Below are 45205 nucleotides of genomic sequence, written 5' to 3'. Positions count from 1 at the left end.
CGTCTTAGCGCCAATGGTAGTGTAGGGATTCCCTATGCGAGAGTAGGTCATCGCCAAGCACCTAATTACGAAAAACCCCAACACGCTGTGTTGGGGTTTTTTCGTTTCAGAACGCAGGCTAGTCCGGTATAAAACCGACCGCTTCGCTAGTCCGATTAGCGCTGCGCGCTGTGTCCGATGCGGCTTCGCCGCGTCCGAACGTTGCTGCGCAACTTGTCCGATATAAAAGCGATCGCTTCGCTAGTCGAATGGCGCTACGCGCCGTGTCCGAGCATTTCATTTGTCCGATCGTAGCTGCGCTACTTGTCCGGTTACGAAGCAAGCTGCTAACCAGCCTTAAAAACAATTTTCACCACAGAGATCACAGAGGACACCGAGGAAAAGAAAAATCACAAAGGGTCCTGCACCGATAGCATTTATCTTATAGCTCTAACTCTTGAGGTCTTTTTTGACCCTCTCTGTGCTCTCTGTGTCCTCTGTGGTAAATCGCTCTTATCTCTTATCTCTTATCTCTTATCTCTTATCTCTTATCTCTTATCTCTTATCTCTTATCTTTTCCGCTCTTTCGGACGCGGCGAAGCCGCATCGGACAAGCGCAGCGTTCGGACAAGTGAAACGATCGGATCTCGACTCTCAGTACGGACAAGTGAAACGATCGGATCTCGGCCCTCAGTACGGATAAGTGAAACGATCGCGTTACGATGCTTAAGGCACAAAAAAACGCACCCTAAGGTGCGTTTTAAGACGAGCTGGTTGAAGATTAAACCCGTATGAGCTTGTACACGGCTGTAAGCGCTTTAAGTTTGCGCATTACCGTTGCCAGATGTACCCGGTCTTTGACGGTCAGGTCCATGTGTACAGTATTCAGTGCATCATCGGTTTCAGTGATATCAATCTTCAGAACATTGGCGCTGGCGCCGGCAGCAGTTGTTGCCAGTGTTGCGATAAGGCCGCGTTCGGGCTCGACTTTAAGGTCCAGGTTGACGATGAATTCTTCATCGATCGTGTTGGCCCATTCAAGATAGACACATTTCTCCGCATCATCTTTCATAAAGGCGATATTGCGACAGTCTGTCCGGTGAATAACCAGGCCCCGTCCGGTGCTTATATGGCCGGTAATTGTATCGCCGGGTATTGGGCCGCAGCAGCGGGCATAGTGCAGTACCATCCCCTCGGTGCCTTGTATGGATAGCGTTGCCTTACTGTCAGAATCATCTTGCTCGGCGTTATCAGACGCTTCTACAGGGCGTAGACGGCGGGCTACGACGTAAGCCATACGATTGCCCATGCCGATGTCTTCTAACAACTCATCAAAGGTCTTGAAATTAGCCTCTTCAAGCAGCGTACTCAATGCTATCGGATCAATATCGTCGAGGCTTGAGCCATAATTGGTCAGGAACTGGGTTAACAAGCGGCGACCCAGTTCGATCGACTCACCACGATGTTGTACTTTGATAAAGTGTCGGATAGCAGAGCGTGCCTTACCGGTAATAACAAAGTTAAGCCAGGCCATATTAGGCTGAGCACTGGGTGTGGTAATAATCTCTACCGTTTGTCCGCTCTGTAATGGCTGTGAGAGCGGTGACAGGTGGCGATTAATGCGACAGGATACACATGAGTTACCTACATCGGTATGTACCGCATAGGCGAAGTCAACGGCGGTTGCACCCTGGGGTAGTTCGTAGATCCGTCCCTTAGGGGAAAAGACATAGACTTCATCCGGGAACAGGTCCGATTTAACCGTTTCGATAAACTCCATTGAGTTACCGGCGCGCTTTTGCATTTCCAGCAAGCCCTGCACCCACTTACGGGCCCGGTTATAGCCATCGATAGCAGAATTCGAATCGCCATAGATTTTATAGTGGCTATGTTCGGCAATACCCTGACTGGCGACAGCATCCATCTCTTTGGTACGAATCTGTACTTCGATGGTGATGTCACGGGCACCAAAGAGGTCGGTATGCAGTGATTGATAACCGTTGGCTTTAGGGATGGCGATGTAGTCTTTAAAGCGTCCGGGAACCGGTTTGTACAGGTTATGCACAACCCCCAAAGCACGATAACAGTCGTCGACTGAATCGGTGACTACCCGGAAGGCGAATACATCCATTATTTCTGCAAATGAAATCCCTTTAGATTTCATTTTGCTATAGATGCTGTACAAGTGTTTTTCTCTACCACTCACACTACCGCCCATGCCTTCTTGTTTCAGGCGATTTCTCAGGGCCTCTTCAATGGAGGTAATGACATCTTTACGTTGTCCCCGTGCCTGAACGACAGCGCGGCGGATATATTTAGCACGCATCGGGTGGTACGACTGAAATGCCAGATCTTCGAGCTCTAGTTGTAGGTCCCGCATGCCTAAGCGGGCAGCTACCGGGGCATAGATATCCAGGGTTTCTCTGGCTATTCGACGTTGCTTCTCAGGGGGCATCGCACCCAGAGTACGCATGTTATGTAACCGGTCTGCCAGTTTTACCAGTATTACCCGGATATCGACTGCCATAGCCAAAACCATCTTTTGAAAGTTTTCAGCCTGAGCTTCGGCGCGAGTTTCAAATTCCAGATGGGTCAGCTTACTGACGCCATCTACGATATCAGTAACCGCCTGACCAAACTGGCCTTCCAGTCCGTCGCGGGAGACTTCGGTGTCTTCGATTACATCGTGTAGCATGGCGGCCATCAGACTCTGATGATCCATATGCATGCCGGCAAGAATTGAAGCTACTGCTAAGGGGTGAGTCACATAAGGTTCGCCGCTTTTGCGACGTTGACCATCATGCGCTTGTTCAGCGTAGAAATAAGCACGTCTAACCGCCTTGATCTGTTGCAGATCCAGGTATTCGGTTAGACGATCAGAAAGCGCATCAACAGTTGGCATCAATCACTCCTATGCCTCTTATAGCCGCTCTATAGTCAGAACGACAAAATAACAGAAACTATAGTGATGATGCCTTATAAAAGCCGTTGGAAAAAGGGTTAATCTTCTTCGCGTTCATCCAGAATGGAAACATTGATATGTTCTTCAGCAATTTCACGTAAAGCAACCACTGTTGGCTTATCATTTTCCCAGTCAACTTTAGGGTCTTTACCACCGGTAGCGATCTGGCGAGCACGCTTAGATGCAATCATTACCAGTTCAAAACGGTTGTCTACATGTTCCAGACAATCTTCAACAGTTACGCGTGCCATTGGCGACCTCGGTCTTTAAATTCAGTCATTCAGGCCATAATTCAGACCTGATTCGGAGAGCCGGCCAGTCTACCTGAGACAGCCTATTCTGACAAGAGCCCGCTGAGCAGTGACGAAAGTTTTAATTGCTGTTTGTCCAACTCAAGGCGACGAGCAGTAAATACTGCCTGAAGATCCTGTAGTGCAGTACTGAATTCATCATTGATGATCAGGTACTGATATTCGCCGTAATGGCTCATTTCACTTAGTGCTTCAGACATCCGGTGGTTAATAACTTCGTCGGAATCAGTACCTCGCCCGGTCAGACGATTGCGCAGTTCATCGGTTGACGGTGGCAAGATGAAAACAGAAACACATTCAGGCATTAAGCGACGTACCTGCTGTGCGCCTTGCCAGTCGATCTCAAGAATGACGTCTTTACCTTGTTGTAACTGTTCTTCAACCCAGAGTTGAGAGGTGCCATATTTATTGGTAAATACTTCGGCAAACTCCAGGAACTGGCTTTGCTCAATCATCTGATTGAACTGTTCCATTGGTACAAAATTGTAGTCTTTGCCGTTCTCTTCGCCAGGACGCATCTCACGGGTTGTATGGGAAACAGATACACATACTTGCTTATCTTGTTCCAGAAGAGCTTTAACCAGGCTGGTTTTACCTGCGCCGGAAGGTGCGGAAATAACGAACAGCGTTCCAAGTTGTTTCATGAGACTGAAATTACCGATCTTTAATGTGTTAAGGCGAGAATATACCTTATTCTGCTTACGCTAGCGACCGGATCAGATCGGATTCATGCGGAACCGGTGGCCCCTGAATTCAAGGATAACACCTCGTCTGGTGATCTCATTGAGCTGCAAACTATCTGATATCTGCTGTCCCTGACGGAACATCTGGCCATTAATTTTTACCATTCGGGCATCTGGATTATTGGCATAGATATGAACACTAAATTTTAAACCGGTGAGCCCACGTTGAATCTCTGGGGGTAACTGACGCCAGTGTGGAATCTGATCTTTATTCGTTGCATCTGTTTCTGATAGAGCAACCGGCTTAGGCGCTACCAGCACTGGCTTTGCGGGTGTGGCAGGAGCGATAGTAATCTCTTCTGTCCGGGCCGGCCGGGCAGGTTGGGCCTCTGGCTGAGGATTAATCGTTGCTAGTTTTGGCGCAGGCTTTGGTGTTGAAACAGGTTCAGGTTCTGTCAGCTCAATTCTGACGCCCAGCAGGGCCTGGTGATCCGTTTGGTCAGTTATTGGTGCTGTCGATATTTGCTGCAAAGGCTGAGGTAGGGTGGCTGCAGCCGTTGTGGGTTCAGCGCTCTTGAACTGGTTGAGGCTAACAATGACGAGCAATACTAAAATACAGAGAAACAGCCAGCGCGGCAGAGTCTGGGAATGGGCTACATGATCAGGCAATTTTGGCGTTGTGATCTGACTGGTAGGACGCTGTTTATCTGATTGTTTCAGGGCATCAAGAATGTAGGACATAGTATTACCTCAACCGTCCTGTATCAGTTTTGGGACTTTCAATTGGGTCGCTGTGTTCAGGTGAATAGCCGTTCTTGGTCCAATGATTCCATCTGCAAGCAGTCCTTTGCTCAGCTGGAATTGTTTAACTTGTCTGACCAGTGGTGGGCCATAGAAAAAACTGTTGTCGGAGGTTACTTCTGAACCGTTTATCTTAGCCATTTGTTTGGTTAGCCAGAGAATATTCTGCTGTTGAATCCCCGGCTGTATCATACCGTCATAGCCGGGTGGCAATTGCCAGAATACAGTGTAGGTATTACGCCAGAATGGATTGAGGTCAGACAGGGGGAGTTCCAGTAGCTGTTCATCAATTATCAGTCGAGCCCGGCCGTTTTTAACTGAGGTCAGGGTGGCGTAGAAATCACCATAACTATTGGCCAGTTTGATTACAGCAGGGCGATTCAGTTCTAACAGCCGTTCAATAGAGCCACTGCTGAACAGGCAATCATAACCAACCTTTCGGGCATATTTACAGATGATCGGGTTTTTTCTGGGCTGGTAGTTGATACCCCAGAGCCGGAAAAGAGCGCGGTATGCTAATACCTGATTAAGTTGTTCTTCTGCCTCCCCTGTGAAGCTTTTAGTTGCTAGCAATGTTGCAGGGGCAGGACCTGCGACTGAAGTTATGTTGTTTTCGGCTGCGATAATGCCTGGATTAAGAGCCGCTCCAAAATTTGAAGTCCAGTCACTGAGCTGGACTCTGAAGCTCCAGGATAGCGCTACGATAGCCATAATCATGAGAGCTACCATTTGCCAGTTAAATGCTGTCGGCCAGGTTGTACTTTTTTCGCCAAGGGCTTCTTCAGCCGCTTTATTCAGGACGCTGATTTCTACACGGTTATGGCGTTCAACAAATGCCCCCAGCAGAGCTCTGTCACATACAATATTTATAAGGCGAGGAATACCATGAGTTATACGATAGAGCTTGTTAATGGTTGAGTCTGGAAATAATTTTCCCTGAACGCCTGCGACAGAAAGTCGATGGCTAATATAGGACTCCAGTTCACTGCGATTCAGTGCGCCGAGATGGAATCGAGCGGTAATACGTTGTGATAACTGCCTGAGTTCAGATCGCTGTAGCTGGTTGAGTAATTCTGGCTGGCCAATCAGGACAATCTGTAGCAGCTTACTGCAGTCGGTCTCGAGGTTAGTTAGCAAGCGAATCTGTTCCAGAACGCTGACACCAAGGTTCTGTGCTTCGTCAAGAATCAGAACAGTATTACGACCCTGAGCATGGGCATTCAATAAATAACTGTTAAGAGCATCTACATAGTCTTTCAACCGGATATCGTCTGAATCAGGGTAGCTTATCTTCAGCTCGTCACAGATTGCAGCCAGTAGCTCTTCACTACTGAATTTGGGGTTCAGAATCAGTGCGACATCCGTGTTTTCAGGTAGTTGATCCAGCAGGGCTCGACAGACTGTCGTTTTTCCGGTTCCAACTTCACCGGTTAACAGTACAAAGCCTCCATTGCTGCTAATTCCGTATAAGAGGTGCGCCAGAGCTTCTCGATGTTGCTTGCTGAGAAACAGGTATCGTGGATTTGGCGCAATTGAGAATGGCGGTTCGTCCATTCCAAAATAATTGCTATACATGATAGATACCTTTATTCAGGTATTTTTAACTATAGAACTTAAAATAGTTTTTTACGCGATTGATTATTTAATTGTTTTATAGGTAGGTGTCAGCAATATATTTGTTGGTGAAATAGAGACACAATAATAAATATAATGTAAACAATAGTTAACACAACATATTAAAAAACTGTTAAATAAGGTTTGCATGAATTTATAGCACGCAGAGCGAGTGCTATATGAAAAGATATATGAATTATAGGGCAGGTTATAAACTAAAATTAGCAGCACAATATAGAAGTATATGGAGTGTAATCCCCATGGCATTTACTACAAGGGGGGGATACACAGGCGATTCGTTGGATCTGTCGCGCAAAGTGCTTTATCTGGATCTTGGTTCAAATGAATCGATTCAGTTTCCAGAGCAGGTTTTATCAAAATGGCATTTCCAAAAAGTATCTGAGCCGAAGCTGGCTCAGGAAATCCTTGAAAACAACCCATTTCCGGTGGGGTTGGTGCAACTGGATAATCTCACTGCTATGCAATATGACCAGGTGCAGCATCTGGTGAATGATACACCGCATACAAACTGGATCGCTTTACTACATAAACCATCTCTTGATCATCCAACGATTCGAAAGCTGATTCATGACCTGTTTTATGACTATCATACGTTGCCGTTACCAGAAGTTGAAAGTGTAACCCGGCTGCAGTCCACCCTTGGTCATGCATATGGGATTGAGGTATTGGATACGCCATTAGCAAAAGCTGAACACTATGAGCTGGAGTGTCAGATGGTTGGTGGCAGCGAGGCTATTCTGAATATCTTTGGTCAGATTCGTAAGGTAGCTGCAACCGATGCCCCGGTGTTGATAACCGGAGAAAGTGGTACCGGAAAGGAGCTGATCGCCCAGGCGTTACATATTCGTTCGGATCGTTCCAGAGGGCCTTTTATTCCGGTCAATTGTGGCGCGTTGCCTGATACTTTAATCCATTCAGAGCTATTCGGGCATGAAAAGGGTGCTTTTACCGGAGCGCATCGACAGAACATTGGCCGGATAGAGTCGGCAAATAACGGTACGATATTTCTTGATGAGGTGGGGGATCTGCCTCTTGAGCTACAGACCTACTTATTACGCTTTTTACAGGAAAAAACAATCGAACGGCTCGGTAGCAGTAAAACCTTTGGCGTAAATGCCAGAGTAATAGCTGCGACTCATGTCAATCTGGCAGAAATGGTGACTCAGGGAGCTTTCCGGGAAGATCTCTACTTTCGCCTGAATGTGCTTAATATTCAGGTTCCGGCACTGCGGGAACGGGTCGAAGATATTCCATTATTAGCGCAGTACTTCTTTCAACACCTTAAGCAGGAAGGTAATAGTCCTGCGCGGGGGTTCAGTCGTGATGCACTGGAGTACATGAGTCAGTACCACTGGCCCGGAAATGTCCGGGAGCTTATCAACCGGATCCGTCGGGCTTTAGTGATGGGTGAACATAAGTTGATTACCGCAGAGGATCTGGGGCTGGAGGAACAACTGGCAGCACCTTTGATCTATACTTTAGAAGAGGTAAGAAGCAGAGCAGAGAAAGATATGCTCCAGAAGGGCATGCTGGCTTCGGGAAATAATATTACTAAGGCTGCACTTAGTCTGGGTGTTTCCAGAGTGACTCTTTATAACCTGCTTGATAAGCATCATTTGCGTCGTTAAGCAGGGGTTACAGCAAAATCAATAGGTTGTAAGTTCTGCTTTGCAATTCAGTAGTATACTGTTCAATAACACTTTATAAGTTCATATAAATCAATGCTTTGTATTTTTGGCCCCAGCTTTGCTGTACTTAATGTATAAGTTGGAGTATTACTATGCAGAAGCGTCAGCCCCCAGCAGGGAAGCCGGATAAAAAACAGGAAGACAGATTAGAGTCTGCTCGATCTATAGCGGGTGATTCTTCCTGGGCGGATATGCAAAATATAGATCTGTCGGACGCGCTGTTTCTTGATACTCTGTTACTTAACTCGATTGAGCAATATCCCCGGTATGTCTGGTTATGGGATGAATGTATACCTGATAACGAGTATTATCATTGAACCCGATTGGTTGTATTGATCTGGTATTATTTATTAAAACCCTCTTCTGTCTCTGATGTAATACAGTAAAAACTTAATAAAATCAGTTGCTTGTTTTTTATGCATAAAAAGCTGTTTACAATCGGCGACATATTTAATGTTAAGAAATAATAACAATTTATACTTATTGTAAATTCTGATTAACAATAAATAGCTATATAAAGCATCGTCTTACAATATATAAGAATAAAACAGATCGACTTTTCCCTCCCTGTATTAATGCTTTTCTTTGTCTTCCATCAATTAAATATCTAGTCAGTCTGAAAAATACAGCGACGTTATCTATTAACCTTCAGCTGTATTTTCAATTAATGGCAGTAATTAGCGAAACATGTCACAAGTAACTTGTTGATTAAAAAACAATCAATGTTTTGTGGTCTGGTCTGTGCATATGAAGCCGGGCAATGGATGCCGGGTCATATCCCGGGCTAGATAGATCAGAACATAAAGCGATTCTGGTTGATAGCAAAAGAGCGATTTCTGATCGCAGACAGTACTTAAACTATTGACAGATCCTCTCACGAAAAGGCAAAGCCTGAAGTGTACAGGCTGCGCAAAGTCACGGACTCCTACATTTAATAGGAGTAGCCGGACTACCGAATGAGAGTTAGCAACTTCGGGCCAGCCTGAATGAGGATCTTCAACCTGATTTACAGGGGAGATCTTTACATGAGCCAACTTAGGCCCCGTTTCGCAATAACCATCGCCAGCCTCAGCTTGAGCGCTGCCGTAGCTTTCGCAAGCGCCAATGCTGTAGCACAGCAACCTGAGCACGCTCATTCAGCAGATCATTCAGCTGGCCATGGCCAGCAAGTAGCAACAAACAATCCCGCAGCACAACGTAAAGCCGCAATCGAATCTACCGAATCATTTATCAATGCTCATAAACAGTGGGCGCAGGCTAAAGGTGCCGCGAACAAAGCCGCCGCACTGGAAAAACTGATTGCCAGGGCTGAAGCCCGCCAAGCGATGCTGACCGAACTAGCTCGCACCAATCCAGTTGAAGCGTTAACGATTGCGATACCCGAAGAGAAACAGATCGGAATGCCCCCTGCGGTTCTGGAAAAGCTGGAGCAACGTTTTGCCAGCAGCGGCGAACTGGAAGTTCTTTATGCGGATTTTGCCGATGGCAGTCATGAACTGCGCCACTACCTGAATACTCCTTTCGGCGAGCGCTTCCGCCTGAACTTTGCCGGACATCCCGCGCAATTTATGCAGGGCGACAACGTCAGTATTGATGGCGTCCTGCTCAGCACTGAAGATGAGTCCGGCAACAGCGACGGCAACATCGTTCTGGCTGCCGATGACACCGGTATCCAGACCTTAGCGCTGGATGGCAGTGGCAACGGCGGTGAGCCGGGGCCGGTGGCTAACAGTTTAGGCGAGCAACGTACTCTGGTGATGCTGGTTAACTTTCAGGATGACAGCTCTCAGCCATGGTCACAGGCACAGATCAGTAGCCTGGTAAAGGGTAAAGTTAACGACTTCATGGTCGAAAACTCTTACGGGCAGACCTGGCTAAACTCCGATGTAACCAACTGGATGACGATTAGCGCATCCAAATCCGGTTGTCCGACCGGTACCTACAGCTCACTGGCAAACCAGAAAGCACAGCAATTCGGTTATAACCCTGCCAACTACGATCGTCTGATCTATCTGTGGCCGCAGAACTCCAGCTGTGGTTTTTCCGGTCTGGGTACTGTCGGCGGTGCACCGTCTAAATCCTGGATTAACGGCCAGTATCTATGGAACATATTTGCCCACGAGCTGGGTCACAACTTTGGTCTGGGCCACTCCCACGACCTGAATTGCGGTAGCAGTACTCTGGGATCCAACTGTTCAGTAACTGAATATGGTGATTTTACGGATACGATGGGAGCCGGCTTTAACGGCCACTTCAACGCATTCCAGAAGGATCGTCTTGGCTGGTTAGGCTATGGCTCGGCCCCTGAACTGACCACCGTTACCAGTAATGGTAACTACACCATCTCGCCCTATGAAGACCAGAATGGCTCCGCCAAGGCGCTGAAGATTCTAAAAGACACTGATCCGTCCACCGGTGAAAACAGCTGGTATTACCTTGAGTACCGCCAAGCCAAAGGTTTTGATAGCGGCCTCAGTGGATACGGCACCCAGATCAACTTCCTGAACGGCGTTACCGTGCACAGTGGTAACAAGTCAAATGCTAACAGTAGCTATCTGCTGGACATGACACCCGGCAGCAGTGGTAGCTTTTACGATGCCGCTCTGGAAGAGGGTTACGGCTACAACGATTCCAGCGCTGGCGTCAGCTTCAACACCACCTGGCTCGACGGCAACAGTGCCCAGATTAGCGTCAACCTGAACCAGCAGAGCTGCATCAGCAACAGCCCAACCTTGACGGCGGTAAGCTCTGAAAGCGCCTGGGTCGAAGCAGGCACCGCTGTAACCTACAGCCTGATCCTGACCAACCGGGACAGCAGCGCGTGCGCCAGCTCCAGCTTTAATCTGGCAGCCATACAGCCGAGCGGATGGAACAGCAGTCTGTCACACAACAGTCTGAACCTGGCACCTGGTACGAGCACTACGATCCATTTGACCGTTACGTCATCCAGCAGTGCCGTTGATGGTTTCTACGATATCGTAACCAGTGCCAGCAAAGGTAGTCAGACAGCCAGCACCACCGTTACGTATGTCGTCAGCAATCCAGCGTCTAACACGGCACCGGTCGCTAACAATGACAGCGCCAGTACAATTGCCGGCAACAGCGTGTCGATCAACGTGCTGTCGAATGATAGCGATGCCGATGGTGATTCCCTCACTATCAGCTCCGTCAGCGGCGTTAACGGTAGCGCAACAATCAGTGGCAGCAACATTATTTTCACGCCATCCGCCGGCTTTAATGGTACGGAAAATTTCAGCTACAGCATCAGCGATGGCAAGGGTGGCTCGGCAAACGCCAGTGTTTCGGTATCGGTTAGCCCGGCACCGTCCAGCAATAGCGCACCGATTGCAGTCAACGACGGCGCAGCCGTGGCAAAAGGTTCGAGTGTTACTATCAGCGTTCTGAATAATGATTCGGATCCGGATGGTGACAATCTGATACTGACTGGTGCCAGCGAAGGTAACAAGGGAAGTGTGATAGTGCATAGCAACGGAACCCTGACCTATACACCGGCCAAGAGCTTCAAAAATGGTGACAGCTTCAGCTACAGCATTAGTGATGGCAAGAAGTCAGCCACGGCGACGGTATCGATCAGCCTCCTGTCCGACGGCTCTGGTGGTGGTTCCGGCGGGGGCAAAGGCAACGGTAAAAAACGTTAAATCCTGTCATCAAACTCAGGATAACGAAAAGGGGCCGCTGATGCGGCCCCTTTGTTATTTCGAAGCAATTAAGTAAAGATTACTTACCTAGTATGCCCCCAGAAACGGTCAGTAAACCATACGAATCGCCCAGATTAATCGGTTGTGAGCAAGAGGTATGGAACTGCACGGTTTGTATCAGGTCGCCAGTCGCATAGTCATAGATCAAGAAACGACTGCGTGGTGAAACACCGCCCTTGAATCCGGCATAGCTAAAGCTATCACCTTCCTCTAGAGCACCGGTTGTCAGGACCAGTTTACCCCGGTGGGTATAGACCTCGACATAGACCTCATCAGGCGCTACTACATTGAACGGATCGATAACAACTTCATTACCGGTCTGCGGACCCGTTCTATCGCTGACACCGTCGTACATCATGGTCAGCTCTTTAGGCCTTCCGCTAACGCCTGGTTCAGGACAGAACTCAACTAGCAGGTCATCATTGACGATAGTACAAGTGACATGCTCATCCTCATTGAGGGTAACCGTGCCGTTCAGTACCGCCGGACATTTCGCCGAATCGCCGTTGCCCTGGCCTATGGATACGAATTCATAGCCCATCAGACCTGCCTCGTTCAGTGCGATGGCTGTATTGGCATCTACATCCAGCGTAACGCCGGAGTTAACACCAGTACCACCGATGCTCAGACCGAAGTCATTCACGCCGGCAGTACCGCCATCGTCATTAATGACTTCCTTGATCAGCGTAATGGTTGGAGTAATGTCATCGTTGACGATAGTACAAGTGACATGCTCGTCCTCATTGAGGGTAACCGTGCCGTTCAGTACCGCCGGACATTTCGCCGAATCGTTGTTGCCCTGACCGATGGATACAAATTCATACCCTGTCAGGCCCGCTTCGGTTAGCGCAATGGCTATATTGGCATCTACATCCAGCGTAACGCCGGAGTTAACACCAGCGCCACCGATGCTCAGACCGAAGTCATTCACGCCGGCATTACCGCCATTGTCATTAATTACGTGCTTAATCAGCGTAATGGTCGGAGTGATATCGTCGTTGACGATGGTACAGGTAACATGCTCATCCTCATCGAGGGTGACTGTGCCGTTCAGTACCGCCGGACATTTCGCGGAATCGCCGTTACCCTGACCGATGGATACGAAGTTGTAGCCAGTCAGGCCGGCTTCAGTCAATGCAATGGCTGTATTGGCATCTACATCCAGAGTCAGGCCGGAGTTAACACCAGCGCCACCGATGCTCAGACCGAAGTCATTCACGCCGGCATTACCACCGTTGTCATTGATCACTTCCTTGATCAGCGTAATAGTCGGTGTGATGTCGTCATTAACGATAGTACAGGTAACATGCTCATCCTCATCGAGGGTAACCGTACCGTTCAGTACCGCCGGACATTTCGCCGAATCGTTGTTGCCCTGACCGATGGATACGAATTCATACCCTGTCAGGCCCACTTCGGTTAGCGCAATGGCTATATTGGCCTCTACATCCAACGTAACGCCGGAGTTAACACCAGCGCCACCGATGCTCAGACCGAAGTCATTCACGCCGGCATTACCGCCATTGTCATTAATTACGTGCTTAATCAGCGTAATGGTCGGAGTGATATCGTCGTTGACGATGGTACAAGTGACATGCTCGTCCTCATTGAGGGTGACTGTGCCGTTCAGTACAGCCGGACATTTCGCGGAATCGCCGTTACCCTGACCGATGGATACGAAGTTGTAGCCAGTCAGGCCGGCTTCAGTCAATGCAATGGCTGTATTGGCATCCACATCCAGAGTCAGGCCGGAGTTAACACCGGTACCACCGATGCTCAGACCGAAGTCATTCACGCCGGCATTACCACCGTTGTCATTGATCACTTCCTTGATCAGCGTAATAGTCGGTGTGATGTCGTCATTAACGATAGTACAGGTAACATGCTCATCCTCATCGAGGGTAACCGTACCGTTCAGTACCGCCGGACATTTCGCCGAATCGCCACCACCCTGACCGATGGATACGAAGTTGTAACCAGTCAGGCCGGCTTCCGTCAATGCAATGGCTGTATTAGCATCCACATCCAGAGTCTCACCGGAGTTAACACCAGTACCGCCAATGCTCAGACCGAAGTCATTCACGCCGGCATTACCACCGTTGTCATTAATCACTTCCTTGATCAGCGTAATGCTCGGAGCGATGTCATCATTGACAATAGTACAGGTAATATGCTCATCCTCATCGAGGGTAACCGTACCGTTCAGTACCGCTGGACATTTCGCCGCATCGCCGCCGCCCTGACCGATGGATACGAATTCATACCCTGTTAGTCCCGCTTCGGTTAGAGCAATGGCTATATTGGCATCTACATCCAGCGTAACGCCGGAGTTAACACCAGTGCCTCCGATGCTCAGACCGAAGTCATTCACGCCGGCATTACCGCCATTGTCATTTACCACTTCCTTGATCAGCGTAATGGTCGGAGTAATGTCATCGTTGACGACGGTACAGGTTACTTCCTGACCAAAATCAAGTGTGACCGGATGAGATACCGTTTGTGCAGTATTATCGTCGACACATGCAACATCGCCGTCCTGACTGTAGCCAGGGAACGGATTCTCAGTCAAAGTGTAGGCTGTTTCAGCAACAACGGTTGGCATAGCGCCATCGCTAAATACAGTATCGCTATAAATACCTCCGTTCAGTACCAGCTCAAAATCGCCTGGCACTGCATTGCCGCCGTTATCATTGGTTACCGATTTAACCAGAGTCAGCTTCGGTTCAACAATATTAATAAAACGACAGACAACGACTTCGAGTTCATCCACATTGATGGTTGCTGTTGCGCCCGAGGCGCTACTGTCCGTATCCAGTTCTCCATCTGGATTCCGGCAGGATACGCTTTCAAACGTAGTGCCCGCGGGTAAGCCTGATTCTGTTACGGTGTATTGAGTCGACGTACCAAACGTAGTCGATACAGAAATTGAGCCGGTTACAGCATAGCCATCAACCGCTGCATCACGCACCGCACCGTGTGGTGATTCTGTGGTATTGCCACCGATCACAGGGGTCAGCCCTGGTACCAGCAGTCCGCCACCGGTAAAGGTGAACGTAACACCTCCACCACCGCGCAACTCTTTCTCAATAAGAATAGTGGCAGGTCCCGGCAGTGCTACCGGACAGAATACAGAAGCCGGTGTACCGTTGTTCGCAGCGATTTGGTTTGTAAAGCCTTGAGGGCTGTACACCGCATCGGCGGTATTGGTTACACCCGGTATATCGTTTGAACTCGGAGTATAGGATAAGACAAAGTCGATAGACTCATCGATCGCCAGCTCAGCCAGCGCATTCTGTTTTGCCTGTGGCAACAGCGCCAGAATATTCCCACCAAACAGCGGATCGGTCAGGCTGCCCAGCTCCATAATCGGGGTATCAGATGAACTGGTATTGGTCAGGGTAAAGCGGAAGTCCAGTGGTTCGCCCACTTTCCAGGCCCTTTCACCATCCCCGCTGCCGATACCAATCGGACAAGATTTAACCAGCGTAAAGCTTGGCTGGAACAGGTTGACCGAATGATCATCCGAGCCATCGACACTGTCACCGGCCAGGTCACTCTGGTTGTTATAGGAGACGTTAAGAGTGTTAGGCAATATCTGCAGAACACCAGACGAATCGTAAATACCATCGGCTTCATCCCCCACTACAATCCGAGTAGCTTCAATAGTACAGTAATGACCTGCAAGCAAGGCAGCACCTTGGGGGCCACAATCACTACTGGTTACATAGAGGTGAGAAGCAGGAACAGGGTCGACCAGATCACCCAGCAAAGTATCAATGATAAAATCCTGATACAGGGTAATTGCCCCGGTATTGGTGATCTTAAAGGTATAATCAACAGGATCTGTAACCTTACTCAGGGTATCTCCAGTCTTAAGGACGTCGATGCTACACAGATCAAATTCACCACCGACATGGTCCCACAGCTTGGCATCTTCAGACCGGGAGGCCCGGGTTTCTGCCAGGAAGCTGCTAAAGCAGGGTGTCATACCCAACAGCTGGGTAAAGTTGATACTACCCTCGTAGAAGCTTTCAGCCGGGAAACTTCCTCCAGGCCCTGACTTAGGCGTATAGCTCCAGGGCGCATTAACACTGCCGTCATTGGTAATGGCACATGCCAGCTTATTACCACCGGAACCAACACCACAAGTAGCGGACTGACCCGAAGTATCGGAGTCGTACAGTTGATGCAGGTTTTTCGCAGCATTATCGTCACCCTCATCCAATGGATCCCACTCGTAAACCCGAATCAGCGGGTTTGCATTAGACCCCTGTGGGTACTCGACCAGCACCAGAATATCGCCGCGCTGTCCAATCGATATATTCTTTTGCTGATGCATCCCGGTAAATCGAGATGGTCGACTCGGATCTGGCCCTACATCCTGATGGAAAAACCAGAAACCGGCATGGGCATCACCATTATTGGCAAAACGGTCCAGACCAAAGTTAACGATCAGGTCACCGACCTGATGAATACCGTTTCCGCTGGTCAGGCTATACGCAGCCGCATAGGCATTGGTTATCTGGTCCTTATCCGGTGTGGAACCAGCCTTGAACCACCAGTCAGGAACATCATGGATATCCTTGGAACCACCTTTCCAGAAAATACTGCTATCCGGAGTACCATCCACCGGACTGGGGTTTTCATCGTTGATGATCCCGGTAAAGACAGATGACAGTCCCGGAGGACAATCATCACCCGGAGGATTATCCCGTACATTCCCTTCAGGACAATCTATATAAAGTGATGACCAATCGTCTCCGGCTGATCCAGTACCTGATGCTAAGTCTGTCGCATCTCCATCAAGCTCAAACACCCCGAGGGAATCCACCGCAGCAACAGTCATCATTATCACCAGAGCTGCGGCAAACACACTGCCCATGATAAATGATGTAAGTTTAAAAAATGATGAGAACGTTCGCATGTCCCACCTCCTCTATCTCTGACAGTCTTTGAACCTGTCAGAGCGTATTTAATTTCCGATCCGGTTCGGTCGCTCCTTCTAATACACCGTTGCAACTACAACTGCCGGTTATCCCTTTTCGGTACAACACCGCAACGGCGGCCATCACCAGAACACTTGAAAATAAATAGCTGCCTAAACATAGGAGAGTGGTTTTTTTATGCCAGCCAGACTGGCGTTCCCTTATTCCCCGGTAAGCCTCTGATACAACAGGCGACGGGGGCGTGTTACCACCCAAAATCCGTCCACACAGCTACAACCTTGTCCCATCGACTACTCCACTGACGGGATCCAGGCAGAAACTTCTGTTTCCGTCGTTGTGATATGTAGCAAAGGCCGGGCCATAGTTGCAATGATTTGATATATAAGAGTTTTTTAAAAAATGAGCTGAAGGGGAAAAGCCTAGATGTAATCGGAACTTTACAGATTTAAATGATGATTTATTAACTCTATGATTATAAAGTAAAAGAGGTAATAAGACGGGTGTTAAGGGCCCTTAACACCCGTAATCCAGTTGTTTACAATACGTTGGCAGATGGTTTTTCTGACGGAGAGAAAACTCCTTTCAGCTTATTTTTAAACTCGCGCGTTACATCTCGGGCCTCTGTCCGATCGGTAACGGCGGTTGGTGTGATCAATACGACCAATTCGGTACGTTTTTTAGATTCTCGGTCACTACTGAAGAGCCAGCCAAATACCGGAATATGCCGGGCACCGGGCACCCCTTCATTGCTGTTTTCGTTGTTTTCTTTGATTAGGCCACCCAAAACCAGAGTTTCACCGCTTTGCACGGCAACACTAGTATCAATTTTTCGCTGCGTAATGGTTGGGGAATCAATTTCGGAGGAAGCTGTTTCGGCTACATCGTTTACTTCCTGAGATATGTCCAGCACCACCATGCCACCCGCATTTACCCTAGGAGTCACTTCCAACAGTACCCCGGTATCCTTAAACTGAATCTGGCTGGTGGTATTGAGGGCGTCACTGCCAGTGTTGGTCGTCTCTGATGTACGTACTGGCACCTGATCGCCAACACGAATAGATGCGGTATGGTTATCCAGAACCATCAGGGAGGGTGAGGAGATCACATTAACCTTGGAGTCTTTTGCCAGGGCGGTTAGAAGTAGCCGTGTACTGACGGCATCAAAGACCTCATAGGAAGCACTGGGGGAAAAGGGTGCTGTAATATCTGAGCCATTCAGAGATGAACCCAGAGTACCCCGACCGGTTCTGTTACCGACACTGTTTTTAAAAAACCATTGCAGGCCGAAACGTAATTCATCTTCCAAAGTCACCTCGACAATAGTCGCTTCGACCAATACCTGTAAGGGCAGCACGTCAAGCTTATTCAGGGCGCCCAGTACTTTTTCGTAGTCGCCGGGGGAGGCGAGTATCAACAGGGCATTATTCTCTTCATCTGAAATAATACTAACTTCCCCAACACTCAGGTCAGCAGGAGCACTAACTGAAACTGAGCTGGAAGCTTGATCAGAACCTTCTATTTCGGTCTCGTTTGTTGTCGTAACAACTGCTTGCCTCGGTCTTTCATCTTCGTTCTCCCTTCCTCGATTACTGCGGCGTTGCCCGTCAAATAAGCTGGTCAGCATCTCCGCTAGATTTTCCGCCTTGCCGTTTTGCACATAATAGACATACATACCCAGGCCGCTGGAGGTTTCAGCCCGATCGAGACGTTGAATCCATACTTTTGCATCTTTCAGGTACTTGCGTTGGGAGGTCATCACTAGTAAAGCGTTGAGCCGTTCGATCGGCATGTATCGGACCACCCCGGCCAAAGGCCCATCGGCGCTATCACCAAAGATCGCTTCAAGCTCCTCTACTAGCTCCGTCGGTTTCACAGATTTCAGGCGAAACAGGCCAACTGACATGCCCATTAGCTGATCGATATCAAACACCTTGATGGTCTGGTTTAGATTGATCAACTCTTCCTGGGTACCTGCCAGAGTCAGCAGATTACGATGCTCGTCCGCCTCGATCAATCCCTGCCTGGGCTTGATCGGCTCCAGGATCTTGACCATCTCCTTAGCCGATATATATTGCAAGGGTACGATCAGCACCTGATATCCCCGATCAGCAGATAGCTTGGAATCAACCTTCAACATACTAGCTGGTACCGAATCGGCTGGTACAATTTCATAAAAGTCCTGCATTTTCACTAATGCAGCACCGTTGATCTGTAGCAAATGCTCCAGTATCGGAATCAGTGATCGGCGGGGGATGGGAGCGCTGGTCTGAATATAAGCCGTTCCCCGTACTCGTTCATCGATAGCAAAGTTCTGTTGTAAGATATCGCCCAGAATTGTTTTTACCACTTCACCAATTTCTGCTTCCTGAAAATTCAGGGTAATCTCTCCTTCCTCAGACTCTGTAGCCTCGGGCCGGGTAACTGGCTCTAGATTCATAAAACGACCATCCCCCTGATACAATTCGTAGGAAGGCAATTTTGAGCTGGGCGAGGTAACCGCTTCAGTTGAGAAACGTTCCGAACGTCTATTCTGGTCAGTATCAGGAACAGTTGCGACCCGCTCGAGTTCTAAAAGTGAAGCTTTCTGGGGCTGGTTCCATGGATTATCTAACACCGCACGATCTGATGGTGTAGCGGTGCAGGCAGCGATCACTGAACAACACAGAATTAACAGATAGTTCCTCATTTCGTTATATCTACACATAACTTTTCATCCTTACCCGGTTACATTGTCTGTACCTTTCCCCCTGGGGAGTCAGACTTATTACCAGAGTTATTGGGTCTGCTCGTATTCACTGCTTCTGTGTTACGAGCACTCTTAGATGACCTAGCTTGATCAGGTGTATCCTTGATTAACGGTAGCCGAGGCTGATGCAGCTCCAGCCATACGCTCTCTTCACCTGACACCAGCGTTACGCCATCTTTTGTAACTTGTTCCAATTGCCAGGAATCATCCAACGGCAAACCTTCTTTTATACGTAGGCGCTTACTGCCATTGCGCTCTGAAAACAGCGCCATCAGCTGTTCTGCTGTGATCATTACCCCGGTCAGACGCCAGTTTTCCCTTAACTGCTGCGCATTGCCGCCGCCCGATTGAGCCGATTGATGACGAGGCTTGCGGTCGGGGTTGAACAGCGGGCGTGAACTGATCTCACTATACTGTTGCAGTGGCGGATACTCCGGCACACTTTCTGCCAAAGCGGAATCCGCCACCCGGATAATATCCTCGCTATGAGCTAGCGGGGTCAGAACGTATAGGCCCAGCAGGAAAAACAGCGCACTCCCGCGAACGGAGCTGCTATGTATGGAAATCATGGTGTCGCCTCCGGTATGGCGTAGCCAATCAGATCAAACCGGACATCTAAGGAGCGGATTTCAGATACGGGCTGCGCTGTACGTTGGCTGTTGTTCTGTCGTTGCGGGCGCCGCTTTGTACGCGCATCGGCAATAACATTCAGGCCTTCAATAAACAGTAGCGGTCGCCCGGATTCAATACTGTGCAGCAGGCTGACCAGCTCACTGATCTCCAGCTGCAGGTGCACCTTTATCGCCACCCGGGTGAGTGGCTCATCACCAGTACGGTTGAGAATTTGGGTACTCATTACCTGGCCACCACTGGTACGCATTACCTCACTCAAATATTGCTGTAACCGGGCCGCCGCCAGCGCCGGCTTACTTTCCGGCAGAAAGAAATTATCAATTTCGCCGGACTGTTTCAGCTGTTGCAGCTGCTGCTCGGTTTGCTCGCGCCCCTGACTCAGGCGCTGGTAGGTTTCAAGCTGCTGTTCGAGGGAATCAATTGACTCACCGTATTGAATATAGCGGCTCATTAAAGGGTGGATAACAAAGACCACCACTACCGTCACGACCAAGAGCAACAGCAACAGCGCCAATGATTGACGCTGTTTTCGGGGCCAGTGAGTCATCATTGTGCACCTGCCTGCCGCTGCCGGGCAGAGATCGAAAATCGCTCTTTCTGGCTACGCGGATTAATAGTGACCGGAGAGGAGAAGCGCACATCTTGAAACAGTGTGGACTCTTCCAGAATAGCGATCAGAGCGGAGGCGTTAGTTGATTCACCCTGTATCACCACAGTTCCGTCCTGAAGGTTCAGTCGGCTGATCCAGGTGGTATCGGGAAGTAATCGGGTCAATTCGGATAACAGTACCAGAGAGGAGCTTTGTGGATCCTTTCTGGCGATTAGGAAGCGCCGATTATCCTGCAGTAGTTGTAACTCATCTCGCAGCTGTTTTGCATGCTCTGCCTGCGCACGCGGCTCGATCACCGCCTGCTGCAGATTAGCCTGATGTTGGTAGCGCTGATAGAACGCCCCCATCACGATCAACCCCAGCAGGATCAGCAGCCATAGCTTACGTTGACGGCTATCTTGTCCGTTCTGGGACTTGCCCGGTTCGCCTCGCTGCAGCAGGTCATTGGCGGGGTTGTCTATCTCCTCCGGTACGACGCCTTGCGGTACTACGCGTCGGGGCTCAACCCCTTGCCGGGCCAGTTGTTCTAACAGTTCATCGAGCACCGCACGGGTGACAATCGCCAACTCCACCTGAATCTTATGCTGCTCCTTCGCATGGCTGCTGATGCGATAGCTGAAATAGACCTCTTCCGCTTTAAACGGCGTATTCCGATCCATCTCAAAATTCAGCACATCGGCCAATTTACTGCGGGTTGCTTCCGGCAGGCTGATTGTTTTACGCAGGATATAATGCTCCGGCAACAGCAACACTACCTGATCGGAGAGCGAAGTCAGCGCTTTACGCTGTTCAAGTTCTTCAGGGCCCGAGGCCTGATCGAGATGGAATTCGGTCAGTAGCGCTGAACGGCTACCGCTATAGGTGTGCAGTCGACAACTGCCATTGATTAATTCGACACGTACAGAGCGTGTCTGCACCTTAAAGTATTTACGTATCGCATCAGGAACCAACCCTGCAAGTTCCCCCCCCCACCACAACCAGAATTCATTACTGGTTTGCAGCATTTTGCTGAGCCGGGAGCCTGAACGGGAATGAAGTTCTGTTCCACTCACCGGGGCATCCCCTCGCCTTGTTTAAGGCTCATTATTACTGAACTTATATGATTGTTCATGTTGAACATTCAGTATCTTAAAAACCCTCTGCCCTTGCTTCCCTTGCCGCCGGACTACTGCTGCAATCCCTGATTGTGTCCGCGGGTCAATTACCGCTTGTGTATGAATAGTGTAGTTGACAGCTTTCAAACTGGTAGAAAAATAAACCGATGACAGCTGTTCAATCGGTGGCTGCAAGCCGGACAGATGCAGTTGCCGGCGCGCCTCAATATACTGATCAATTGCCCCCTCGCCCTGTTCGGTGAACGCCAGCAAAACAACCTTGGGCGCCACCAGCGGGTTTACAAGCTGCCTGCCGGAGTAGATAGTGATACCCGGCCTGATCTCTCGGAAAATCACCTTATCGAAGCCCAGTACCCGTTGCAGCTCATCGATACTGTCAAACGGCGCGTTCTTCGCACCGTAACTGTATCCGGCACTGAAATAATCATCATCTTCGGCACCGTTCAGGCGGCGGAAGTCATCCTCATCACGCCAATCGAGTATCGCATCCGCCAGCGCTTCGGCCCGCCCCGCCTCCAGATCGGCCGCCTGCAATAACCGCTGCAACATCTCTGCACTGGCAATATTAATATCGATCTTGCCATACTCATCCTCTACCGCGGCACTGATCCGGATACCATCGAGTGACATCTGGTAGGTGGAACCGTCCGCGATCCAGGGAGTCTGCTCCGGCGGTATTAACAGCCCCCAGAATGCCCACTGGATTCCCGCTTCTGCGGCGTAGCGTGCTTGGCTGGCCTGAACGATATTACGGGTCATCAGTGCGGAGGAGCGGCTATTGGCGGAGAGTGTTCCGGCGATCAGGGTCAGCAGCACCAAGACCCAAAGCACACTGATCAAGGCCAGTCCGCGCACAGAGGATGCACCGACTAAACGCCGCTTAGGTCGCCGATTTAATAACATAGCTATGCTCCCGCGGCACCACGATTATTTCCGGCCAGTCCAGCGGCTGCGAATCGGTCATCTCAAACGATAGCCGGATCAGCTTAGGTAAGGCATACCGGTCACGCCATTCGCTGTGCCACTGCCCCTGACCATCAGGCTCATCTTCAAAGTATTCAAATCGGATTTGCTGAAGGGTTCCCTGCAACAGGGTGTAGGTCGACGTTGATTCGGTTCGAAAGTCTGCCAGCATCTGTTCCCAATCAACCTCTTCAACATTATCAAATGGTGCGGTACTCAACTGCAGCCGTGGTTTCAGGAGATCCTCAGTATTGACCCGCAGATAGATCCAGGTCAGCAGCTTGCCCTGATCGTCAGCATTCAGAAAACCGGTAAATATAAGCTCATTTTCCAGCCCGTAAAAACCAACTACCAGTGTACCCTCCTCAAGCGAGGCGACCCGTTCATCGCTCACCCCCATCAGTTGCTGACGCAGGAAGTGCTGCAAGGTAAACGCTTCACTGATATGTTCGCTACGCTGTCCAACCGTTTCCCAGCTGCGGATCGCAATGCTCAACCCGCCAAAGACCAACGCCATAATGAGTCCGCTCAATACCAGCGCGATAAGTAACTCAAGCAAGGTGAATCCGCGTTGCCGTGAGACCTCTCTGGATGATTCAGTTCGGCCGTTCATTGTCTTTGCAGCCTGATTGTTGATAGGGATAGCGCCTGCTCTGAGCTGTCATCCCAGCGCACAGACACGGTAATCCGATACGCTTGAATCTGATCGTTGATGCGTCCCTCCTGATCGGGGAACTGATAACGCCGGATCTCAGAGCTCCAGCTGAAGCGTTCATCGACTCGGCCCCGATCTTCGCCCTCATTGAGCTGTAGTTGGGCCAGTTCCTGATCGATCTGACTCTGCGCGATCGCTAACGCCCGCTGCTGTATTTCCACGCTACGACTGGTCTGGGCAGACAGTGAAAAGATCTGCAGGATAATCCCCAGCGATAGCGACAGAATGGCAAACGCCACCAGCGTTTCCAGCAGCGTAAAGCCCCGCTCAGCGTTCATCTTGTCCCTCGCCAATCATGATCCTCCCGGTCAGCCAGTGCACTGAGATCTCATAGCGCTGAAGGCCACTCGCAAGCGCCACACTGCCGCCGCTGGAGCTGCCGTCAGGAAAGAAGCTGATTGTGTTTCCCTCCGACTCAGGCAAGCCACGGGCAGCGGGTTGCCAGGTGATCTGTACCGCTTCTGGCCAACTCAGTAATCGCGATTCACCTGGCAGCTTGACGCTGCGTTGCTCCGCCTCATAGATAAGGCTGACCGTCCGGTTTTCAGTAATCGCCTGACTGCGTGCTTGTCGAAGCAGCGCGGCGATCTGTTGCGCACCGGTTTTAAGCTCTACGCCCGGCAGGACCGCCACCAACCGCGGCGCAACTAAGCCGAGTAACAGCGTAGCAATCACCAGCACCAGCAAGATCTCCAGCAGGGTAAATCCAGCCTGTGAACGGTTACTGCCAGCTACCCACATCGCTGTTCTCACCCTCACCACCTTCCTGACCATCCGCACCAAGGGAGTAGAGATCGAAATCGCCATGCTCGCCGGGATAGCGGTAGTGGTAACTGTTCCCCCAAGGGTCCTCACGGATCACTCGCTTAGTCAGATAGGGGCCGTTCCAGTTTTTGGCCTCGGAGGGCTTCCTGATTAAAGCTTCCAGCCCATCGTTAGCACTGGGATAGCGCCCAACCTCCAGCCGGTACAGATCCAGAGCCGCGCTGTATTCCTCTATCTGCAGCGCAGCAGTCTTGGTTTTTGAACTGCCCAACTGCTTCAATACCTGCGGCCCGACCAGACTGGCCAGCAAGCCTAAAATAACTAGTACCACCAGCAGTTCCAGCAGGGTAAAACCCGAAACAACCCGGCGCTGTTTACTGGCCATATTCAATGTTTCCATATAAACCTCCTGTTCAGTTACACAGGCAGTTGGTTAATCGATAGGATCGCAACCAGTATCGATAGGATAATGCCGGCGATCAGTACCCCCAGGCCGACAATCAATGCTGGCTCAAGGATTGTCAGCATGCGCTGAATCGCGGTACCGACCTGCCGGTCGTAGACATCGGCGATCTTCAGTAGCATCTGATCCAGCTGACCGGTTTCCTCCCCGACCTGAATCATCTGCAGCATCAACGGTGGGAACAGCTCACTCTCAGCCAGCGGCTCCGCCAGGGAGCTACCCTCTTTGACCCGCTCGGTCGCTATCTCGATCTCGCCGATCAGGGCCCGGTTCAGCAGCGTATTGCTGGCGATAGACAGTCCACTGAGCAGCGGGACTCCGGCCCGCACTAAGGTGCCCAAGCTGCGGCTGAAACGGGCCACCTCCAATTTCTGGCTGAGACCGCCCCACAACGGCAGCGACAAGCTGCGTCGATCCCAGCGCAGCCGGATAGCGGGCTGACGCAACAGCGAGCGCAGATACAACCCCAGCAGCACTAATGCGATTAAGATCCACACGCCGTAGTCGGCCAGCACACGGGCACTGCCAATCACTACCTGCGTCGCCAGCGGTAACGCCTGCCCCATATCGCTGAACAGCTGTTCAAACTGGGGCACCACATAGGTCAGAATAATCAGTAACGAAAACGCGGCGACAAAGAGCAGAATAGCGGGATAGATCAGCGCGGAGAGGGTACGTTCACGCAGCTCTTTACTGCGCTCGAGATAGACCGACAGGTCATTCAGGCCTGCGCCAATATCACCGGCAGCTTCTGATGCCTGAACCATATTCAGATAAAAGGGTGAAAATGAGTCAGGAGAGCCAGCCATGGCAGCCGACAGGGCTTGTCCCTTACGAACCCTTTGCTGGATCTGATCAATCATCTGTTTCTGGGCTTCGCCACTGGTAACTGATGCCATAATTTCTAAAGCACGATCCAGCGCTATGCCCGCTTGTATAAGGGTAGATAGGTCCTGAGTAAACTGTAATATTTGCTGGTGGTTTGAACGGTTTAACCGGATCTGCATATTCCAGAAACCGGAACTGCTATGCTCCGGAGCTGCGTCTACTGTCATCGGGATCAGTCCCTGACGTTGAAGCTTTTCGACCGCTGCATCTTTGTCGACAGCATTGATCAGTCCATCCCGGATCTCTCCTTCGCTGGTGACTGCCTGATATGAGTACTCGGCCATAATCAGTTCTCCCGGGTTACCCGGATCACCTCTTCAATACTGGTAATTCCCTGCTGAGCTTTATCGCGACCATCTTCAAACATAGTGAGCATGCCTGCTTTTCGGGCGGCTGCTTTTATCTCGGAAACATCGGCATGAGCCATGATTAACCGACGTATATCATCATTAAGGAGTAATAACTCCTGAATGGCGATCCGACCGTAATAACCCGACTGATTGCATTGTTGGCAACCTGTGGCGCGATAGAGGGTGTGCTGAGCAGAATCTGAAATTGGCTTTAATCCCAGTTCCCGGACTACTTCAGGCAGAGGGGTGAAGGCTTCTTTACAATGAGAACATAACTTTCTGACAAGACGCTGACCAATAACTGCATTCAGGGTTGAAGTCAGTAGGTAATCTTCTACTCCCATCTCCAGTAACCGGGTGATACTACTGGGTGCATCATTGGTATGCAGGGTAGACAGAACCATATGTCCGGTCAGCGCGGACTGGACACAGATCCGGGCGGTTTCCAGGTCTCGCATCTCACCAACCATAATGACATCAGGGTCTTGCCTGACAATAGAGCGTAAAGCATTGGCAAAGTTGAGACCGATCGCTGGCTGAACCTGAATCTGATTGACTCCTTCGATCTGGTATTCAACAGGATCTTCTACGGTAATGAGTTTACGGCTAGGGGTATTCAGCAGATTCAGGGCTGTATACAAGGTTGTGGTTTTACCACTACCGGTAGGGCCGGTAACCATCAGCATGCCGCTGGCACTGGCCAGAACTTTTTTCATCTGTTGCCGGTTCTGTTCGCTGAAACCCAGGACTTCAAGGTTTAGTATGACGCTTTCTCTGTTTAACAGGCGTAGCACTACACTTTCACCGTGCATGGTCGGGACGGTCGAGACCCGGATATCAAGGTCACTGCCCTGAACCTTTTGCTCAATACGACCATCCTGAGGCAGACGCCGTTCGGCAATGTTTAGCCGTGCCATGATCTTCAGTCTGGATATAACTGCAGCAGTCAGGTGTACCGGAGGTGCTTCACCCTCCTGTAGTACTCCGTCGATGCGAAAACGTACTTTTAGCCGGTTTTCAAAGGGCTCGATGTGGATATCCGAGGCTCTGGATTCAACAGCATGCTGGATAATCAGGTTTACCAGTCGTATCACTGGAGCCTCACTGGCCATATCCTTCAGATGTTCGATGCTTTGATCCTGTTCAGCGGTGGCAGGCTCAACTTCGGACAGGATATCGCCCATTTCACTCTGACCAGATCCATAAAGCTTTTCGATGGTGCTATCGATAATTGATGCCGGCGCAACATAACGAATAACATTCAGACCACAGGCGAGAGCCACTGCGTCAATAGCATAGTGATCAAGTGGGTTGGCCATCGCCAGATGAATATCGGTTTCGATGATGCTGAGGGGTATCAGATGAAATTCACGCAGAAACCGGTATGAGAGCTTATTCGGTAACAAAGCCTGGCCGGGCCATGCGTCACTGCTAACCTGAGGCAGATTCTGGCTTTGCGCCAGAACACCGACGATATCTTTCTCGGAAACTAAGCCAAGTCTTGCCAGCAACAGCACCAGCGGTTCGTCTCCCCCTTGCTCCTGAAGTACCCGGAGCACTTGTGAATACTGGGCCTGTGTGAGCAGCCCCTGAGCAATAAATAAATTACCCAGCTCCTCATTGCTGACGGGCAGTCCGTCTGCAGAGTGTGCCACCCATTCCTCCTATAGCTGTTTTGAAAGGGGTAAGTAATAAAACGTAAAGCTTGATGTACAGATAACTATAGACCTGAACTGGCGGAATACATCGAGAACATTTTTTTGTCAGGAAAGAGGGCGTCTGTAGAGACAGACAAACGTTTATCCTGGCTAAAAATGCATCAGGTAAAGCCGTTTAACAGTTCTGATGAAGGACTTTAGATTGTATCTGCAAGGATAAGTGGATGATCTTTATAAGGTTTGTAGCGTATGAAAATAGCACATAGTTATTTTTATCTAACAAGAAAGCAAAAGCGCTTTTCTGTTTGGTTATGACTCCAGTTTTGTGTTGCTGCACAGGATGACAGGTACCTTCACTGGAAAAGTCGATAAAAATTAGTTGATTAAGTTGCTTCTTTAGCGCGCTCAAGAGAGCAAGAAAGTATACGAAGCTTTACTAAGGGTGTAGCGCAATAGCTACGGTGCACAGATTCTATGCTTAGCTATTTATCTGAACGAAAAAATTTCAAGAACTTTGCTCCTGTTTAATAGATTTGTCTCTGTTACCTTCAGTGATCGCTGAATTATGAACCCGATTTTTCAGTGCCATTGGAAGAAAATATTACTGCTAAACAGCCCCTTAATTTTGATGAAAGCCAGACATAGCAACAGCGAAAGGATTTTATGTTTTGCGGGGCAGGTTGTTGCTGCGAGCCTGTAGATACTCGTTTTGAGTGTTCAACGGCTTACTCTGCTTTATCTGTTGTAAAAGGGAGTCAGGTGTTAAATGAACTTTACACATTTTTGACAGACTGGCCGGATCAGCTAACAGTTAATTAACACAACTGCAGCATTAAGGCTGAGTAAGCCGCTTGTTAATAACAGGGAGAAAGCGGGCTTTTATTAATCAGGTACTTGTTTATCAAGATGAGGTTAATTATGAACCGTAGTATGGCCCTGGCCAGTGCTTTATTTATTAGCTTGTTACCAGTACAGGTATTTTCAGCTCCCGGGGGGAACGCCTTTGCGGAAGGTTTCGAGGGTAATGTAAACGCGCTGCCTCCAGGGCGGTTAAAGCAGCAGATAGATAAACTTCCTCCCGCCGCACAGCAACAAGCCCTTAAGTGGTTAGAGCGCTTTAATATTCCCAGCGTTGACTACGAATTTCTCGGCGTCGATAGTGACGGGCGCTTGTTTTATATTGATACTGTTGTTCCGAATGACGCCGGTAACGAAAGCGCGTCGCCGAGTGACCCCCTACCGGTAGCCCCTGAGGATACTTTCTTTTTACATAGCCGGCCTGGCGCCAGCAAAATCGTATTTCTGGACTTTGATGGTCATAATATTTCCGGCACGGCCTGGAACGGCAATGGTGGTAAAACAGTTTACTATGCCAGAGCTTATGATCTTGATGGTGATCCGCTCACTTTCAATGAGACAGAGCGCGATAGGATCGCTGAAATCTGGCATCGTGTTGCAGAGGATATGGCCCCCTTTGATATCGATGTGACTACTGAAGACCCTGGTGGCTTCGGGCCAGAAACCGGTCATGTACTGATCACCTCAGATACCGATGATCAGGGTGATCCCATGCCCCACAGTAATGCCGGTGGCGTCGCTTATGTTGGTGTTTGGGGAGCCTCTTATTACACCAATTATCAGCCTGCTCTGGTGTATTACGATAATCTGGGCGGCGGTAATGCGACCTATGTTGCCGAAGCTTCTACCCATGAGTTCGGCCATAATCTGGGACTGGGGCATGATGGCGGTACCGGTACCAGTTACTATTCCGGTCACGGCAGCGGCTATATCTCATGGGCCCCTATTATGGGCGTTGGTTACTACAACAATGTCACTCAGTGGAGCAAAGGGGAGTATTCAGGAGCGACCAATACTCAGGATGATATTCAGATTATCAGCTCACAGCTGAATTATCGTCTGGATGATCATGGTGATAGCCTGGCCAGCGCTACTGCGTTGCAGACAGACCCAAACGGTACTGTCTACGTAACTTTCCCTGAGATAGATCCTCATAATCAGCAGCCGGAGAACAAGGGGATTATTGAAACCAGCAATGACCATGATCTGTTCTGGTTTGATACGGCATCAGGTGGGATTACCCTGAATATAACGCCTGCATGGGAAGCTTTTTATCGCACCAGTCGGCGTGGTGCTAATCTCGATATTGAAGCGACTCTCTATGATCAGCAGGGAAATTACGTAACCAGCAGTGATCTACAGAATGATACCCGGGCTCAGATTGATGCCAATCTGACGGCGGGGCGTTATTACCTGGAGGTGACCGGGGTAGGTAGCACGGCTTCGCCATACAGTGATTACGGTAGTCTGGGTATGTATTTTGTGTCAGGTTCATTGCAGCCAGTACAGAGCAATGATTCAACTCCCCCGAACCCTGACCCAATGAGTTGGGCAGCTGGGCCTGCCGCAAATGGAAGAACTGCGATAGCTATGACCGCAACAACGGCGAATGATGACTCTGGTGTAGTGCAGTATCAGTTTAATTGTACTGGTAGTAGCGGTGGTGGCTGTGTAGGCAGTACCTGGCAGAGTTCTGCTCAGTATCAGGCCACTGGACTGACCCCGGGAGCATCCTACAGTTATCAGGTTAAAGCCCGGGACCTGGCCGGAAATGAGACCGGCTGGTCAGTCACCGGTAATGCCAGTACGGGTGCAAATCAGCCGCCGCAGCCAGTTAATGATAATTCAACCACCGATCAGCAAACAGCAGTGACTATTACGGTACTTAGTAATGACACTGACCCTGAAGGTGACAGCCTTAGTATCACAGGCTTTACCGCTCCGGCTCAGGGCGCTGTCACTCAGAGTGGTAATAATCTTATCTATACACCTTCTGGCAGCTATGTTGGATCAGATAGCTTTAACTATACCGTTAGTGATGGCTTAGATTTCGTAGACGCTTCTGTATTTGTGGATATCACTGCCGCGAATGCCCCTCCGGTCGCGGTAGATGATTCAGCGACAGTAGCAACCAATGGTTCCGTCACTATTGATGTGCTGGAGAATGATAGCGATGCGGATGCAGGAACAGTACTGACAATTGTTCCGGGCGGCTTTACTCAGGGTAATAAAGGATCGGTCAGTCTTGTTAATGGGCAACTGGTCTATGAGCATACCAGTAAGAAGGGCGGCGATAGTTTCACTTATACCATCACCGATGGTGAAGATACCGATACCGCTACCGTCAATATTACCATCAGCAGAAATGGCGGTGGTGATGACGGCGGTGGGGGTGGCGGAGGTAAGTGTCACCCTAAACGCGGCTGTTAAAATGATGAAATTAAAAAGCCCCGCATAGCGGGGCTTTTTAATGGCTGAAAGGGTCAGATCATTATTCGATGTTTTGGATCTGCTCGCGCATCTGCTCGATCAGAACTTTAAGTTCAACAGCGTCTTGTGTGGTATCAGATACGATAGATTTAGAAGACAGGGTATTGGCTTCCCGGTTGAGCTCCTGCATCAGGAAATCCAGGCGGCGACCAATAGGCCCCTTTGATTTAAGCACTCGCTTAACTTCCAGCACGTGGGTGTTGAGACGATCCATCTCTTCATCGACATCGGCTTTTTGTGCCAGTATCACCATCTCTTGCTCAAGACGGCCTTCATCCAGGTCATCTTTCAGTTCTTCTAAGCGGTTCTTCAGATTATCCCGCTGGGCCTGCAGAATACCGGGCAGCTTGCTCCGTACATCGACGACGATTGCTGCGATAGAATCGAGTCGCTGATCAATCAGGGCTGCCAGCTCAACGCCTTCGCGGCCACGGTTTTCGATCATTTCATCAATGGCTTTATGGAATAACTCCAGCGCGGCTTTTTTAACTGCATCCATATCAAGCTTGGTATCTTGTAAAACCCCAGGCCAGCGTAGAATATCCATAGTGTCTAAAGGCTTAGATACCGGTAGCAGCCCTTCAACCTGGTTTGCCGCTTCAATCAGCTCCCGGGCGAAGCCTTCATTGACGGTCATCGTCTGGGCTTTCGCTTCAGGTACAAAACGCAGGGTGCATTCTACTTTGCCCCGGCTAAGCTTTTTCCGCAGGGTTTCACGCAGATTGCCTTCAAGATCACGCAGGCTTTCCGGTAGTCGCAGATGCGGTTCCAGATAACGGTGGTTTACCGAGCGAACTTCCCAGATCAGGCTGCCCCAGGAGTGCTGGGCTTCCTGACGGGCAAAAGCGGTCATACTACGTGTCATATTGTCTGTTCTCGATTAGAATGCTGTTTTACTGTCAGCGAGCTGTATTTCAATCCGGCGCTGTCAGATTTGCGCTTTATTCTAACAGTCCTCGACCTCCACCTCTATGTGCCAGGTCGGATTACCAAACAGGGATTCATAGTACATGACCTCAACTATCTCCGATCAGTTACAAAATTTGGGTGTAACTACCTTTCGACCAAGTAACCGTCAAGCGGATCAGATGCGCGACGTGCGTATTACCCGTAACTTCACTAAGCATGCGGAAGGCTCTGTTCTGGTTGAATTTGGCGATACCAAAGTGATCTGTACAGCCTCTGTTGAGCGTGGAGTACCGCGTTTCTTACGTGGGTCAGGTTCTGGTTGGGTAACCGCTGAATATGGCATGTTGCCGCGTGCGACCGGCAGCCGTAATGGCCGCGAAGCTGCCCGGGGTAAGCAGGGTGGTCGTACCCTGGAAATTCAACGCCTTATCGGTCGTTCATTGCGTGCCTGTATGGACCTGAAGAAGCTGGGTGAAAATACCATCACGATCGATTGTGATGTGATACAGGCAGATGGCGGTACCCGTACAGCATCTATTACCGGGGCCTATGTTGCGCTGCTGGATGCGATCGCTTTCCTGAAGAAAGATAAGCATGGCGCGATGAAAGGCGATCCGGTTAAGTACGGTATTGCGGCGATCTCGGTAGGTATCTACAAAGGTCAGGCGGTACTGGATCTGGATTACGATGAAGATTCAGATGCAGAAACCGATATGAATGTCGTGATGACTGAGAAAGGCGGCTTTGTTGAAGTGCAGGGCACTGCAGAAGGCGAGCCTTATTCACAGGAAGAGCTGAATGCGATGCTTGAACTGGCAAAAAAAGGTATTGCTGAACTGACGGCAATGCAGAAGAAAGCGCTGGCCTGATCTGATCGGGCATTAAAAAAGGGAGCTAAGGCTCCCTTTTTTATTAAACCGGATTATGGATCCGGCTATAGAATATCTGGTTAAAGATCGTAATCGACAATCAGTGGCGCGTGGGCTGAAAAGGCAACATCACGATAGATAGAGGCGGACTTAATCGTTTTGCGCAAATTTGCAGTGGTTATCTGGTAATCCAGACGGGCACCCTCATTCAGCTCACGTGCTTTGTTGTAGTCTGGCCACCAGGTATATTGCTGGTCGACGTGATTAACCTGACGGAAAGCATCGACGTAGCCCATCTCATCAAAAATCGCTTCCATGATTTCCCGTTCTTGAGGCAGGAAGCCAGAAACCTTTTGATTCACATACCAGTTACTCAGATCGACAGGCTTATGGGCAATATGGAAAGGACCACAAAATATAAATTCACGACGCTTACGTAATGTTTTAGTGAAGTGGCCTTTAAGGAGCTGAAGGTATTCTTCCTTAGCTGCCTGAGCTTCATCACTCTTGAGGCCAGATGGCACACTCATCGCAGCGACACTAACATTATCGAAGTCTGCCTGAATAAAGCGGCCGTTAAAGTCACATTGCTCGAAACCCAGGCCGGTCATGATCGCCTTAGGAATGACGCGGGTGTAAATTGCGACACCGCTGTAACCATCTTCGAACGCGTCAAAAAAGTAGGCTTCATAGCCTTCAGGATGAAAGCGCTTATCATCCAACTGGTACTCTTTGGCACGCAGATCCTGCAGGCACACCACATCGGCGTCCTGTTGAACCATCCATTCAAAGAATCCATTGTCTGCTGCCTGTTCAATACCCTGAGTATTGAAAGTAATGACGCGCATAGCTATCCGACCTTAAAAAAACGCATTATTGATACGAAAGGCGCATTGTACTGGGTGTTTGCACAAATTTGAATCCAAACAACCTACGAATAAGTACTGTATGCCTCAGTAATTGATATTTCCTGTCAATTTGGCGGTAGTTGGGACTAAATGTTCACTCAGATAGCATATTCGGGCTTTTATTCCCCATAGAGAGGAACCGAGAAACCCTGTATTATACGCGCACTTTTTATACAGCTTTGCGGAGAGCCCAGATGCAGGATTATCAGAGAGAGTTTATCGAGTTCGCGATTGAGAAAGAGGTGCTGCGATTCGGCGAGTTTACCCTGAAATCCGGTCGTACCAGTCCCTATTTTTTTAATGCGGGCCTGTTTAATAGCGGTGAAGCATTAGCGCGCCTGGGTAAGTGTTATGCAGCAGCAATTCAACAATCCGGTATTGAATACGATGTCATGCTGGGCCCTGCTTATAAAGGTATACCGCTGGCGGCGACTACTTGTGTCGCCTTGGCAACTGACTTCGGTCAGGATGTACCTTATGTCTTCAACCGTAAGGAAGCCAAAACCCACGGTGAAGGTGGCAATCTTGTCGGTGCGCCTCTGGAAGGACGGGTTTTGATTATCGATGATGTTATTACTGCGGGCACGGCAATTCGTGAGGTAATGGATATTATTGAGAAAGCAGGAGCAACGCCGGCGGGTACGGTTATTGCGCTTAATCGTCAGGAAAAAGGTAAAGGCGAGCTGTCAGCGATTCAGGAAGTTGAGCGAGACTACAATATGCCGGTTGCCAGCATCGTTGGACTGAATGATGTACTGACTTACCTGACTGAGAAAGGTGGTATGGACGCTCAGATCGAAGCGATCTCTGCATACCGGGCTCAATACGGCATCTGATTGTTTAATAATTATACAGCTTTGTAATAAATTGGTGCCTGATTCAGTAATCCTGTTGATTTTTTAAAGTCAGCCGTGTTTAATAGGCGCCCGTTGCCCGGATAGCTCAGTCGGTAGAGCAGAGGATTGAAAATCCTCGTGTCGGTGGTTCGATTCCGCCTCCGGGCACCAATATACTTTAAGGCCTCGCTCTCGTAGTGGGGCTTTTTTGTTTCTGGACGTCAGCGAAGGCGTCCTCGAACCTGGTTCGATGATTCGTCGCTATGCTCCTCACCCTGCGGGCCATCGTCAAAGAACGACGATGTTTTAATGCGCAAGCGCATTGATCCGCCTCCGGGCACCAAAACTTAAAGCCTCGCTCATCTCGTCTAAAGAGCTGGGGCTTTTTTGTATCTGGATGTCTGTGCGGCTTGTTAGTCGCTAGAAAAGTGAATCCCATCTGAGCCGATGCTCATTTGGCTCGTCACTAGATCTCTCCATTCAATCTTTACTACCAAAGCACTTCTTAAAGTACTGCTTAAGTTGCCTCATAGAGTCTTATCCTAAAACATAAGCCGGATAGTACTAAGAGTCTGTATTTCTTATCGGCTAAAAGCGTGATCCTAGGAAAGTGATCAATAGCTTTTGCTGTGGAGTAGTGTGATGAAATTAAAGTCTTTGATAGTTGCTGTGTTGATGCTGGCGACGTCAGTGGTAATGGCGGCTGAATATACGGTTGAGATGAAGAACAATGGTGTAGATGGTTCAATGGTATTTGAACCTGCCGTGGTGCGTGCTGAGGTGGGTGATACGATTCATTTTGTACCCACCGCTATGGGTCATAACGCACAGACAGTTAAAGGCTTGGTACCAGAAGGGGCAACGACCTGGAAAGGTAAAATGAATAAGCCGGTATCCGTTACCCTCGATAAAGAGGGCGTCTATGTCTATAAGTGTCGGCCACATACGGTGATGGCGATGGTGGGTGTCGTTGTGGCAGGTAACGCAGTCAATCTGGAGCAGATTAAAGCTGACTCTGCTGCATTGAGCGGTAAGTTTGTTACTAACAAGGATCGCTTAACGAGCTATCTGGATCAGCTTAAATAGTCGAGACTGAATGCCATATAAAGCCGGCCTCATCAGGCCGGCTTTATCCGTTACTTCAGCTAGCGACGCTTACCTGATTCCGGCCATTGGCTTTAGCTTGATAGAGCTGTTTATCAGCGACAGATAATAATGTATCCAGGCTGTCAGCCTGTTCAGGTATTGTCGCTACAATGCCGGCTGAGATAGTTAATCTACGCTCAACTTCACTGTCTTCATTGGCGATATTGAGATCCGCTATCGCTTTACGAATCAGCTCGGCGAAGTCAATGCCATTATTAATGGTGTCGCCGGTACTGATTATCGCAAACTCTTCGCCCCCTATTCGGAATGCAAAATCTGCGGGTCTGCGGCAGGTATCCTGTAGTAATGCCGCTACTTTTTGCAGTGCCTGATCGCCAACACTATGGCCATAACGATCATTGAGCTTTTTAAAAAAGTCGATATCAAACAGGATCAGACAAAGGGCCTTTGAGTCCCGTCTTGCGCGGCGTATTTCTGAATCAAATACCGTTTCAAAATGACGCCGGTTAAACAGTCCGGTCAACTGATCGGTAATCGACAGTTTTTCTAGCTGCTTATTAATTTGTTTTAATTCTCGTTCCGCCTGGATGCGTGCTTTACGTTCGCGCATCAGGTTCAGGGTACGGGATGAGAGGTTGTCATACATCTGCAGAACTATGTCGATTAACAGGTGTATGGAGTCATCGATCTCTAGCTCGGCTTTTTGTTTCGCCTGATCGAGACTGTCACCCTGTTGCATAGCCTTAATGGCAATGGCGAGTCGCTTATCTTCGTCGATGATATGAAATGCCAGCCAACGGATCAGAAACCGGGCGATATCCTCGATCACTTCGTGATAAGGCTTGTCACTGTTTTGCTGCTTGAGCTCCAATACCTGAGGCAGGAAAGATGCATGGTTATGCTGATGACTGGCAACCCACTCATCATCTTTCAGATGCTCAGACCAGATCTTCTCTTCAGCAATAAAATGGAAATCTGCATATTCGGCCAGCTCGGTGAAGGCAGCATCAATACTGATCGACTCATCGTTGACCAGGGTATTTACCAGACGGTTGAGGAGGAAAACTAACTGTTGGTGTTGCTCATCAATCTCCTGAATGCCAACTTCAAAGCTGGGGTTCCAGGGAAAAACGTCAAAATAATCGAGTGGGCTTTTATTATCCATAACCTTAATCGTGTTTTCAGATCTAACTAATCAGGCTGTTAACGTCGTACCGCAATTAGTAATTCCATGATCTGAACAGCATTCGGATGTAACTCATGAAGCACCAGTAACAGTTCCGTATTTATAGCGGTGTTATCCTGTTAAAGCCCTGTACTTCATATGGCGAAAGCAGTGTACCAGAAATCAACCGTTCGGTTCGAATAGATGATGGTTAGTGGACATTTTTTGCAAGCGAGGCCGGTAACTTAGATGAATTCACTGTTGCTGCCCCGGAACAGACACTTTGGGGTTGTGATTCATGGCAGGGGGATGAAGTACAGCCTGTGCGTTTTATACAGATGACCGGTGGTTAAAAAACCGAGTTCTCCAAAGCCTTGGTTGATTGCTGTAATAACAGTTCCAGTTGTTGTCTCAGAGATATGCTGAGTTGTTCAGTTTTTGCCTGCTGCTCCAGCGCTGCGCAGGAATTTTGTAACCGGATAAGCCCAAGGCTTGCGGCAGAGCCTTTCAGTTTATGAATCAAAGCGGCCTGTTCTGAATGATCTGTTGTTGCCAGTATATCGGACATAGTTGTTACCGAGTCCTCCTGGAATAGCGAAATCAACCGGGCAACTTTCTCTTCACCCAGGTACAGCATATCTTGCTGTAGCACTGAAGGATCAATTAACAGGGGCTCTTCATTCGCGTCAGATAGCTCAGCCGGCTTTATAGGCTCTGAAGAGATAGCTTGTGGAGATGAGATGCCACCCATTACCTTGGCCAACATCGGCTGCAGTTTTTTCATCTGTACCGGTTTGGGGATAAAACCATCAAACCCTGCTGCCAGATAACCCTCAACCTGTTCTTTCAATACTTGTGCAGAAACGGCAACAATGGGCATTTCCCGATGTTGGTGATTAACCAGTTTCCTGAGCTGCTGGCTTAGTTCCAGACCATTGATATCTGGCAGGTTGATATCCACCAGTGCGATATCAAATACCTGGCTGCTCACTTCGTCCAGTGCGCTGACACCGTCGGCCACAACCGTAACGGTATGGCCCAGTTTTTTCAGCAGGCCGGTGGCGACCATCTGGTTGACCGCATTATCTTCCACCAGAAGCACATGTAGCTGCCCTGTTTCATTAAGTGCCGATTGAAAGGCTGATTCAGTCAAAGGCTCAGCCCCTCGCTCTGCCATAGGGTTCGCTACAGGTTCGCCAACGGGTAGAGTCAGACAAAACCAAAAGCAGCTACCTTTGTCTGGTTCACTGATTAGCTCCAGGTTGCCACCCATACCCTTAACCAGCCTCTGGCTGATGGTCAGACCCAGCCCGGTGCCGCCCATCGGATTGTATTGTCCCTCTTGGGAAAAGGCTTCGAATACCTTTTTTTGGATCGGGTAGGGAATGCCAATGCCGGTATCAATAACTTCAAAGCGTACTTTAACTGAATCTGATGTCGCATCACTTTCTGAGCGTACCCTCAGAATAATCTCGCCCTGGTGGGTAAACTTAATCGCATTGCCCAGCAGGTTTGCCAGGACCTGCCGCAGCTTCCCTTGATCGGCTACCACCCAATGGGGCGCCTGGTTATCAGCATCAGCCCGCAATACTAACCCTTTACTATTTGCACTGGCGGCCATCAGTGCGACCAGTTCACTAATCTGGCGATTCAAATCAAAACTGGCTGGGGTAATTTCGAGCTGGCCGGACTCTATTTTTGAGTAATCCAGAATATCATTGAGTATATCCAGCAGGTGCTCACCTGAGCTGAGAATGGTTTCAACGTATTGCTGTTGTTGCTGACTAAGCCGGGTGTCCGCCAGTAATTCCAAAGTACCTATGACCCCATTCATTGGGGTGCGGATCTCATGGCTCATATGGGCCAGGAAAGTGGACTTGGCCTGGTTGGCCTGTTCTGCCCTGAGTTTGGCAATCTCGTGGGCCTGTACCTCGTCACTGAGGCGTTCATTGGTATCGCTAAGTTGCTCGGTGCGTTGTTCAACCAGCTTTTCCAAACTGGCTTTGTGATGTCGGAGCTGGCGTTCAGTTTCCAGCTGGTCCCGTTGTAACTGCTGTTTTGTCAGGGCGTTTTCACGGAATACTTCGAGGCCTCTGGCCATCTCTGCCAGTTCATCCTCTCCCCGGGCATCAATTTTTACCGTTAACTCGCCTGATGCGAGCCGATGCAACGCATCAGTGCTGCTGCTGAGACGGCGGATGATATCCCGGTAAACCACCCGCCACATCATAAAGATCAGTAACAATAAGGTTGCTGCACCACTGACTAATACAATGATTTCACCCTGCTGTAGCAAGGTTCGTAATTGCCCCGTTGCGTCTGAAGTGGCCTTACTGCTTTGGCTAACCAGCTGATCCACGCTATTGTTAAGCTTTTGAAACCGGGAGCGGTTGGCCTCCCGGATATGATCCATTTTTTGCCGGGTATCCAGCAGCTCTCGTTGTACTATAAATAGCGGTTCGGTATGACTTAACCGTTGTAGTGAAGCCTGCATCAGTTGTTGTCGTTGCGGGTCGGTAACCGCCAGAATCCGGCGACCAATGACCTCTAACAGCTGTTGATATTTTTGCGCTTGCTGGTCGATCTGTTGCTGTTGTTGCAAGCTGGAAAGTTGGTTAATTACGTGTCCCAGCTGGAGGCTGTTACGTTGTAGCTCAGACATCTGTTCTAACTGATCCAGGTCCGCTTCAAGGGTTCTGTCCAATGCGCTGAAAATATCAGACTCAGGGCTACCATCGGCCACTTGGTCATAAACGCTGGATAAGTTAACGATAGCAATGGTTTGTGCGTTGGCAACCTGTGAACTGGTTTGCTCGGCAATTACCCCGGCCGCTGCTGAATAGTGCTTTATATCGCTCTGTAAACGTTGCTGATAATCAATACTCAGGTGAGCAAGGGGGACCAGCTGTTCCAGGCTTTGGCTGATCTGTAGTGTGGTTTTTTCTAATTCACTAATCTGCCTGGGCTGGAAACCCAGGGTTTTAAATCGTTCAAGCAGGGCCGATAGTTGCTGTTTCTGGCTGGTCAATTCCAGTTCGAGTTGCTGCTGACGAGCCTGAGTGGAAGCATCCCTTAACTCCCTTGCCGTATAGCTGATACGCAAGTTGAGCTCGGCCATCTGTCGGGCGGTCGTCATGGTCGGTATCGCGTGCTCGGTGATCAGGCGTTCACTGGTGGTCACTTCCTGAAAACCGATCCAGGCGATGAGTGTTGCGGTTAGTGACAGACCTGCCATCAGGCTGAAGGCATAGAGTAACTTTCGACCGATACTGAGGTTGGCAAGCACGACGGATGATCCTCAAATGGTTAACGAACCTGATGAGTTTAGTTTAACATTAGCTATGCTTGTTGATAGCAGTGAGGGAGCGGATGTTAATACGATTTCTAATTACAGTATGTTGCTTGCTGACTGTGGGTGTTCAGAATGCACACTCCTGGCCTGTGGATAACCGCACTCCGGCGTTTCAGTTTGATCAGGCGGTTGTTACCGAACTTTCGCCTTTATCTAAAGTAAATAAGCCCTGGCGTCTTTGTGCGCTGTATCCGCATATGAAAGATTCTTACTGGCTGAGTGTTAATTACGGCATGGTAGAGCAGGCCCGACAACTGGGCGTGGAGCTACAGGTGGCTGAAGCGGGTGGTTACCATAAACTGGAACGGCAATGGCAGCAAATTCAGGATTGTCTTAGCTGGCAAGCCGATGCCATTTTATTGGGCACCGTTTCATTTGCTGAATTTAATCATCGGCTTAGGGCAGAGAATAACTCAACGCCACTGTTTGGGCTGGTTAATAATTTATCATCTGAAAATCTGTCTGGCCGGGTCGGAGTACCCTGGTATCAGATGGGTTATCAAACCGGTTTATTTCTGGCTGAACGTCATCCGTCAGGCAGTCCGGAAGTAAGTATTGCCTGGTTTCCCGGGCCAAAACAACGCGGTGGTACACCTGAGTCTGAGCAGGGTTTACGGGACGCTCTGGTTGATAGCTCGGTAAACATTATCGTAACCGCTAACGGCGATAACGACCGTAATGTTCAGCGAAATTTATTACAGCAGGTTTTAGATCAGCATAGCGAACTGGATTATGTGGTCGGCAGTGCTGTCATGGCTGAAGTCGCTATTAACGAGTTAAGAAAACGTAATTTACGCAAGCCGCCAGAAGTTATCAGTCATTATCTTAGTCATGGTGTGTATCGAGGCCTGAAACGGGGCAAAGTTCTAATGGCGAATAGTGACCAGATGGTCTTACAGGGACGGCTGGCTGTAGACCAGTCGGTACGTTTTCTTGAAGGGCTTGAGTTCTTGCCTGATATTGGTCCCCGGATTATCCGGCTCACCTTAGATAATACCCAGCAGCATCAATCTGACTGGTCGTTATCACCGGCAGGCTTTACTCCCACCTATCGGGTGAAGCCAGAATAATGGCTTGGGTCTAGTTTGCTCTTTCTTGAGCTTAGCTTTATTGAAATTAAATTTAGGTTACCTGAGCGGCAAACAGGTAGCCTTCGCCGTGTACGGTGACAAACAGTTCCGGGGCCTTGGGATCAACCTCCATTTTATTACGTAAACGTCTTACCAGCACATCAATGGTACGATCGCTGGGAGCATCAACCCGGTGGCTAATCAGGTTAAGCAGACGTTCTCGGGGTAATACCCGGTTAGGGTAAGCTACAAAAGCGACCAGGATTTCATATTCGGCTTTAGTGAGTTTAACTGTTTCATTATTGCGGCTTAGTTTGCGTTTAGGAATATCAAACCGCCACTCGCCGAAGCAGGTGAGATCATCCTCTTCAGCAACGGCCTCTTGTGCCTCTAACCGGGCCTGTTCTACCAGGGCTACCCGCCACAGCAGATTGCGTACCCGGACCAGTAGTTCCCGTAGCTCAAAGGGTTTAGTTACATAATCATCAGCGCCCATTTCCAGCCCGACAATCCGGTCGATGGTATCAGTGCGGCCGGTCACCAGAATAATGCCGATATCAGAATGGTTACGCAGTTCCCGGGTCAGGGACAGTCCATCTTCATCCGGCAGGTTGATATCCAGCATGATCAGGTCGATATCTTCTGTGGTCAGAATGGAACGCATCTGCTGGCCATCTTCCGCTTCACTGACACGATAACCGGCATTCTCGAAATAGCCGCTCAGTTTAGCCCGGGTAACCGGCTCATCTTCGACAACTAAGATGTGATGATTCATAACAGTTTCCTGACAGCGATCTGATAATGAAAAGGAGAAGCTATCTTAGGTAGTTTTCTTAACAAATGCACACCCCTGATATCAGCCTAGCAGTGCTGATCATTTCTGTTCACATTCTTTCATTTTCTTTTACCCGCTGTTCATGGCAACCGGCTTACCCGTTCATATCTCCCCGGTAATCTAATACTCAATCAAGATTATTAGAGACAGTTTTCAGGAGAGTCGTCATGAACATCAGTCGTCGTAGTTTCTTAAGCAGCTCAATTGCTGCCACCAGTGCACTTCCTGCACTGACAATGTTTGGTCCCAGTGCAGTATTCGGTGCGGACACTGTACTGATTCCCCATGCAACCCATTTCGGCCCGTTTAAAGGGGTCATTAAAAACGGCAAGCTTATCGGTGTGCAGCCGATTGAAAGCATCGATGCGATGCCAACCAAGATGCTGACTGAAGGCGTACTTAGCCGTACCTTCCATGAAACCCGGGTTAACCATCCGATGGTGCGTAAGTCGTATCTTGAAGCGATGACTTCGGGCAGCGGAGACACTAAGCCTGAGCTGCGTGGTAAAGAAGAGTTCGTACAAGTGTCCTGGGATGTTGCTCTGGGTCTGACGTCTAAGGCGATTCTGGATACCATCGATACTCATGGTAACGAAGGCATTTTCAGTAGCTCTTACGGTGGCTGGAGTAACGCCGGTATCTTCCGTCCTAATGTTCTACAGGGGCGCTTCTTCAACCTGATAGGTGGCCATAGCACAACATCTGGTGACTGGTCCGGCGGTGCATCCCAGATCAGCCTGCCGCACATCATCGGTGATATGGAGGTGTATTCACCTCAAACAGCCTGGGAGCAGGTGCGCGATAATACTGAAGTATTCTGCCTGGTTGGTTGTGATCCGTTTAAGAATAATCGTATCGAATACCGCGTTGCTGACCATCAGATGTACCCGCGCTGGGAAGCGATTAAGAAGTCGGGTGTTAAGTTTGTCTCGATCAACCCGCAGTACACTATTACTGATGAAGCGCTGGATGCGGAGTGGATAAAAATCATTCCGGGCACTGATACAGCCCTGTTCCTGTCCATGTGTTACCACCTATACACTACCGATCAGCATGATCAGGCCTATCTGGATAAGTACACCGAAGGCTTTGATAAGTTCCTGCCATCTCTGCTGGGTAAAGGTGAAGATGGTAGCCCGGCTAAAACACCGGCATGGGCTTCTAAGATTACCGGAATTTCAGAAACTAAAATTATCGAATTGGCGGAGATGTTCGCCAAGAATCGCAGCCAGTTTGCCGGTTCATGGTCATTGCAACGTCAGGATCATGGTGAGATGCAACACTGGGCTATTATCGCCTTCTCTAGCATGCTGGGCGGCATTGGTAAGCCGGGGCAAGGTGTTGGTTTTAGCTGGCACTATGGTAACGGTGGCATGCCTCAGTCTGGCAAAGCGACTCCATCAGGCATGTCTCAGGGTCGTAACCTGGTAAAAAGCTACTGTCCGGCTTCCCGTATCACAGAGATGCTGGAGAATCCGGGGGTGGAGTTCGACCACAATGGCAGCAAGCATAAGTACCCACTGGTGAAAATGATCTATAACGCCGGTAATAACTTTATGTCGCATCAACAGGATACTAACCGTCTGGTCAGGGCGCTGAACGACAATGTTGAAACTATTGTAGTGCAGGACCCATGGTGGTGTGCTTCCACCCGCTGGGCTGACATTGTACTGCCAGCATCGAGTACGCTGGAACGTGACGATATCTCCTCCGGTGGTACTTATAGCAATGACAAAGTTTACGCTATGAAGCAGGTAATTGAGCCTCAGGGTGAAGCACTGGATGATTTTGAGATCTTCCGCCGCCTGTCTCAACTGTTTAACTGCGAATACCAGTTTATTGAAGGTAAGACCAAGCTGCAGTGGATTCAGGAAGCATATGCCAAGAGTTCAGCAACCATGCCGTTTGAAGAGTTCTGGCAGAAGGGGATAGCACCGATAGAGGTTCCCCAGGAAGCTAATAAATGGGTCCGCCACGGTGATTTCTACCAGGACCCAGAGAACAGCCCGCTGGCAACCCGCTCGGGTAAGATCGAACTGTTCTGCCAGGACTTTGCCGACTACAACCTGGATGATTGCCCACCGATTCCAACCTTTATGGAGCCGCATGAATATCTGGGTAATGCGAAAGAGGGGCAGGTGCATGTTGTAAGCCCGCATCCACGGATGCGCTTACATTCGCAAATGGCCAACACCAGTGTGCGTGAAGTTGATAATGTTCAGGGCCGTGAGCCTTGCCTGATGAGCCCTGAAGATGCGGCCGCCAACGGTATTAAGGATGGAGACCTGGTTGAAGTGTATAACGAGCGTGGTTCCATCATCGTGGGTGCCCGTGTTGATAAGCGCATCATGAAGGGTGTGGTTAGTATCTATGAAGGCTGCTGGCCGTCGGTGGATAGTAAAGGGCGCTGTAACAGCGGTCTGGTGAACTTTATCACTTCCACCAAGGCCTCCAGTAAACTGAGTCAGGCGACAACCGCCAACACTGTGATCGCAAATATACGCAAGTGTACTGATCCGGATGGTCCGAATATGGCTTATACCAAGCCCGCGATTAAAGCGATGACCATTAAGCCAGATCCCGCTGTTTATGGTTTAGGCCGTGCTGCACTGCTGAAGGATAAAATGACTGCGGACCTGGGCCCGGGCGAGAAGATTTTCTATCAGCGTTGTACTGTCTGTCACAGCCCGAAGGAGCCGTCACACTTCACCCAGTTGCAGTGGAAAGGTATTACCCAAAGCATGTTCCCACGTGCCGGCCTGAATGAAGGTGAGCGTAATCTGGTTATGGAGTTCCTGCTTAAAAATGCCAAGGATGCAATGTAAATCTTAGTTAGTGCTCTTGCTCCACCCTTTAGCCCGGCAGTTATTACTGTCGGGCTTTTTTGTTGTTGGGTAACAATTGTCAGGAGATCAGAGGCTTAAAATATCTTCGCCACAAAGAGAGCCACCTTCGCTTACTTCTACGAGGCTGTTTAGCTATGTAGATATGTACATGGGGTTAAAGGACTTTCTTAGTATCTGACTATTACTACCCAGGATTATCTTTTACTTTGGCTTATCCGCTTATCCGCTTATCCGCTTATCCGCTTATCCGCTTATCCGCTTATCCGCTTATCCGCTTATCCGCTTATCCGCTTATCCGCTTATCCGCTTATTCGAATACCAGCTTACCTG

31 protein-coding genes, 1 tRNA gene and 1 riboswitch are annotated in these 45205 nt (G+C 49.4%); of the genes, 10 read left to right on the top strand and 22 right to left on the bottom strand.

Features of this window, described 5'->3' with window-relative positions; all coding sequences use genetic code 11:
* Positions 1-760: 760 nt before the first annotated feature.
* From EHS89_RS20425 to EHS89_RS20405, 5 genes are all read right to left on the bottom strand, one after another.
* Entirely contained in the window at positions 761-2881 is a 2121-nt protein-coding gene (locus tag EHS89_RS20425) for a RelA/SpoT family protein (RefSeq protein WP_124928023.1), read from the bottom strand.
* 98 nt (positions 2882-2979) lie between these two features.
* Positions 2980-3192, bottom strand: coding sequence for a DNA-directed RNA polymerase subunit omega (gene rpoZ / locus EHS89_RS20420; RefSeq protein WP_124928022.1), 213 nt, complete (start codon positions 3190-3192; stop codon positions 2980-2982).
* Positions 3193-3275: 83 nt separating this feature from the next.
* Positions 3276-3896, bottom strand: coding sequence for a guanylate kinase (gene gmk / locus EHS89_RS20415; protein WP_124928021.1), 621 nt, complete (start codon positions 3894-3896; stop codon positions 3276-3278).
* Positions 3897-3968: 72 nt separating this feature from the next.
* The gene (locus EHS89_RS20410) at positions 3969-4676 is read right to left on the bottom strand and encodes a general secretion pathway protein GspB (RefSeq protein ID WP_124928020.1); all 708 of its coding nucleotides are present in this window, start codon (positions 4674-4676) and stop codon (positions 3969-3971) included.
* 9 nt (positions 4677-4685) lie between these two features.
* On the bottom strand, positions 4686-6311 hold the full coding sequence (locus EHS89_RS20405; RefSeq protein ID WP_124928019.1) for an ExeA family protein: 1626 nt from the start codon (positions 6309-6311) through the stop codon (positions 4686-4688).
* 299 nt (positions 6312-6610) lie between these two features.
* Here EHS89_RS20405 and EHS89_RS20400 point away from each other — a divergent pair, with 299 nt between their 5' ends.
* The 3 genes from EHS89_RS20400 to EHS89_RS20390 all read left to right on the top strand — a co-directional run bounded on the left by EHS89_RS20400 (position 6611) and on the right by EHS89_RS20390 (position 11718).
* Entirely contained in the window at positions 6611-7999 is a 1389-nt protein-coding gene (locus EHS89_RS20400; RefSeq protein WP_211340387.1) for a sigma-54 dependent transcriptional regulator, read from the top strand.
* Between the two features lie 152 nt (positions 8000-8151).
* Positions 8152-8376, top strand: a complete 225-nt coding sequence (locus EHS89_RS20395) for a hypothetical protein (RefSeq protein ID WP_124928018.1) — start codon at positions 8152-8154, stop codon at positions 8374-8376.
* Between the two features lie 556 nt (positions 8377-8932).
* A riboswitch (cyclic di-GMP riboswitch) is annotated at positions 8933-9016 on the top strand.
* A gap of 68 nt (positions 9017-9084) precedes the next feature.
* Entirely contained in the window at positions 9085-11718 is a 2634-nt protein-coding gene (locus EHS89_RS20390; RefSeq protein WP_170167561.1) for an Ig-like domain-containing protein, read from the top strand.
* Between the two features lie 79 nt (positions 11719-11797).
* On the opposite strand, the gene EHS89_RS20385 is transcribed toward EHS89_RS20390, so the two are convergent.
* From EHS89_RS20385 to gspE, 12 genes are all read right to left on the bottom strand, one after another.
* Positions 11798-16702, bottom strand: a complete 4905-nt coding sequence (locus tag EHS89_RS20385; RefSeq protein ID WP_124928016.1) for a prealbumin-like fold domain-containing protein — start codon at positions 16700-16702, stop codon at positions 11798-11800.
* Between the two features lie 557 nt (positions 16703-17259).
* Positions 17260-19428, bottom strand: a complete 2169-nt coding sequence (gene gspD, locus EHS89_RS20380; protein ID WP_211340386.1) for a type II secretion system secretin GspD — start codon at positions 19426-19428, stop codon at positions 17260-17262.
* A 20-nt stretch (positions 19429-19448) separates the two neighbouring features.
* A complete protein-coding gene (locus EHS89_RS20375) occupies positions 19449-20039 on the bottom strand; it encodes a DNA utilization family protein (RefSeq protein ID WP_124928015.1) in 591 nt (196 codons plus the stop codon).
* Complete coding sequence (gene gspM, locus EHS89_RS20370) at positions 20036-20653, bottom strand: type II secretion system protein GspM (RefSeq protein WP_124928014.1); 618 nt, start codon at positions 20651-20653, stop codon at positions 20036-20038. Before gspM ends, EHS89_RS20375 begins: the two co-directional genes overlap by 4 nt.
* The gene (locus tag EHS89_RS20365; RefSeq protein ID WP_124928013.1) at positions 20650-21765 is read right to left on the bottom strand and encodes a PilN domain-containing protein; all 1116 of its coding nucleotides are present in this window, start codon (positions 21763-21765) and stop codon (positions 20650-20652) included. The genes gspM and EHS89_RS20365 overlap by 4 nt, the downstream gene beginning before the upstream one ends.
* Positions 21766-21786: 21 nt before the next feature.
* Positions 21787-22731, bottom strand: a complete 945-nt coding sequence (locus EHS89_RS20360; protein WP_124928012.1) for a type II secretion system minor pseudopilin — start codon at positions 22729-22731, stop codon at positions 21787-21789.
* Positions 22709-23404: a prepilin-type N-terminal cleavage/methylation domain-containing protein gene (locus tag EHS89_RS20355; RefSeq protein WP_124928011.1), complete on the bottom strand. Its 696-nt coding sequence runs from the start codon at positions 23402-23404 to the stop codon at positions 22709-22711. The genes EHS89_RS20360 and EHS89_RS20355 overlap by 23 nt, the downstream gene beginning before the upstream one ends.
* Entirely contained in the window at positions 23401-23784 is a 384-nt protein-coding gene (locus tag EHS89_RS20350; protein ID WP_124928010.1) for a type IV pilus modification PilV family protein, read from the bottom strand. The genes EHS89_RS20355 and EHS89_RS20350 overlap by 4 nt, the downstream gene beginning before the upstream one ends.
* Positions 23774-24259 (bottom strand): GspH/FimT family pseudopilin, encoded by a 486-nt coding sequence (locus tag EHS89_RS20345; RefSeq protein ID WP_170167560.1) that lies wholly within the window; start codon positions 24257-24259, stop codon positions 23774-23776. Before EHS89_RS20345 ends, EHS89_RS20350 begins: the two co-directional genes overlap by 11 nt.
* Positions 24228-24671 (bottom strand): type II secretion system major pseudopilin GspG, encoded by a 444-nt coding sequence (gspG, locus tag EHS89_RS20340; RefSeq protein WP_211340385.1) that lies wholly within the window; start codon positions 24669-24671, stop codon positions 24228-24230. Before gspG ends, EHS89_RS20345 begins: the two co-directional genes overlap by 32 nt.
* 17 nt (positions 24672-24688) lie before the next feature.
* Entirely contained in the window at positions 24689-25906 is a 1218-nt protein-coding gene (locus EHS89_RS20335) for a type II secretion system F family protein (RefSeq protein ID WP_124928008.1), read from the bottom strand.
* A 2-nt stretch (positions 25907-25908) separates the two neighbouring features.
* Positions 25909-27627, bottom strand: coding sequence for a type II secretion system ATPase GspE (gene gspE, locus EHS89_RS20330; RefSeq protein ID WP_188885300.1), 1719 nt, complete (start codon positions 27625-27627; stop codon positions 25909-25911).
* A gap of 921 nt (positions 27628-28548) precedes the next feature.
* On the opposite strand from gspE, the gene EHS89_RS20325 reads away from it, so the two are divergent.
* Entirely contained in the window at positions 28549-30918 is a 2370-nt protein-coding gene (locus EHS89_RS20325; RefSeq protein ID WP_170167559.1) for an Ig-like domain-containing protein, read from the top strand.
* A gap of 61 nt (positions 30919-30979) precedes the next feature.
* On the opposite strand, the gene EHS89_RS20320 is transcribed toward EHS89_RS20325, so the two are convergent.
* Positions 30980-31843, bottom strand: coding sequence for a YicC/YloC family endoribonuclease (locus EHS89_RS20320; protein ID WP_124928006.1), 864 nt, complete (start codon positions 31841-31843; stop codon positions 30980-30982).
* 145 nt (positions 31844-31988) lie between these two features.
* Here EHS89_RS20320 and rph point away from each other — a divergent pair, with 145 nt between their 5' ends.
* The gene (rph, locus tag EHS89_RS20315) at positions 31989-32756 is read left to right on the top strand and encodes a ribonuclease PH (protein ID WP_124928005.1); all 768 of its coding nucleotides are present in this window, start codon (positions 31989-31991) and stop codon (positions 32754-32756) included.
* An 80-nt stretch (positions 32757-32836) separates the two neighbouring features.
* Here rph and EHS89_RS20310 read toward each other — a convergent pair whose 3' ends face one another.
* On the bottom strand, positions 32837-33604 hold the full coding sequence (locus tag EHS89_RS20310; RefSeq protein ID WP_124928004.1) for an exodeoxyribonuclease III: 768 nt from the start codon (positions 33602-33604) through the stop codon (positions 32837-32839).
* Between the two features lie 254 nt (positions 33605-33858).
* Between EHS89_RS20310 and pyrE the strand changes: the two genes are divergently transcribed.
* The 3 genes from pyrE (at position 33859) to EHS89_RS20295 (ending at position 35586) form a co-directional block, all read left to right on the top strand.
* On the top strand, positions 33859-34500 hold the full coding sequence (pyrE, locus tag EHS89_RS20305) for an orotate phosphoribosyltransferase (protein WP_124928003.1): 642 nt from the start codon (positions 33859-33861) through the stop codon (positions 34498-34500).
* 95 nt (positions 34501-34595) lie between these two features.
* Positions 34596-34671: transfer RNA gene (locus EHS89_RS20300), tRNA-Phe, on the top strand.
* Positions 34672-35142: 471 nt separating this feature from the next.
* On the top strand, positions 35143-35586 hold the full coding sequence (locus tag EHS89_RS20295; RefSeq protein ID WP_124928002.1) for a pseudoazurin: 444 nt from the start codon (positions 35143-35145) through the stop codon (positions 35584-35586).
* Between the two features lie 55 nt (positions 35587-35641).
* On the opposite strand, the gene EHS89_RS20290 is transcribed toward EHS89_RS20295, so the two are convergent.
* Together EHS89_RS20290 and torS are read right to left on the bottom strand one after the other, a co-directional pair.
* Positions 35642-36772 carry a GGDEF domain-containing protein gene (locus EHS89_RS20290; RefSeq protein ID WP_124928001.1) on the bottom strand — a complete coding sequence of 377 codons (1131 nt, stop codon included), beginning with the start codon at positions 36770-36772 and terminating at the stop codon, positions 35642-35644.
* Positions 36773-37121: 349 nt separating this feature from the next.
* A complete protein-coding gene (gene torS, locus EHS89_RS20285; RefSeq protein WP_124928000.1) occupies positions 37122-40058 on the bottom strand; it encodes a TMAO reductase system sensor histidine kinase/response regulator TorS in 2937 nt (978 codons plus the stop codon).
* An 83-nt stretch (positions 40059-40141) separates the two neighbouring features.
* Between torS and torT the strand changes: the two genes are divergently transcribed.
* Entirely contained in the window at positions 40142-41194 is a 1053-nt protein-coding gene (torT, locus tag EHS89_RS20280) for a TMAO reductase system periplasmic protein TorT (protein WP_124927999.1), read from the top strand.
* Positions 41195-41246: 52 nt separating this feature from the next.
* Here the strand turns inward: torT and torR are convergent, their stop codons facing one another.
* Positions 41247-41969 (bottom strand): two-component system response regulator TorR, encoded by a 723-nt coding sequence (gene torR, locus EHS89_RS20275; RefSeq protein WP_124927998.1) that lies wholly within the window; start codon positions 41967-41969, stop codon positions 41247-41249.
* A gap of 227 nt (positions 41970-42196) precedes the next feature.
* Here torR and EHS89_RS20270 point away from each other — a divergent pair, with 227 nt between their 5' ends.
* Entirely contained in the window at positions 42197-44854 is a 2658-nt protein-coding gene (locus EHS89_RS20270) for a molybdopterin-dependent oxidoreductase (protein ID WP_124927997.1), read from the top strand.
* The last annotated feature ends 351 nt before the right edge of the window (positions 44855-45205 follow it).

The organism is Amphritea balenae (genome assembly GCF_003858655.1).
Taxonomy (GTDB): domain Bacteria; phylum Pseudomonadota; class Gammaproteobacteria; order Pseudomonadales; family Balneatricaceae; genus Amphritea; species Amphritea balenae.
This window is presented reverse-complemented; position numbering and strand designations above follow the sequence as displayed.

What these genes read in the sequence shown, in the direction of transcription:
- EHS89_RS20390 (WP_170167561.1), top strand. Translation starts at nt 9,085, where the DNA reads ATGAGCCAACTTAGGCCCCGTTTCGCAATAACCATCGCCAGCCTCAGC.
- rpoZ (WP_124928022.1), bottom strand. Translation starts at nt 3,192, where the DNA reads ATGGCACGCGTAACTGTTGAAGATTGTCTGGAACATGTAGACAACCGT.
- EHS89_RS20335 (WP_124928008.1), bottom strand. Translation starts at nt 25,906, where the DNA reads ATGGCCGAGTACTCATATCAGGCAGTCACCAGCGAAGGAGAGATCCGG.
- EHS89_RS20425 (WP_124928023.1), bottom strand. Translation starts at nt 2,881, where the DNA reads ATGCCAACTGTTGATGCGCTTTCTGATCGTCTAACCGAATACCTGGAT.
- EHS89_RS20405 (WP_124928019.1), bottom strand. Translation starts at nt 6,311, where the DNA reads ATGTATAGCAATTATTTTGGAATGGACGAACCGCCATTCTCAATTGCG.
- pyrE (WP_124928003.1), top strand. Translation starts at nt 33,859, where the DNA reads ATGCAGGATTATCAGAGAGAGTTTATCGAGTTCGCGATTGAGAAAGAG.
- EHS89_RS20360 (WP_124928012.1), bottom strand. Translation starts at nt 22,731, where the DNA reads ATGTTATTAAATCGGCGACCTAAGCGGCGTTTAGTCGGTGCATCCTCT.
- EHS89_RS20410 (WP_124928020.1), bottom strand. Translation starts at nt 4,676, where the DNA reads ATGTCCTACATTCTTGATGCCCTGAAACAATCAGATAAACAGCGTCCT.
- EHS89_RS20270 (WP_124927997.1), top strand. Translation starts at nt 42,197, where the DNA reads ATGAACATCAGTCGTCGTAGTTTCTTAAGCAGCTCAATTGCTGCCACC.
- gspD (WP_211340386.1), bottom strand. Translation starts at nt 19,428, where the DNA reads ATGTGTAGATATAACGAAATGAGGAACTATCTGTTAATTCTGTGTTGT.
- EHS89_RS20320 (WP_124928006.1), bottom strand. Translation starts at nt 31,843, where the DNA reads ATGACACGTAGTATGACCGCTTTTGCCCGTCAGGAAGCCCAGCACTCC.
- EHS89_RS20310 (WP_124928004.1), bottom strand. Translation starts at nt 33,604, where the DNA reads ATGCGCGTCATTACTTTCAATACTCAGGGTATTGAACAGGCAGCAGAC.
- EHS89_RS20350 (WP_124928010.1), bottom strand. Translation starts at nt 23,784, where the DNA reads ATGAACGCTGAGCGGGGCTTTACGCTGCTGGAAACGCTGGTGGCGTTT.
- EHS89_RS20400 (WP_211340387.1), top strand. Translation starts at nt 6,611, where the DNA reads ATGGCATTTACTACAAGGGGGGGATACACAGGCGATTCGTTGGATCTG.
- gmk (WP_124928021.1), bottom strand. Translation starts at nt 3,896, where the DNA reads ATGAAACAACTTGGAACGCTGTTCGTTATTTCCGCACCTTCCGGCGCA.
- EHS89_RS20355 (WP_124928011.1), bottom strand. Translation starts at nt 23,404, where the DNA reads ATGAACGGCCGAACTGAATCATCCAGAGAGGTCTCACGGCAACGCGGA.
- gspG (WP_211340385.1), bottom strand. Translation starts at nt 24,671, where the DNA reads ATGGAAACATTGAATATGGCCAGTAAACAGCGCCGGGTTGTTTCGGGT.
- EHS89_RS20385 (WP_124928016.1), bottom strand. Translation starts at nt 16,702, where the DNA reads ATGCGAACGTTCTCATCATTTTTTAAACTTACATCATTTATCATGGGC.
- EHS89_RS20295 (WP_124928002.1), top strand. Translation starts at nt 35,143, where the DNA reads ATGAAATTAAAGTCTTTGATAGTTGCTGTGTTGATGCTGGCGACGTCA.
- rph (WP_124928005.1), top strand. Translation starts at nt 31,989, where the DNA reads ATGACCTCAACTATCTCCGATCAGTTACAAAATTTGGGTGTAACTACC.
- gspM (WP_124928014.1), bottom strand. Translation starts at nt 20,653, where the DNA reads ATGATGACTCACTGGCCCCGAAAACAGCGTCAATCATTGGCGCTGTTG.
- EHS89_RS20395 (WP_124928018.1), top strand. Translation starts at nt 8,152, where the DNA reads ATGCAGAAGCGTCAGCCCCCAGCAGGGAAGCCGGATAAAAAACAGGAA.
- EHS89_RS20290 (WP_124928001.1), bottom strand. Translation starts at nt 36,772, where the DNA reads ATGGATAATAAAAGCCCACTCGATTATTTTGACGTTTTTCCCTGGAAC.
- torT (WP_124927999.1), top strand. Translation starts at nt 40,142, where the DNA reads ATGTTAATACGATTTCTAATTACAGTATGTTGCTTGCTGACTGTGGGT.
- EHS89_RS20375 (WP_124928015.1), bottom strand. Translation starts at nt 20,039, where the DNA reads ATGATTTCCATACATAGCAGCTCCGTTCGCGGGAGTGCGCTGTTTTTC.
- EHS89_RS20325 (WP_170167559.1), top strand. Translation starts at nt 28,549, where the DNA reads ATGAACCGTAGTATGGCCCTGGCCAGTGCTTTATTTATTAGCTTGTTA.
- torR (WP_124927998.1), bottom strand. Translation starts at nt 41,969, where the DNA reads ATGAATCATCACATCTTAGTTGTCGAAGATGAGCCGGTTACCCGGGCT.